Origin of the sequence: Pseudomonas sp. NPDC087697 (genome assembly GCF_044743155.1) — a bacterium.
GTDB lineage: Bacteria > Pseudomonadota > Gammaproteobacteria > Pseudomonadales > Pseudomonadaceae > Aquipseudomonas.
On sequence record NZ_JBIUVW010000003.1, the window covers coordinates 1,045 to 57,976 of the forward strand.

At 58.7% G+C, this 56,932-nt stretch carries 54 protein-coding genes (1 of these 54 cut by a window edge); 16 read left to right on the plus strand and 38 right to left on the minus strand.

Annotation, left to right across the window (positions count from 1 at the left end):
- Nucleotides 1–127: 127 nt before the first annotated feature.
- The 3 genes from sdhA to sdhC are packed head-to-tail and all read right to left on the minus strand — an operon-like array spanning nucleotide 128 to nucleotide 2,643.
- On the minus strand, nucleotides 128–1,903 hold the full coding sequence (sdhA, locus tag ACIPIN_RS03385; RefSeq protein WP_401115281.1) for a succinate dehydrogenase flavoprotein subunit: 1,776 nt from the start codon (nucleotides 1,901–1,903) through the stop codon (nucleotides 128–130).
- 3 nt (nucleotides 1,904–1,906) lie between these two features.
- Entirely contained in the window at nucleotides 1,907–2,275 is a 369-nt protein-coding gene (gene sdhD, locus ACIPIN_RS03390) for a succinate dehydrogenase, hydrophobic membrane anchor protein (RefSeq protein WP_401115284.1), read from the minus strand.
- A complete protein-coding gene (sdhC, locus tag ACIPIN_RS03395; RefSeq protein ID WP_054615726.1) occupies nucleotides 2,269–2,643 on the minus strand; it encodes a succinate dehydrogenase, cytochrome b556 subunit in 375 nt (124 codons plus the stop codon). Before sdhC ends, sdhD begins: the two co-directional genes overlap by 7 nt.
- A 363-nt stretch (nucleotides 2,644–3,006) precedes the next feature.
- Here sdhC and gltA point away from each other — a divergent pair, with 363 nt between their 5' ends.
- A complete protein-coding gene (gltA, locus tag ACIPIN_RS03400; protein ID WP_401115287.1) occupies nucleotides 3,007–4,296 on the plus strand; it encodes a citrate synthase in 1,290 nt (429 codons plus the stop codon).
- Between the two features lie 267 nt (nucleotides 4,297–4,563).
- Here gltA and ACIPIN_RS03405 read toward each other — a convergent pair whose 3' ends face one another.
- The 3 genes from ACIPIN_RS03405 to ACIPIN_RS03415 form a co-directional block, all read right to left on the minus strand.
- Nucleotides 4,564–6,222 (minus strand): cation acetate symporter, encoded by a 1,659-nt coding sequence (locus tag ACIPIN_RS03405; protein WP_401115290.1) that lies wholly within the window; start codon nucleotides 6,220–6,222, stop codon nucleotides 4,564–4,566.
- Nucleotides 6,219–6,530 (minus strand): DUF485 domain-containing protein, encoded by a 312-nt coding sequence (locus ACIPIN_RS03410; protein ID WP_401115293.1) that lies wholly within the window; start codon nucleotides 6,528–6,530, stop codon nucleotides 6,219–6,221. The genes ACIPIN_RS03405 and ACIPIN_RS03410 overlap by 4 nt, the downstream gene beginning before the upstream one ends.
- A gap of 282 nt (nucleotides 6,531–6,812) precedes the next feature.
- Nucleotides 6,813–7,664: a glycine betaine ABC transporter substrate-binding protein gene (locus tag ACIPIN_RS03415; protein ID WP_401115296.1), complete on the minus strand. Its 852-nt coding sequence runs from the start codon at nucleotides 7,662–7,664 to the stop codon at nucleotides 6,813–6,815.
- A 288-nt stretch (nucleotides 7,665–7,952) separates the two neighbouring features.
- Here ACIPIN_RS03415 and ACIPIN_RS03420 point away from each other — a divergent pair, with 288 nt between their 5' ends.
- Nucleotides 7,953–9,548 carry a glycosyl hydrolase family 17 protein gene (locus ACIPIN_RS03420; RefSeq protein WP_401115298.1) on the plus strand — a complete coding sequence of 532 codons (1,596 nt, stop codon included), beginning with the start codon at nucleotides 7,953–7,955 and terminating at the stop codon, nucleotides 9,546–9,548.
- 84 nt (nucleotides 9,549–9,632) lie between these two features.
- Here ACIPIN_RS03420 and ACIPIN_RS03425 read toward each other — a convergent pair whose 3' ends face one another.
- Nucleotides 9,633–10,004, minus strand: coding sequence for a hypothetical protein (locus ACIPIN_RS03425; protein ID WP_401115301.1), 372 nt, complete (start codon nucleotides 10,002–10,004; stop codon nucleotides 9,633–9,635).
- Between the two features lie 366 nt (nucleotides 10,005–10,370).
- On the opposite strand from ACIPIN_RS03425, the gene ACIPIN_RS03430 reads away from it, so the two are divergent.
- Nucleotides 10,371–11,669, plus strand: a complete 1,299-nt coding sequence (locus ACIPIN_RS03430) for a serine/threonine protein kinase (RefSeq protein WP_401115303.1) — start codon at nucleotides 10,371–10,373, stop codon at nucleotides 11,667–11,669.
- Complete coding sequence (locus ACIPIN_RS03435; protein ID WP_401115306.1) at nucleotides 11,662–12,453, plus strand: VacJ family lipoprotein; 792 nt, start codon at nucleotides 11,662–11,664, stop codon at nucleotides 12,451–12,453. Before ACIPIN_RS03430 ends, ACIPIN_RS03435 begins: the two co-directional genes overlap by 8 nt.
- Before the next feature lie 140 nt (nucleotides 12,454–12,593).
- On the opposite strand, the gene ACIPIN_RS03440 is transcribed toward ACIPIN_RS03435, so the two are convergent.
- The 5 genes from ACIPIN_RS03440 to ACIPIN_RS03460 all read right to left on the minus strand — a co-directional run bounded on the left by ACIPIN_RS03440 (nucleotide 12,594) and on the right by ACIPIN_RS03460 (nucleotide 22,482).
- The gene (locus ACIPIN_RS03440; RefSeq protein WP_401115308.1) at nucleotides 12,594–13,508 is read right to left on the minus strand and encodes a DUF808 domain-containing protein; all 915 of its coding nucleotides are present in this window, start codon (nucleotides 13,506–13,508) and stop codon (nucleotides 12,594–12,596) included.
- A 70-nt stretch (nucleotides 13,509–13,578) separates the two neighbouring features.
- The gene (locus ACIPIN_RS03445) at nucleotides 13,579–15,144 is read right to left on the minus strand and encodes an efflux transporter outer membrane subunit (RefSeq protein ID WP_401115311.1); all 1,566 of its coding nucleotides are present in this window, start codon (nucleotides 15,142–15,144) and stop codon (nucleotides 13,579–13,581) included.
- Nucleotides 15,145–18,270, minus strand: a complete 3,126-nt coding sequence (locus ACIPIN_RS03450; RefSeq protein WP_401115314.1) for an efflux RND transporter permease subunit — start codon at nucleotides 18,268–18,270, stop codon at nucleotides 15,145–15,147.
- A gap of 5 nt (nucleotides 18,271–18,275) precedes the next feature.
- Nucleotides 18,276–21,341, minus strand: a complete 3,066-nt coding sequence (locus ACIPIN_RS03455; protein WP_401115836.1) for an efflux RND transporter permease subunit — start codon at nucleotides 21,339–21,341, stop codon at nucleotides 18,276–18,278.
- Nucleotides 21,342–21,354: 13 nt separating this feature from the next.
- Nucleotides 21,355–22,482: an efflux RND transporter periplasmic adaptor subunit gene (locus tag ACIPIN_RS03460; protein WP_401115317.1), complete on the minus strand. Its 1,128-nt coding sequence runs from the start codon at nucleotides 22,480–22,482 to the stop codon at nucleotides 21,355–21,357.
- Nucleotides 22,483–22,743: 261 nt separating this feature from the next.
- Here ACIPIN_RS03460 and ACIPIN_RS03465 point away from each other — a divergent pair, with 261 nt between their 5' ends.
- On the plus strand, nucleotides 22,744–23,349 hold the full coding sequence (locus ACIPIN_RS03465; RefSeq protein WP_401115320.1) for a TetR/AcrR family transcriptional regulator: 606 nt from the start codon (nucleotides 22,744–22,746) through the stop codon (nucleotides 23,347–23,349).
- Between the two features lie 130 nt (nucleotides 23,350–23,479).
- On the opposite strand, the gene ACIPIN_RS03470 is transcribed toward ACIPIN_RS03465, so the two are convergent.
- Entirely contained in the window at nucleotides 23,480–23,938 is a 459-nt protein-coding gene (locus ACIPIN_RS03470) for an REP-associated tyrosine transposase (protein ID WP_401115323.1), read from the minus strand.
- A 213-nt stretch (nucleotides 23,939–24,151) separates the two neighbouring features.
- On the minus strand, nucleotides 24,152–24,592 hold the full coding sequence (locus tag ACIPIN_RS03475; protein WP_401115326.1) for a heme-binding protein: 441 nt from the start codon (nucleotides 24,590–24,592) through the stop codon (nucleotides 24,152–24,154).
- Between the two features lie 268 nt (nucleotides 24,593–24,860).
- Between ACIPIN_RS03475 and gcl the strand changes: the two genes are divergently transcribed.
- From gcl to ACIPIN_RS03515, 8 genes are all read left to right on the plus strand, one after another.
- A complete protein-coding gene (gcl, locus tag ACIPIN_RS03480; RefSeq protein ID WP_401115329.1) occupies nucleotides 24,861–26,636 on the plus strand; it encodes a glyoxylate carboligase in 1,776 nt (591 codons plus the stop codon).
- A gap of 145 nt (nucleotides 26,637–26,781) precedes the next feature.
- The gene (hyi, locus tag ACIPIN_RS03485; RefSeq protein WP_401115332.1) at nucleotides 26,782–27,564 is read left to right on the plus strand and encodes a hydroxypyruvate isomerase; all 783 of its coding nucleotides are present in this window, start codon (nucleotides 26,782–26,784) and stop codon (nucleotides 27,562–27,564) included.
- A 149-nt stretch (nucleotides 27,565–27,713) separates the two neighbouring features.
- Nucleotides 27,714–28,604 (plus strand): 2-hydroxy-3-oxopropionate reductase, encoded by an 891-nt coding sequence (locus ACIPIN_RS03490; RefSeq protein WP_123423287.1) that lies wholly within the window; start codon nucleotides 27,714–27,716, stop codon nucleotides 28,602–28,604.
- Nucleotides 28,605–28,775: 171 nt separating this feature from the next.
- Nucleotides 28,776–30,056: a glycerate kinase gene (locus tag ACIPIN_RS03495; RefSeq protein WP_401115336.1), complete on the plus strand. Its 1,281-nt coding sequence runs from the start codon at nucleotides 28,776–28,778 to the stop codon at nucleotides 30,054–30,056.
- The gene (pyk, locus tag ACIPIN_RS03500) at nucleotides 30,046–31,461 is read left to right on the plus strand and encodes a pyruvate kinase (RefSeq protein WP_401115339.1); all 1,416 of its coding nucleotides are present in this window, start codon (nucleotides 30,046–30,048) and stop codon (nucleotides 31,459–31,461) included. Before ACIPIN_RS03495 ends, pyk begins: the two co-directional genes overlap by 11 nt.
- A gap of 144 nt (nucleotides 31,462–31,605) precedes the next feature.
- A complete protein-coding gene (locus tag ACIPIN_RS03505; protein ID WP_401115342.1) occupies nucleotides 31,606–32,526 on the plus strand; it encodes an urea transporter in 921 nt (306 codons plus the stop codon).
- Between the two features lie 21 nt (nucleotides 32,527–32,547).
- Entirely contained in the window at nucleotides 32,548–33,372 is an 825-nt protein-coding gene (locus tag ACIPIN_RS03510) for an ion transporter (protein ID WP_401115345.1), read from the plus strand.
- Nucleotides 33,373–33,461: 89 nt separating this feature from the next.
- Nucleotides 33,462–34,460, plus strand: coding sequence for a sulfate ABC transporter substrate-binding protein (locus ACIPIN_RS03515; protein WP_401115348.1), 999 nt, complete (start codon nucleotides 33,462–33,464; stop codon nucleotides 34,458–34,460).
- A gap of 238 nt (nucleotides 34,461–34,698) precedes the next feature.
- Here ACIPIN_RS03515 and ACIPIN_RS03520 read toward each other — a convergent pair whose 3' ends face one another.
- The 13 genes from ACIPIN_RS03520 to ccmA form a co-directional block, all read right to left on the minus strand.
- Nucleotides 34,699–35,328 carry a DUF5666 domain-containing protein gene (locus tag ACIPIN_RS03520; protein ID WP_401115351.1) on the minus strand — a complete coding sequence of 210 codons (630 nt, stop codon included), beginning with the start codon at nucleotides 35,326–35,328 and terminating at the stop codon, nucleotides 34,699–34,701.
- A 134-nt stretch (nucleotides 35,329–35,462) separates the two neighbouring features.
- Nucleotides 35,463–35,867: a type II toxin-antitoxin system HicB family antitoxin gene (locus tag ACIPIN_RS03525; RefSeq protein ID WP_401115354.1), complete on the minus strand. Its 405-nt coding sequence runs from the start codon at nucleotides 35,865–35,867 to the stop codon at nucleotides 35,463–35,465.
- Complete coding sequence (locus ACIPIN_RS03530; RefSeq protein ID WP_401115839.1) at nucleotides 35,867–36,079, minus strand: type II toxin-antitoxin system HicA family toxin; 213 nt, start codon at nucleotides 36,077–36,079, stop codon at nucleotides 35,867–35,869. Before ACIPIN_RS03530 ends, ACIPIN_RS03525 begins: the two co-directional genes overlap by 1 nt.
- A gap of 191 nt (nucleotides 36,080–36,270) precedes the next feature.
- Nucleotides 36,271–36,678, minus strand: a complete 408-nt coding sequence (locus ACIPIN_RS03535) for a hypothetical protein (RefSeq protein ID WP_401115356.1) — start codon at nucleotides 36,676–36,678, stop codon at nucleotides 36,271–36,273.
- 14 nt (nucleotides 36,679–36,692) lie between these two features.
- Nucleotides 36,693–37,901, minus strand: a complete 1,209-nt coding sequence (ccmI, locus tag ACIPIN_RS03540; protein ID WP_401115359.1) for a c-type cytochrome biogenesis protein CcmI — start codon at nucleotides 37,899–37,901, stop codon at nucleotides 36,693–36,695.
- Nucleotides 37,898–38,368 (minus strand): cytochrome c-type biogenesis protein, encoded by a 471-nt coding sequence (locus tag ACIPIN_RS03545; protein WP_401115362.1) that lies wholly within the window; start codon nucleotides 38,366–38,368, stop codon nucleotides 37,898–37,900. The genes ccmI and ACIPIN_RS03545 overlap by 4 nt, the downstream gene beginning before the upstream one ends.
- On the minus strand, nucleotides 38,365–38,901 hold the full coding sequence (locus tag ACIPIN_RS03550; RefSeq protein ID WP_401115364.1) for a DsbE family thiol:disulfide interchange protein: 537 nt from the start codon (nucleotides 38,899–38,901) through the stop codon (nucleotides 38,365–38,367). Before ACIPIN_RS03550 ends, ACIPIN_RS03545 begins: the two co-directional genes overlap by 4 nt.
- The gene (locus tag ACIPIN_RS03555; protein ID WP_401115367.1) at nucleotides 38,898–40,901 is read right to left on the minus strand and encodes a heme lyase CcmF/NrfE family subunit; all 2,004 of its coding nucleotides are present in this window, start codon (nucleotides 40,899–40,901) and stop codon (nucleotides 38,898–38,900) included. Before ACIPIN_RS03555 ends, ACIPIN_RS03550 begins: the two co-directional genes overlap by 4 nt.
- 3 nt (nucleotides 40,902–40,904) lie before the next feature.
- Complete coding sequence (ccmE, locus tag ACIPIN_RS03560) at nucleotides 40,905–41,360, minus strand: cytochrome c maturation protein CcmE (RefSeq protein ID WP_401115370.1); 456 nt, start codon at nucleotides 41,358–41,360, stop codon at nucleotides 40,905–40,907.
- Nucleotides 41,357–41,533, minus strand: coding sequence for a heme exporter protein CcmD (gene ccmD / locus ACIPIN_RS03565; RefSeq protein ID WP_401115373.1), 177 nt, complete (start codon nucleotides 41,531–41,533; stop codon nucleotides 41,357–41,359). Before ccmD ends, ccmE begins: the two co-directional genes overlap by 4 nt.
- On the minus strand, nucleotides 41,533–42,285 hold the full coding sequence (locus ACIPIN_RS03570) for a heme ABC transporter permease (protein WP_401115375.1): 753 nt from the start codon (nucleotides 42,283–42,285) through the stop codon (nucleotides 41,533–41,535). Before ACIPIN_RS03570 ends, ccmD begins: the two co-directional genes overlap by 1 nt.
- Nucleotides 42,286–42,380: 95 nt before the next feature.
- A complete protein-coding gene (ccmB, locus tag ACIPIN_RS03575; protein WP_262116711.1) occupies nucleotides 42,381–43,049 on the minus strand; it encodes a heme exporter protein CcmB in 669 nt (222 codons plus the stop codon).
- Nucleotides 43,046–43,627: a cytochrome c biogenesis heme-transporting ATPase CcmA gene (gene ccmA / locus ACIPIN_RS03580; RefSeq protein ID WP_401115378.1), complete on the minus strand. Its 582-nt coding sequence runs from the start codon at nucleotides 43,625–43,627 to the stop codon at nucleotides 43,046–43,048. The genes ccmB and ccmA overlap by 4 nt, the downstream gene beginning before the upstream one ends.
- A gap of 249 nt (nucleotides 43,628–43,876) precedes the next feature.
- Between ccmA and ACIPIN_RS03585 the strand changes: the two genes are divergently transcribed.
- Complete coding sequence (locus ACIPIN_RS03585) at nucleotides 43,877–45,448, plus strand: flagellar hook-length control protein FliK (protein ID WP_401115381.1); 1,572 nt, start codon at nucleotides 43,877–43,879, stop codon at nucleotides 45,446–45,448.
- Nucleotides 45,445–45,771, plus strand: a complete 327-nt coding sequence (locus tag ACIPIN_RS03590; protein ID WP_401115384.1) for an EscU/YscU/HrcU family type III secretion system export apparatus switch protein — start codon at nucleotides 45,445–45,447, stop codon at nucleotides 45,769–45,771. The genes ACIPIN_RS03585 and ACIPIN_RS03590 overlap by 4 nt, the downstream gene beginning before the upstream one ends.
- A gap of 118 nt (nucleotides 45,772–45,889) precedes the next feature.
- On the opposite strand, the gene gntB is transcribed toward ACIPIN_RS03590, so the two are convergent.
- The 6 genes from gntB to ACIPIN_RS03620 form a co-directional block, all read right to left on the minus strand.
- Nucleotides 45,890–46,876 carry a guanitoxin biosynthesis L-arginine gamma (S) hydroxylase gene (gene gntB, locus ACIPIN_RS03595; RefSeq protein WP_401115387.1) on the minus strand — a complete coding sequence of 329 codons (987 nt, stop codon included), beginning with the start codon at nucleotides 46,874–46,876 and terminating at the stop codon, nucleotides 45,890–45,892.
- A 144-nt stretch (nucleotides 46,877–47,020) separates the two neighbouring features.
- Nucleotides 47,021–48,136, minus strand: a complete 1,116-nt coding sequence (locus ACIPIN_RS03600; RefSeq protein WP_401115390.1) for an aminotransferase class V-fold PLP-dependent enzyme — start codon at nucleotides 48,134–48,136, stop codon at nucleotides 47,021–47,023.
- A complete protein-coding gene (locus tag ACIPIN_RS03605; RefSeq protein ID WP_401115842.1) occupies nucleotides 48,136–49,323 on the minus strand; it encodes an MFS transporter in 1,188 nt (395 codons plus the stop codon). The genes ACIPIN_RS03600 and ACIPIN_RS03605 overlap by 1 nt, the downstream gene beginning before the upstream one ends.
- 23 nt (nucleotides 49,324–49,346) lie before the next feature.
- Entirely contained in the window at nucleotides 49,347–50,651 is a 1,305-nt protein-coding gene (locus ACIPIN_RS03610) for a hypothetical protein (protein WP_401115392.1), read from the minus strand.
- Nucleotides 50,648–51,709 carry a threonine aldolase family protein gene (locus ACIPIN_RS03615; RefSeq protein WP_401115394.1) on the minus strand — a complete coding sequence of 354 codons (1,062 nt, stop codon included), beginning with the start codon at nucleotides 51,707–51,709 and terminating at the stop codon, nucleotides 50,648–50,650. The genes ACIPIN_RS03610 and ACIPIN_RS03615 overlap by 4 nt, the downstream gene beginning before the upstream one ends.
- Before the next feature lie 10 nt (nucleotides 51,710–51,719).
- The gene (locus ACIPIN_RS03620) at nucleotides 51,720–52,682 is read right to left on the minus strand and encodes a proline dehydrogenase family protein (RefSeq protein WP_401115397.1); all 963 of its coding nucleotides are present in this window, start codon (nucleotides 52,680–52,682) and stop codon (nucleotides 51,720–51,722) included.
- A gap of 584 nt (nucleotides 52,683–53,266) precedes the next feature.
- On the opposite strand from ACIPIN_RS03620, the gene ACIPIN_RS03625 reads away from it, so the two are divergent.
- Nucleotides 53,267–53,596, plus strand: a complete 330-nt coding sequence (locus ACIPIN_RS03625; protein ID WP_401115400.1) for an EscU/YscU/HrcU family type III secretion system export apparatus switch protein — start codon at nucleotides 53,267–53,269, stop codon at nucleotides 53,594–53,596.
- A gap of 110 nt (nucleotides 53,597–53,706) precedes the next feature.
- Here the strand turns inward: ACIPIN_RS03625 and ACIPIN_RS03630 are convergent, their stop codons facing one another.
- The 5 genes from ACIPIN_RS03630 to motD all read right to left on the minus strand — a co-directional run.
- Entirely contained in the window at nucleotides 53,707–54,099 is a 393-nt protein-coding gene (locus ACIPIN_RS03630) for a DUF2802 domain-containing protein (RefSeq protein ID WP_401115403.1), read from the minus strand.
- Nucleotides 54,100–54,585: a chemotaxis protein CheW gene (locus ACIPIN_RS03635; RefSeq protein WP_008024622.1), complete on the minus strand. Its 486-nt coding sequence runs from the start codon at nucleotides 54,583–54,585 to the stop codon at nucleotides 54,100–54,102.
- 76 nt (nucleotides 54,586–54,661) lie between these two features.
- Entirely contained in the window at nucleotides 54,662–55,558 is an 897-nt protein-coding gene (locus ACIPIN_RS03640) for a CheW domain-containing protein (RefSeq protein ID WP_401115406.1), read from the minus strand.
- 120 nt (nucleotides 55,559–55,678) lie between these two features.
- Nucleotides 55,679–56,467 carry a ParA family protein gene (locus ACIPIN_RS03645; RefSeq protein WP_054596306.1) on the minus strand — a complete coding sequence of 263 codons (789 nt, stop codon included), beginning with the start codon at nucleotides 56,465–56,467 and terminating at the stop codon, nucleotides 55,679–55,681.
- A gap of 50 nt (nucleotides 56,468–56,517) precedes the next feature.
- Nucleotides 56,518–56,932: the final stretch of a flagellar motor protein MotD gene (motD, locus tag ACIPIN_RS03650; protein ID WP_401115409.1), read on the minus strand. The gene runs 473 nt beyond the window's last position; only the last 415 of its 888 coding nucleotides appear in the window; the start codon falls outside the window, past its right edge; it ends in the stop codon at nucleotides 56,518–56,520.

Consider the following 56,932-nt stretch of genomic DNA (forward strand, 5'->3'; position numbering starts at 1 on the left):
ATGAAAAGCACAACCACCACAAAAACGAATTTAAAAACACTCTATACCTACAATACCATCATCAAATCAGAAGCGTCCTGATCAGGGTTGTAGCGATAAACACTGACTTGCAACATGGCGGCCACCCTTAATAAGTCCGAATCTTAGGTTCAAAAGTCGGAACAGTCTTCGGCGAGAAGTTCACGGCACGCTTGGTAACGCGCTTGTCACCCGGGAAGTACAGGGTGTGGCACAGCCAGTTTTCGTCGTCGCGGTCTTCGTAGTCTTCACGGGCGTGAGCACCGCGGGACTCTTTGCGGATTTCTGCAGCAATGGCAGTAGCTTCGGCCACTTCCAGCAGGTTTTGCAGTTCCAGCGCTTCGATACGAGCGGTGTTGAACGCCTGGCTCTTATCGTTGATCTTGACGTTGGCGATACGACCACGCAGATCAGCCAACTGAGCAATACCCTTCTGCATGTATTCACCGGTACGGAATACACCGAAGTAGTTCTGCATGCAGCTTTGCAGCTCTTTACGCAGGGTAGCGACGTCTTCGCCTTCGGTACGCGAGTTCAGGCCATCGAGACGAGCCAGGGCTGCGTCGATGTCGGACTGGCGAGCACGGGTGTAGTCAACACCTTCTTTCAGGGTCTGCTCCAGGAAGATACCGGCGGCACGGCCGAATACCACCAGGTCGAGCAGCGAGTTGCCGCCCAGACGGTTGGCACCGTGAACCGATACGCACGCCACTTCACCTACCGCGAACAGACCAGGAATGATCTGGTCAACGCCGTCGGCGTCCTGAGTGATTGCCTGACCATGAATGTTGGTGGGAACGCCGCCCATCATATAGTGGCAGGTCGGAACAACCGGGATCGGCGCTACGGCCGGATCGACGTGAGCGAAGGTCTTGGACAATTCCATGATGCCTGGCAGACGACTGTGCAGAACTTCTTCACCGAGGTGATCGAGTTTCAGCATCACGTGGTCGCCATCCGGGCCGCAACCGTTGCCGGCGATGATTTCCTTAACCATCGAACGGGCAACAACGTCACGACCGGCAAGGTCTTTGGCGTTCGGAGCATAACGCTCCATGAAACGCTCGCCATGCTTGTTGATCAGGTAACCGCCTTCACCGCGGCAGCCTTCAGTAACCAGTACACCGGCGCCGGCGATGCCGGTCGGGTGGAACTGCCACATTTCAATGTCTTGTACCGGCACGCCAGCACGCAGAGCCATGCCGACACCGTCACCGGTGTTGATCAGGGCGTTGGTGGTGGACGAGTAGATACGACCTGCACCGCCAGTCGCCAATACGGTGGCGTTAGCGCGGACGTAGGAAGTTTCGCCGGTTTCGATGCAGATCACGATCATGCCGACAAAGGCACCATCTTCGTTCTTCACCAGATCGACGCCGTAGTATTCGTTGAGGAATACGGTGCCGGCCTTCAGGTTGGCCTGGTACAGGGTGTGCAGCAGCGCGTGACCGGTACGGTCGGCAGCGGCGCACGTACGGGCAGCCTGGCCACCTTTACCGAAGTCTTTCGACTGACCGCCGAACGGACGCTGGTAGATGCGACCCTGTTCGGTACGGGAGAACGGCAAGCCCATGTGCTCGAGCTCGAAGACCGCTTCCGGACCTACGGAACACATGTATTCGATAGCGTCCTGGTCACCGATGTAGTCGGAACCCTTGACGGTATCGTACATGTGCCAGCGCCAGTCATCGTTCGGATCCGCGGACGCGATGGCGCAGGTGATGCCACCCTGTGCGGATACGGTGTGCGAGCGAGTCGGGAAAACCTTGGTGACAACGGCAGTCTTGTGACCGCCCTGTGCCAGTTGCAGCGCAGCGCGCATGCCAGCACCGCCGCCGCCAATGATGATGGCGTCGAACGAAAGCGTATTTACTGAGTTAGACATGAATCAGATACCCCAAAGAATCTGCACACCCCAGACGAAGTACGCGAACATCGCGACGCCGCATACCGCCTGGAAGAGGAAACGTACTGCAGTCGCGGACTTGCCCAGCGCCATTGGCGTCAGGTAGTCGGTCGCGATGGTCCACATGCCGACCCAGGCGTGAGCGCCCAGGGCAACGAGAGCCAGGAGACTGAAAATACGCATCCAGTTGTGTGCGAACAGTTCATGCCATTGGGCGTAGCCAAGGCCAGGGTGCGCAACGACGTATCCGATCAGGAAGATGAAATATGCCGCGAGAACGACCGCAGACACACGTTGTGCCATCCAGTCATAGAGGCCCGAACGCGAAAGGTTCGTAACGTTGGTTACCATATCCAAACTCCTGCCAGAACGATTACCACCACGGAAACGGCGATAACGATTTTCGAGCCCAGTTTGCCGCCTTCCAGCGTCTCACCGATGCCCATGTCCATGATCAAGTGGCGCACACCGGCGACCAAGTGATACAGCAAGGCGGACAGGATGCCCCAAATCACTAGCTTGGCTAGCGGACTGGTCAGACACGCTTTCACCTGACCGAAGCCTTCTTCTGAGCTCAGCGATTTGTCCAATGCGTAAAGCATGATGGCCAGGCTGACAAAGAGGATGACACCGGAGATACGGTGAAGAATGGACGTGTAAGCAGTGACTGGGAGTTTGATGGTCCTTAGGTCTAGGTTTACAGGTCGTTGGCTATTCACGGCTTTTTTTCACACTGAAGAGCCCCTAACAATCAGGGCAAAGTTGTTGGGGAGTGCACTGGTCAGGTAACCACCACCCAGGGAGTGCGACCCCCATTAAAGCAGGCCCAAAAGCCCCTGGCGGTCGGAGGCCGAGTATAGACAGTTAGGCTACTAATGACAACGCAAACACCTTCCCCTAATAGCTCATTGCGCAACCGGGATAAAAGGCGTAAATGGCAGGTAATTTCGAGGAAAAAGTCCGGTTAAAGCCTTCTGGAGCAAGACTTTAGTCAAATTGACATTCGAATTTATCTCACTATAGTGGTGCGGGCCCTGCGTGGGGGGTCTGTCTGATGATTTCAAGCATAAATAGGAGGCCACATGGCTGACAAAAAAGCGCAGTTGATCATCGAGGGCGCAGCCCCCGTCGAGCTGCCCATTTTAACCGGCACCGTTGGTCCCGATGTAATCGACGTTCGGGGCCTGACGGCCACGGGCCGTTTCACTTTTGACCCGGGTTTCATGTCGACCGCCTCTTGCGAGTCGAAGATTACCTATATTGACGGCGACAACGGCATTTTGTTGCACCGCGGCTACCCGATCGAGCAACTCGCCGAAAAGTCGGACTATCTGGAAACCTGCTACCTGCTGCTCAACGGCGAACTGCCGACCGCAGAGCAGAAGGCCCAGTTCGTCAGCACCGTCAAGAACCACACCATGGTTCACGAGCAACTGAAGACCTTCTTCAACGGCTTCCGTCGCGACGCCCACCCAATGGCCGTCATGTGCGGTGTAGTCGGCGCCCTTTCGGCCTTCTACCACGACTCCCTGGATATCAATAACCCGCAGCATCGCGAAATTTCCGCGATCCGTCTGGTTGCCAAGATGCCGACCCTGGCAGCGATGGTTTACAAGTACTCCATGGGTCAACCCATGATGTACCCGCGCAACGACCTGTCGTACGCGGAAAACTTCCTGCACATGATGTTCAACACCCCGTGCGAGATCAAACCGATCAGCCCGGTACTCGCCAAGGCCATGGACCGGATCTTCATCCTCCACGCCGACCACGAGCAGAACGCATCGACCTCCACCGTACGCCTGGCAGGCTCGTCGGGTGCCAACCCGTTCGCCTGTATCGCTGCCGGTATCGCTGCACTCTGGGGCCCGGCTCACGGCGGTGCCAACGAAGCAGTGCTGACCATGCTCGACGAAATTGGCGATGTCTCGAACATCGACAAGTTCATCGCCAAGGCCAAGGACAAGAACGATCCGTTCAAACTGATGGGCTTCGGTCACCGGGTTTACAAAAACCGTGACCCACGCGCTACCGTCATGAAAAAGACCTGCGACGAAGTACTCAAGGAACTGGGCATCCAGAACGATCCGCAACTCGAACTGGCCATGCGCCTGGAAGAGATCGCCCTGACCGACCCGTACTTCATCGAGCGCTCGCTGTACCCGAACGTCGACTTCTACTCGGGGAACATCCACAAGGCGATCGGCATTCCAACCAGTATGTTCACCGTGATCTTCGCCCTGGCGCGGACCGTTGGCTGGATCTCCCACTGGAAAGAAATGCTCTCCAGCCCGTACAAGATTGGCCGTCCGCGCCAGCTGTACACCGGCTACGAGTCGCGTGACATCACCCGACTTGAAGACCGCAAGTAAGACCTGTCTTGCGATAACGTCTTAGCTACACCGGAAACGGCCTCTGCTTCTTACAAGAGCAGAGGCCGTTTTTGTTTGTGCCACCCCCTGTAGGAGCAAGGCTTGCCCGCGATGGCATCACCACGGCACATCTGACAGACCACGGTGATGCCATCGCGGGCAAGCCTTGCTCCTACGGGTAGAGCTCAACAAAAATGCCCCGATCTCTCGACCGGGGCATTTCTATTTAACGCAGCTTATATATAGACGCTTATACAACTCTATACGTTAGTGCGACACCGCCCCACTCGCCCCCAACCCGGTCTGCGAGCGAACGAATTGCGGGAAGAACAGCGCCCGCTCATTGTCGGCCGCAGCGGACTTGTCAGTAATGGAGAAGAACCAGATCCCGACAAAGGCAATGGTCATCGAGAACAGCGCAGGGTACTCATACGGGAAGATCGCCTTCTCGTGCCCCATGATCTGCACCCAAATGGTTGGACCGAGAACCATCAAACCTACCGCACTGACCAGCCCCATCCACCCGCCGACCATCGCACCGCGAGTGGTCAGCTTCTTCCAGTACATGGAAAGCAGCAGCACCGGAAAGTTGCAGCTGGCAGCGATCGAGAACGCCAGACCCACCATGAACGCAATGTTCTGACTTTCGAACAGAATACCCAGAACAATCGCCAACACGCCCAAGGCGATGGTGGTGATCTTCGAAACACGGATCTCATCTTTCTCGTTGGCCTTGCCCTTCTTGATCACGCTGGCGTACAGGTCGTGAGACACCGCCGTGGCTCCGGCCAGGGTCAGACCGGCAACTACCGCCAGAATGGTGGCGAATGCCACAGCCGAGATGAAACCGAGGAAGATACTGCCGCCCACCGCATTGGCCAGGTGCACCGCCGCCATGTTGTTACCGCCCAACAGCGCCCCCGTAGCGTCCTTGAAAGCCGGGTTGGTGCTGACCAACAGGATCGCGCCGAAGCCAATGATGAACGTCAGGATGTAGAAGTAGCCGATGAAGCCAGTTGCATACAGCACGCTTTTGCGAGCTTCTTTAGCATCACTCACGGTGAAGAAGCGCATCAGGATATGCGGCAGGCCAGCGGTACCGAACATCAACGCCAGGCCAAGGGAGAATGCTGAGATCGGGTCTTTCACCAGGCCGCCCGGGCTCATGATTGCTTCACCTTTAGGGTGAACCTTGATCGCCTCGGAGAACAGCGTGTTGAAGTCGAAGTTGACGTGTTTCATCACCATCAGCGCCATGAACGAGGCACCGGACAACAACAGCACAGCCTTGATGATCTGCACCCAGGTGGTCGCCAGCATGCCGCCGAACAACACATAGAGACACATCAGGATCCCCACCAGAATCACTGCAACATAGTAATCAAGACCGAACAGCAGCTGGATCAGCTTGCCGGCACCGACCATTTGCGCGATCAGGTAGAACGCTACCACCACCAGTGAACCGCAGGCCGACAGTGTGCGGATCTGGGTTTGCCCAAGGCGATAAGACGCCACGTCGGCAAACGTATACTTGCCCAGGTTACGCAGACGCTCGGCGATCAAAAACAGAATGATCGGCCAGCCCACCAGGAAGCCGATCGAGTAGATCAAGCCATCGTAGCCGGACGCGAATACCAGTGCAGAAATCCCCAGGAAAGACGCCGCCGACATGTAGTCACCGGCAATCGCCAGACCGTTCTGCAAACCAGTAATCCTGCCACCCGCCGCGTAGTAGTCGGCCGCCGACTTGTTGCGCTTGGAGGCCCAGTAGGTGATGCACAGCGTTGCGCCAACGAACACCACAAACATCAGGATCGCCGAAACGTTGAGCGGTTGCTTGTGCACTTCACCGGTGAGCGCCTCGGCAGCCCAAACTGCCGGTGCGAAGGCTGCAATGCCTAAAGCTGCCAATAGACGCCGGATCATTGCTGAGCCTCCTTGAGAATCGCATTATTCAGGTCGTCGAATTCGCCATTGGCGCGTCGTACGTAGATGGCCGTCAGGACGAAGGCCGACACAATCAGCCCTACCCCAATCGGTATTCCCCAGGTAATCGATGACCCAGGGCTGATCTTCGCCCCCAGCAAATGCGGCCCGTAAGCAATCAGAAGAATGAATCCGGAGTACAGCCCAAGCATGATCGCCGAAAGAATCCAGGCGAACCTTTCCCTCTTACGAACCAGCTCCTTGAAGCGCGGGCTGTTTTGAATCGAGAGGTAAATGCTGTCGTTCATTGTTTTTATCCTCGCAGCACAGATTATTGTTGGAACGTATCCACTCTATGCGGCTGCAGAACAGGTTCCAGACGACCTTAGTATTAGAACGACATGACCATTTCGCCAATTTTGAGTCGATAAAAAACGAGACTCCAACAAAAATACAAAAGCCACCCAACATCAATGTAGGAGCACGGCTTGCCGGCGATGGCGTCCTTAAGACCGCATCGCGAGCAAGCTTTGCTCCTACAGAGATATCAGGTGGCCCTGGAAAGTACTGACTAGACGCGTTAGATCAAATTACTTGGTCCACTCGGCGACGCGTTCCGGGTGTTTGGCCACCCAGTCCTTGGCCGCCACTTCAGGCTTGGCACCATCCTGAATGGCCAACATGACTTCGCCAATTTCGTCTTTCGACGACCACTGGAAGTTCTTCAGGAATTTCGCGACTTCCGGCGCTTTGGTCGCCAGTTCTTTGCTACCGATACTGTTCACGGTTTCAGCCGCGCCATAAACGCCTTTCGGGTCTTCCAGGAAGCGCAGTTTCCACTTGGCGAACATCCAGTGCGGCACCCAACCGGTGACAGCGATGGATTCGTTTTTCTTCTCGGCACGGGTCAGCTCGGCAATCATGCCGGCACCGGAACTGGCCTTGAGGGTGTAGTTGCTCAGACCGTAGTCCTTGATCGCCTGATCGGTCTTGAGCATCACGCCTGAACCGGCGTCGATGCCAACGATACGACCTTTGAAGCTCTCGTCGGCTTTAAGATCGTCGATGGTCTTGGCCTTGACGTACTCAGGCACGATCAGACCGATTTTCGCATCCTTGAAGTTCGGGCCGTAATCGACGACCAGATCCTTGTTTTTCGCCCAGTATTCGCCGTGGGTCACTGGCAGCCAGGCTGACAGCATCGCATCGAGTTTGCCGGTGGCCACACCCTGCCACATGATCCCGGTGGCCACGGCTTGCAGTTTCACGTCGTAGCCGAGCTTTTGCTTGATCACTTCAGCAGCCACGTTGGTTGTGGCAACGCTGTCCGACCAGCCGTCAACATAACCGATAGTCACTGCCTTGCCTTCGGCGCTGGCCACAGTAGAACTGATCGCCAGAACCAAAGCCGCACCTGCGCCCAAGAGTCGTCGCATCTTCATCGTTACTTCCCCGAAAGTGCTGCGCCCGACGGATGCCGAGCAGCGTCAACGTATTGTTATGGTGCACAGCGCCCCCATCACGCCTCACCGCAAACTCGTTCGAACATCAGCGGAGTACTGATGCCTCGATAATCAACCTCGCGCCCAAGGCAACCTGCTCTGACTGCGACCTCAAGGCGTCGAGAAACGACATCAGAACGCCAGCAACCGCACCCTGCAAAAATACCTCTGGGATTCCCGCCCGAACTTTGCATGTCAAAATCATGCAGGTCACCAAGCACGGGACAAATGCAGGTAAGATGCGCGGCTTTGTTCCCAGACGGCCTGACCATGCCCGCCACCTCGCGTTTCCCTTTCTTCGCCTATCTATTTGCCTGCCTGCTTGGCCTGTTTGCCCTTGGTGGTTACTGGTACGGGCTCGGCCAACCGGTGGTGCTGCCGGACGTGGCCAGTGCCACGCACAAATTGCAGTGCGCCTCGTACACGCCGTTCGATAAAGACCAATCGCCGTTCGATCAACCGTTCAATCTGCGCCCCGAGCGCATGGACGCCGACCTCGCGCTGCTGGCAACCCGCTTCGAGTGCATTCGCACCTATTCGATGACCGGCCTGGAAGCGCTGCCGGATCTGGCGCGCAAGCATGGCCTGAAGCTGATGATCGGCGCTTGGGTGAACAGCAATCCGGTGGACACCGCCAAGGAAGTCGATCTGCTGATCGCCGAGGCCAACGCCAACCCGGACGTGGTCAGCGCCGTGATCGTCGGCAACGAAGCGCTGCTGCGCAAGGAAGTCACCGGCGCGCAGTTGGTGAAGCTTATTGACAAGGTCAAAAGCCAGGTCAAACAGCCCGTCACTTATGCCGATGTCTGGGAGTTCTGGCAAAAGCACCCGGAAATCGCTCCGGCGGTGGACTTCGTGACCATCCACTTGCTGCCGTACTGGGACGATTACCCTTCGAACATCGACGTCGCCCTGCAGCAAGTGGCCGCAATACGTCAGACGTTCGGCAAAATGTTCTCGCCCAAGGAAGTGATGATTGGTGAAACAGGCTGGCCGAGCGAAGGCCGCCAGCGCAAAACGGCCCTGCCGAGCAGGGTCAACGAAGCCAAGTTCATTCGTAGTTTTGTGGCTATGGCCGAGCAACAAGGCTGGCACTACAACCTGATCGAGGCCTTTGACCAGCCATGGAAACGCGCCAGTGAAGGTGCGGTCGGCGGTTACTGGGGGCTGTTCGATGCAAACCGTCAGGACAAGGGCGTACTGGCAGGTCCAGTCACCAACTTGCCGTTCTGGCCACAATGGCTCGCCGTCGGCGGCCTGATCTTCCTCGGTACGCTGATACTTGGCGGCCGTGTGCGCAGTACTCGCGCGGCGTTGATGTTGCCACTGCTCGGTGCGGTCGCTGCGTGCTCCATTGGCACCTGGGGTGAGCTGGCTCGCGTCACCAGCCGCTTTGCCGATGAGTGGATCTCGGCCGCGCTACTGACCGGCCTGAACTTTTTGGTACTGGCCCACGCGGCGTTGTTCCTCAGTGCCAGAACCGGTTGGCGTGAACGCGCCTTCAATGCGCTGGAACGTCGTGCCGGCTGGCTGCTCGCTGCTGCGGGGTTCGCTTGTGCAGTGATGATGCTGGCGCTGGTGTTCGAACCGCGCTATCGCAGCTTCCCAAGCGCCGCCCTGCTGCTGCCGGCGCTGGTCTATCTGATTCGCCCGGTCAGCGCACCGCGTCGGGAGATTGCACTGCTGGCCTTCATCATCGGCGCCAGCATTGCCCCGCAACTGTACAGCGAAGGCCTGTTAAATCAGCAAGCCTGGGGCTGGGCGCTGGTTTGTCTGCTGATGGTTGCCGCGCTGTGGCGCAGCTTGCGGGTTCGCAACACCTGATAAACAGCAAAAGATCGCAGCCTCCGGCAGCTCCTACGATGAACACCATCTACCGTAGGAGCTGCCGCAGGCTGCGATCTTTTATTACTGAACGCCGCGTGGCGCGCGGACCAACCGCAACCCCGCGATCACCACGGCAAATACCGCAATGCCGGTGTTGTACAACGCCAATGCCGGAAACCCGAACACCAGCGCCAACACCGCCAGCCACCAGCCCGCCCGGCCCGGCACTACAAAGCCGAGCACCGCCGCCGCCAATGCAGCCCAGCCCATCACCTTGAAGTGAATCATCAGGCCGAGGGTCGAACGCGCCTGGCATTCCCAACGGCTCGCCTCATCGACGCAGAGACCGACCCATTGGGCATCCTCCATCAGGATATAACGCAGGCCATAACTGGCGGCCAGCCACAGCGGCAAGGCGATAAGCAAAATAATGACGGGCAGACGGCGAGACATGAAGCACTCCGATAAACGAAAACGGCGCCCAGCTTAATCGCCCGCCAGCGGTAAGCAAGCAAGACCATCAGAAAACTGTTCAGCCAATAGCTGCAAAGTGTATCGTCACGCCACTATTGATCCGAATTCAGCCTCTTTGGTGCCGCTGCATGGCACTTTGGCGCAATGCCTGTGGTCATAGCCTGCGAACCTCATTAGGCTCTGTACGGAAACTGTCTGCGCGTCGACCAGGCTGCGTTAAAAACAGGCTCGGAATGCTCATTTAGGGGCCTAAACTCCGCTTCCTCGCCTGTTTTTGCCTTGCCTGATCGCCGCTCGACGAGTTTTCGTACAGACCCTAGGCACCTTCCTTTAAGGGATTTAGTCATGCTCCGTTCCCTGCGCTTCGCTGCCTTGTTTTGCGGCCTTGTTTTGAGTGCATCCGCACTGGCGGCAGACATCGACGCCGTCAGCTATGGCTACCCCTTGACCAACCCGTTCGAGGCGACCATCGCCACGACCCCGCCGGAGTTGCGTCCCGAGTTGCCGTCCAACGACGAGATCCACCAGTCGGATTACACCCTGACGTTGCGCCCGGAACGCGAGTTCGACCTGCCGGACAATTTCTGGGCAGTGAAAAAACTCACCTACCGCATGGCCACACAGGATCACCCCGCACCGCTGATATTCCTGATCTCAGGCACCGGCGCGCGCTACGACAGCAGCATTAACGAATACCTGAAAAAGCTCTACTACAAGGCCGGTTATCACGTTGTTCAACTGTCCTCGCCGACCAGTTTCGACTTCATGAGCGCCGCGTCGCGCTTCGCCACCCCAGGCGTGTCCAAGGAAGACGCCGAGGACATGTACCGCGTGATGCAAGCGGTTCGTGCGCAAAACCCGAAGCTGCCGATCACCGATTACTACCTCACCGGCTATAGCCTGGGTGGACTGGATGCGGCGTTTGTCAGCAAGCTGGATGAAACCCGACGCAGCTTCAACTTCAAGAAAGTCTTGCTGCTCAACCCTCCGGTCAACCTCTACACCTCCATCACCAACCTCGACAAACTGGTACAAACCGAGGTCAAGGGCATCAACAACAGCACCACCTTCTATGAGCTGGTGCTCAACAAGCTGACCCGTTACTTCCAGCAGAAAGGCTACATCGACCTCAACGACGCGCTGGTCTACGACTTCCAGCAATCGAAACATCACCTGACCAACGAACAGATGGCCATGCTGATCGGCACCTCGTTCCGCTTCTCGGCGGCCGACATTGCCTTCACCTCGGACCTGATCAACCGTCGCGGCCTGATCACCCCGCCCAAGTTCCCGATCACCGAAGGCACCAGCCTCACGCCATTCCTCAAGCGTGCGCTGCAATGTGATTTCGACTGTTACCTCACCGAGCAGGTGATCCCGATGTGGCGCGCCCGCACCGACGGCGGCAGCATCTTGCAGTTGATCGACCAGGTCAGCCTCTACGCACTCAAGGACTACCTGCACGACAGCCCGAAAATCGCCGTGATGCACAATGCCGACGATGTGATCCTCGGCCCGGGCGACCTCGGTTTCCTGCGTAAAACCTTCGGCGATCGCCTGACGGTTTACCCTCACGGCGGCCATTGCGGCAACCTCAACTACCGCGTCAACGCCGACGCCATGCTGGAGTTCTTCCGTGGCTAAACATTTCCTTTTTTTCGCTGCGTTACTCTGCGCAAGCGGCTATGCCAATGCCGATAACAGCAAGGCCAACTCCACGACTGTGGTTGATCAGGACGGTTTCACCGAGCCCATGACCAAACTCAAGTTCAACCCAGGGCTGGACCAGCGCGAGTTCGAACGCTCGACCCTGAGTGCACTGAGCGTTTATGACCCATTGGAATCGTGGAACCGTCGGGTCTACCACTTCAACTATCGCTTCGATCAGTGGGTGTTCCTGCCGGTGGTCGACGGTTATCGCTACATCACCCCAAGTTTCCTGCGCACCGGCGTCAGCAACTTCTTCAACAACCTGGGTGACGTGCCCAACCTGGTGAACAGCCTGCTGCAGTTCAAGGGCCAGCGCTCGATGAACACCACCGGGAGACTGTTGCTCAACACCACCCTCGGCATCGGCGGCCTGTGGGACCCGGCCACCGCCATGGGCCTGCCGCGCCAGGTCGAAGACTTCGGCCAGACGCTGGGCTTCTACGGGGTTCCAGGCGGCGCCTACCTCATGCTGCCGATCCTCGGCCCATCAAACCTGCGCGATACCGCCGGTCTTGCGGTCGACTATACGGCGGAGTCGGCGATCAACTTCCTCAACGTGTCGAAAGTCAGCGAAAACCATCCGGAAATCTGGGTCCTGCGCGGCATCGACAAGCGCTACCAGACCAACTTCCGCTACGGCCAGATGAACTCGCCGTTCGAGTACGAGAAAGTGCGCTACGTGTACACCGAAGCGCGCAAGTTGCAGATCGCCGAGTAAACCGATCGGCAACAAAAAAGGCCATTCGATGCAGATCGAATGGCCTTTTTTATTTAGAAGCAGATCAAAAGATCGCAGCCTGCGGCAGCTCCTACGCCGAGCGCATTTCTCTGTAGGAGCTGCCGCAGGCTGCGATCTTTTCAGCCTTTGACAGCCCGCCAAACCTTACTCACCACCATCACCCCCGCCAGCACCACCGCACCCGCAACGATCCCCGCTGCCGCGTTGAGCAAGCTCGGCACGATCCACGAGATGCCGGCCGCGCCTTGGCTCACGCCTTCGATCCAGTGATGCACCACCGGTACGCCATGGGTCAGGATCCCGCCGCCGACCAGGAACATCGCCGCCGTACCGATCACCGAGAGGCTTTTCATCATGTACGGCGCGGCGCGCAGGATGGCGCCGCCGACGCTTTTGGCCATTTGCCCGGGTTTCTGGGTCAGCCACAGGCCAAGGTCGTCGAGCTTGACGATGCCTGCTACCAGGCCATAAACGCCGACGGTCATGACGATAGCGATGCCTGAAACCACAATCACTTGCTGCATTAGCGTTGCACCGGCCACGGTGCCCAGGGTGATGGCAATGATTTCAGCCGAAAGGATGAAGTCGGTGCGCACCGCGCCTTTGATCTTGTCCTGCTCGTACGCCACCAGATCAGTCGCAGGGTCAGCTACGGCTTCGATCAATTGCGCGTGTTCCGCCTGATCTTCAGCCTTGCTGTGAAGGAATGTGTGCGCGAGCTTTTCGAAGCCTTCGAAACACAAATACGCGCCACCGACCATCAGCAGCGGCGTCACCAACCAGGGAATGAATGCACTGATGGCCAGCGCCGACGGCACCAGAATCAGTTTATTGCGAAACGAACCCTTGGCTACGGCCCAGACCACCGGGATTTCCCGCTCGGCGCGCACACCGGATACCTGCTGGGCATTGAGCGCCAAGTCGTCGCCGAGCACGCCGGCGGTCTTCTTCGCGGCCATCTTGGTCATCAGCGCGACATCGTCGAGTACGGCGGCGATATCGTCGATCAACACCAGCAAACTGCTTCCTGCCATGGATCAGGCTTCCCTACACAAAAAAAGTGCGCGGAGCATAACGCGCTCGGTGCGAGGGAAGCGAGACACCTCAGCGTGCGGCTTGAGGGCCGGATGGCTCTTGCCAGCCTCCGCCCAGGCTCTGGAACAACGCGACGCTGCCCTGACTGAGCAAGCCTTGGGTATCGCGCAGACTCTGCTCGGCTTGCAGCAAGACCAGTTGCTGAGTCAGCACAGTTTGCTGACTGACGGTGCCCGCGCGCTTTTGCGCCTCCTGACTGCCGAACAACTGCTGGTTGCGCTGGTAGATCTGCTCGAAGGCCTGGGCCTGGGTGTGCAGATGATTGATCGCCGAGAGGTTGTCTTCAACGTTTTGCAATGCGCCGAGCACCGTACCGCGATAGTTCGCGACATCCTGATCGTAACTGGCCCGGGCCTGCTGCACTGCAGCTTCCCGGGCACCGCCCTCGAAAATCGTTTCGGCCAGCGCCGGGCCGAGGGTCCAGACCCGGTTCGGCACGCTGAACAGACCGCCCAGCGCCGTACCGCGATAGCCGACCTGACCGGTCAGATTCAGCGTCGGGAAAAACGCCGCCTCGGCCACGCCGATCTTCGCATTCGCCGCCGCTGCCGCACGCTCGGCGGACACTACATCGGGACGGCGCTGCAACAGACTCGACGGCAGGCTCAGCGGCGGCATGGGCAGCACGAAGCGGTAGTTCGCCGTGGGCGGCAGATTGAATTGCGCAGGCGCCACACCCACCAGCACCGCCAGCGCATGCTCGAACTGCTCACGCGAGCGCTGTGCGGTTTGCAAGCCAGCGACCACGCTGGTCAACTGATCCTGGGCGACCAGCAATTGATCGTTGGACGCGGTGCCTTGCACGGTCTGAACCTGAATCATCGTCAGTAACTGCTGATTGATCGCCTGCTGCTGTTGCAACAGGCCGACGTCAATGTCCAGCTGACGCAAGCCCAAATAGTTACTGGCGACACTGGCGCTGATGGACAGGCGCACGCCCGCCAGCAACGCATCGGACGCCTGGGCCGATGCCTGACTCGACTCGATCCCACGCCGCACCAGGCCCCACAGATCCGGCTCCCAACTGGCGCTCAAGGTGGCGCTGACCGTTTGCACGACACCGCCAGAACTGCTGCCAGATGAGGTACTCGTGCCAGTGCTGCTACTGCTGCTACTGCCGCCTCCGCCAACACCCCGCGATCCGGACAACCCGACGCCCACCGTCGGCCACAACCCGGCCCGGCTCGACGCCACCTGAGCCTGCGCCAGACGATAGGCCGCTTCTGCGGCAATGATCGATTGGTTGGCCCTGGCTGAGCGCGCAATCAGATCATTGAGGATCGGGTCCTGGTATGAAAGCCACCACTGGCTGTCCAGCGCCCCCTGCGGATTGGCCTGCGCACGTTGCCATTGCGCACCTTCCTTGAAGCTCGTTGGCAATTCGATGGCCGGTTTGTGATAGTCCGGGCCGACCATGCAGCCGCCAAGCGTCAGACCAAAGACAATCACTGCCCACCGTAGCAGCTGCCGAAGGCTGCGTTCGATCGCGCAGCGGTCGCCAAAAGGCTGACGGCGACTTCGTCCCCGAACGCAGGCTTCGCCAGCTGCTACGAAGGATTTGTGTTCGCTGCTCATTCACGTCTCCTCGCGCCGGCGCCCCAGGCGCCTGGACGCCCGATCGAGCCAGAGATAGATCACCGGGGTGGTGTAAAGCGTCAGCATCTGACTGAACACCAGCCCGCCAATAATCGAAATGCCCAGCGGCCGACGCAGCTCCGAGCCATAGCCACTACCGAGCACCAGCGGCAACGCGCCGAGGATCGCGGCCAGCGTCGTCATCATGATCGGCCGGAAGCGGATCAGGCACGCCCGGCGAATCGCCTCCTTGGCATTGAGCCCCTGCTCCCGGCGCTCGCTGATCGCAAAGTCGATCATCATGATCGCGTTCTTCTTGACGAGGCCGATCAACAAAATCACCCCCACCAGCGCAATGATCGACAGCTCGGTGCCGGTCAACAACAAGGCAATCAGCGCTCCCACGCCGGCCGACGGCAAGGTCGACAGGATGGTCAACGGGTGCGTCAGGTTTTCGTAGAGGATGCCCAGCACGATATACACCGACAACAACGCTGCGCAGATCAGCAACGGCTCGCTGGCCACCGACGACTGAAACACCTGAGCCGTACCGGCGAATTGCCCGACCACGCTGGCTGGCATTCGCAGCTGTGCCACGGCGTTGTCCACCAATGCCGTGGCCTGGCCGATGGACACACCGGACGACAGGTTGAACGACGCCGTCACCGCCGGAAAAGTGCCTTGGTGACTAATGGAAATGGCTGTGCGATCCACCGAGTAATCGGCCAGCGCCGACAACGGCACCAACTGCGGGTTGGCGCTGGCACTCAGATTCGGCACGACGCTGCTGCCCCTGCTCACCGCGACCGTGCCGACCGGCACATAGATCGAGGTGAGCGTTGCCGGGTCGGTCCAGTACCGCGGCGCCACTTCCATCACTATGTGGTATTGATTGGCGGCGCGGTAAATGGTCGAGACCTGGCGCTGACCAAAGGCGTCGTACAGGGTCTGGTCGATGGCCGAAACGCTGACCCCGAGCCGTGCCGCCGCATCGCGGTTGATCTTCACGTTGGCCAGCAGGCTGTTGTCCTGCTGATCGGTGTTGAGGTCGGTCAGTTGCGGCAACGCATGCAACCCCGCCAGCACCTTGGGCACCCATTCATCCAGCGCGCTCTGGTCATCGGCGGTCATCGTGTACTGGTACTGCGCGCCACTCTGGCGACCACCGACGGTGATGTCCTGGGACGACTGCAAATACAGGCGCGTGCCCGGCATCTCGCCGAGGGTATGACGGATTTGCGCGATCACCTGATCGGCGCTGTCTCGGCGCTCGGCCAGCGGCTTGAGGGCAATGAACAACTGTGCAGTGTTGATCGCCCCGCCACCGCCCCCACCACCGCCGACAAAACCGCCAACTGTCAGCACGTTCGGGTTGCCCAGTACCTTCTGGTTGATCTCCTTGAAACTGCGTTGCATCGCCGCGTAGGAAACGCTTTGTGGCGCCACGATGCTGCCGGACAAACGCCCGGTGTCTTCCTGTGGAAAGAAGCCCTTGGGCACCAGCACATACAACACACCGGCAAACACGATCACCAACAGCGTAAGCAAGCCCATTAGCATCGAGTGATCGATGACCCAGCCGAGGGTACGGTCGTAAAACCGGTGAAATCGCGAATCGGGTTGATCGCTGTCCTTCGCCGCTTGCTCCTGAGTACGCAGCAATACGCTGGACAGCATCGGCGTAACCGTCAGCGAGATCAGCATGGAAATCATGATCGCCACCGACAACGTGATTGAAAACTCACGAAACAGCCGCCCGACAATCCCGCCCATCAGCAGTAATGGAATGAACACCGCCACCAGCGACACGCTGATGGTCAGTACGGTGAAACCAACCTCCTGCGCGCCCACCAGGGCTGCGTGCAGACGACTCTCGCCTTTTTCCAGGTGACGCATGATGTTCTCGACCACCACGATCGCATCGTCCACCACGAACCCGGTGGAAATAGTCAGCGCCATCAGCGACAGGTTGTTCAGGCTGTACCTAAGGAAATACATCGCCCCAAAGGTGCCCAGCAACGACAACGGCACGGCAATGGCCGGCACCAGGGTGCTGCGCCAATCGCGAAAGAATCCGAACGTCACCAGCGTCACCAGCACAATTGAGACGATCAGCGACAACTCGACATCGTGCAGCGACGCACGAATGGTGGTGGTGCGGTCCATCAGAATATTGAGTTTGATGCTCGCCGGAATCGAACTTTGCAGGAACGGCAGTTCGGCTGTCACCGCATCCACGGCACTGATGACGTTCGCCCCTGGCTGCTTGAACACCACCAGCAGCACCGCCGACTTGCCGTTGGACAGACCGAAATTGCGCAAGTCCTCGACGTCTTCGCGTACGTAACCAAGGTCGGAAATGCGCACCACATCGCCGTTGTGCTGCTTGACCACCAGCGGCGCGTAATCGTCCATCCTGTAGAGCATGTCGTTAGCCGCAATGCCCTGGGATTGTGTCCCTACGGCCACAGAGCCCTTGGGCAAGTTGGCATTCGAAGATGCGATCACCGCCCGCACCTGCTCCAGGCTGACGCCGTAGTGGCTGAGCCGATCCGGGTTCAGCTCGATACGCACCGCCGGCAAGGCGCCGCCACCGACCGTCACATCACCGACGCCGCTGGTTTGCAGCAAACGCTGTGCAAGCAGGGTTGAGGCGACGTCGTACATTTGCCCCGGCGTGGCGCTGTCCGAGGTCAGGCTGATGACCAGGATCGGCGAATCGGCGGGGTTCACCTTGCGGTAGGTCGGGTTGCCCGACAGGTCACTCGGCAGGTTGGTTCGCGCCGCGTTGATCGCCGCCTGCACGTCCCGCGCAGCGCCGTTGATGTCGCGGTTCAAATCGAATTGCAGGTTAATCCGGGTCGCGCCCAAGGTACTGGACGAGGTCATCTGGGTGACGCCGGCGATCTGTCCGAACTGGCGCTCCAGTGGCGTTGCCACCGAACTGGCGACGGTGCTCGGGTCAGCGCCGGGCAGCGATGCACGGACGCTGATGGTCGGAAAATCCACCTCTGGCAATGGCGCCACCGGCAGCAGCAAAAACGCCAGGATGCCGGCCAGCGCCAGCCCTGCCGCCAGCAGAGTGGTGGCAATCGGGCGCTGGATGAACGGCGCACTGAGGTTCATCGCCGTCAGCCTTCAACGGCCGGACGCCGCCCACTGAAGCGACGTTCCACCCGATGCATGGCGAGGAAAATCACCGGCGTGGAGAACAGCGTCAGCAATTGACTGAGCAGCAGCCCGCCGATGATCGTAATCCCCAGCGGATGCCGCAGCTCGGAGCCGATCCCGGTGCCCAGCGCCAACGGCACTGCACCGAACAGCGAGGCCATGCTGGTCATCAGAATCGGCCGAAAACGCAGTTCGGCCGCCTGCCGGATCGCCGCCAGCGGGCTCAAGCCGCCCTTGCGCTCCAGTTCCAGGGCGAAGTCGACCATCATGATGCCGTTCTTCATGACGATGCCGATCAGCAGCACGATGCCGATCAGGCCAATGATGTCGAACTGCGTGCCGGTGATCAGCAGCGCCAGTAACGCCCCCAGTGCCGCCGACAGCAGGGTCGAGAGAATCGTCACCGGGTGCACGAAGCTTTCGTAAAGAATCCCCAGCATCAGGTACACCACGACAATCGCCGCGAGCACCAGAAACACCTGATTGGATAATGACGCCTCAAAGGTCGCCGCCGCGCCTTCCAGCGATGCTTGCACGGTCTGCGGCAAGCCGAGTTGCGCCTCGATGTTCTTGAGTTGGTTCACCGCTGCGCCCAGGGTCTGGCCGGGCGCCAGGTTGAATGACACGTCGGCGTAGGGAAACTGCCCGAGTCGATTGATGGTGATCGGCGTACGCACCACCTGCATGCTGGCCATACTCGACAGCGGCGCCACCCCGCCACCCGGAATGTTCACGTAAAGACCGGTGAGCAGGTCGGCCAGATTGTGCGGCGGATGATCGGTGGCCAGAACCACGTGATATTGATTGAGCTGGGTGTAGAGGGTCGACACCTGACGCTGGCCAAAAGCGTCGTACAGCACCTCGTCGATGGCTTGCGGAGTAATGCCCAGGCGCGAGGCGGTGGCGCGGTCGAAGGTCAGCTGAATCTGATTGCCGAACTGCAACGCCTGGCTTTGCACGTCGGTGAACATCGGGTCGTGCTTGAGCGCGGTCAGCAGCTTGCCGGTCCACAGCGCCAGCACCTCCGGATCGATGGCTTGCAGGCCGAGTCGATAGCTGGTGGTCGACACCGTGGCATCCAGTGTCAGGTCCTGCACTGCGTGCAAGTACAGCCGAATGCCGGCGTCATCGCTGTTCGCATCAGCAAGCCTGCGGATCACCGCCGCACTGCTGTCGCGCACGCCGCGAGGCTTGAGGTTGATCAGCAGGTTGCCCTGGTTGATCGTCGGGTTGGTCTGGTCGATGCCGACAAAGGACGACAGGCTCTCGACCGCCGGATCACGCAGAATCCTCGCTGCCAGTCGCTGCTGCTCGACCTGCATCTGCTGGAACGAAATGGTCGGCGAAGCCTGGGAGATGCCCTGAATCAGCCCGGTGTCCTGTTCGGGAAAAAAGCCCTTGGGCATGACCACGATCATCAACAGGGTCAGCATCGCGGTGCATACCACCGAGATCAATGTCAGCAACTGGTGCTCCAGCACCCAATCCAGACCGTGCAGGTAGTGACCATTGATCCGGTCGAAAAAGTCGACCCGCCGCTCCTGCTGCCGGGGCTTGAGCATCCGCGCGCACATCATCGGTGTCAGGGTCAGCGAGATCAGCGTAGAAATAATGATCGTCACCGCCACGGTCATGGCGAACTCGCGAAACAACCGCCCCACCACATCCCCCATGAACAGCAGCGGGATCATCACTGCAATCAGCGCCACCGACAGCGAAATGATGGTGAAGCCGATTTGCGCCGAGCCCTTGAGTGCGGCCTGAAATGGCGGCTCTCCGGCCTCGATGAAGCGCGTGATGTTTTCGATCATCACGATGGCGTCATCGACCACAAAACCGATGGCGATCGTCAGCGCCATCAGCGTCAGGTTGTTCAGAGAGAATCCCAACGCGTAGGCCACCGCCAGCGTACCAACCAGGGTCAGCGGCACCGTCACCGCCGGAATCACCGTCGCCGGAATCTCACGCAGGAACAGAAATATCACCAGCACCACCAGCACCACCGCGACCGACAGTTCGTACTGCACGTCGGTGACCGAGGCGCGGATAGTCTGGGTACGGTCGGTGAGCACCGCGACCTTCAAGGTGCCGGGCAGGCTGGCGCGCAACTTGGGCAGCAGTTGCTGAACCCGGTCGACCACATCAATCACGTTGGCCCCGGGCTGGCGCTGGATGTTCAGCAGAATCGAAGGTGTGCTGTTGGTCCAGGCCGCCTGACGCGGATTCTCCGGTCCCTGAATGGAACTGGCGATTTGCGCCAGACGAATCGGCGCGCCGTTTTTATAGGCAATCACCAGATCGTGATATTCATCCGCCGATTGCAGCTGATCGTTGCCGCCAATCGAGTACGCCTGGAACTTGCCATCGATATTGCCTTTGGCCTGATTGACGTTGGCATTTCCCAGTGCCGTGCGCAGCTCTTCCAATGACAGACCCAGGTTGTTCAGCGCCGAGGTGTTGGCCTGAACCCGCACCGCCGGGCGTTGACCGCCGCTGATGGTCACCAGACCGACACCGGTAATTTGCGAGATTTTCTGCGCCAGTCGAGTATCGGCAAGGTCTTCGATTTTGGTCAGGGGCAACACGTCGGAGGTCAGCGACAGGGTCAGCACCGGGGCGTCCGCCGGGTTGACCTTGCTGTACACCGGCGGGTACGGCAGGTTGGTCGGCAGAAACGTCCCGGCCGCGTTGATCGCCGCTTGCACCTCTTGTTCAGCGATATCCAGCGACAGGGCCAGATCAAATTGCAGGGTAATCACCGAGGCGCCGTCGGAGCTGGTGGAGTTCATCGATTTGAGCCCCGGCATCTCGCCGAGCTGACGCTCCAGTGGCGCGGTGATCGACGAACTGACCACCTGCGGACTGGCGCCGGTGTATTGGGTAAATACCTGAATGGTCGGGTAATCGACCTCGGGCAGCGCCGACACCGACAGCAAGTGATAACCCAGCATCCCCAGCAGCAACACTGCCACCATTAACAGCGTGGTGGCGACCGGCCGCTCGATAAAGGGCCGCGAGACGTTCATGGCTGGCGGCTGTTCATTGGGCAACGACCTTCACCGGCGAGCCATCATCGAGTTTGTCGGCGCCCTCGGTGATCACCTGCTCGCCGGGCTTGAGGCCGTTATCGAGAATGGCCGTGACATCGCCCATCGAAGGACCGGCCTTGATGTTGCGCAGGCTGGCCTTGTCGCCATTGACCACGAACACGAAGTCGCCTTTGCTGCCATGCTGAATGGCCGTGGTCGGCGTCACCGGCACCTGGCTGAGGGTGTCGGCCTTGAGCCGGGCGTTGACGAACTGGTTGGGAAACAACGCATTGCCGGAATCGTCGAACTGCGCCTTGACCTTGATCGTGCCAGTGCTGGTATCAACCTGGTTATCCAGCGCCAGCAGGTTGCCGGTACCCAGCAAGCTGTGCTTGTTGCGGTCGTAGGCCAGCACCGTCACCGGCCCTTTGGCCATCGCCTGATGAATCGCCCCCAAATCATCCTCGGGCACCGCGAACACCACCGTCGCCGGGTGCATCTGGGTAATCACCGCAATGCCCGTGGCATTGGCAGTGGTCACGTAGTTGCCCGGATCGACCTGGCGCAAGCCCACCACGCCATCGACCGGTGAGGTGACGGTGCAGTAACTCAACTGGACTTCGAGGTTCTGCACACTGCCTTGATCGGCAGCAACCGTGCCTTGCTGTTGCTGCACCAGGGACGCCTGGGTGTCGAGGGTTTGCTGGCTGGTGGAACCGACCTTGATCAGTTCGCGAAAACGCGCCAGATCACGCTGGGAGTTGCTCAACAGCGCTTGATCATGGGCCAGCGTGCCTCTGGCCTCTGCCAGTTGCGCTTTCAGCTCTCGGTCGTCGATCCGCGCAATGACCTGGCCCTTGCGCACCTGTTGGCCCTCCGTGAACTCGACCGAGGCGAGAATGCCGTTGACCTGCGTCACTATGGTCACACTGCGGGTGGGTGTGACCGTCCCCAGGGCGTCGATGTACACCGGCATATCCTGCAAGGTCACCGCCGCAACCGCCACCGGCTCGGCAAGCAGCGCAGGCTTGCCTTTGTGTTGTCCACTCTCGCGGTAAAACCACAGGGCGGCGGCCAACAACACCAGCAGCACAGCCCCGATCACCAGAGCGAATTTGCCTCGCCTGCTCTTCACCACGATTTCTCACTCAAACGGGCTGAACACCAAACGCAGCGATGCGAAGTGAATGCCGGGCCGTTTACACAAGAAATGGCCAAAAGGCCTGATCGCTCACTTGAACTTTAGCAGTGCGTCTGCCATTCACTTGCCAATCCATGCGTTTGTTCAGCCCGGCGACAGGCTCAAACGATGAGGGGCAGCCGGCGGCATTCTTGAGCGCCGCGCGAGGCCGGTGCTACCATGCGCAACCGCCAGCACAGGCAAGGAATCACCTGGTTTATGAGCACTATCCGCGAACGCAATAAAGAACTGATCCTGCGTGCCGCCAGTGAAGAGTTTGCCGACAAAGGCTTCGCCGCGACCAAAACCAGTGACATCGCGGCCAAGGCGGGGTTGCCCAAGCCCAACGTCTACTACTACTTCAAATCCAAGGAAAACCTCTACCGCGAGGTCCTTGAAAGCATCATCGAGCCTATTCTCCAGGCCTCGACACCGTTCAACGCTGATGGCGTGCCCAGCGAAGTACTCAGCGGCTACATTCGCTCGAAGATTCGCATCTCCCGCGACCTGCCGTTTGCGTCCAAGGTGTTTGCCAGCGAGATCATGCACGGCGCTCCGCACCTGAGCGCCGACCTGGTCGAACAGCTCAACAGTCAGGCCAAGCACAACATCGACTGCATCCAGACCTGGATCGATCGCGGCCAGATTGCCCCGATCGACCCCAACCACCTGATGTTCAGCATTTGGGCCGCGACCCAGACCTACGCCGACTTTGACTGGCAGATCTCCGCCGTCACCGGCAAGGCCAAGCTGGATGAAAGCGATTATGAAGCGGCAGCGCAGACCATCATTCGCCTGGTGCTCAAGGGCTGTGAGCCGGACTGATAGACCGAGTCGCCCCCTTCGCGAGCAAGCCCGCTCCCACAAGGTTCTTCTGTGTGCACACATTCTGTGAGCGACCGAGATCCAATGTGGGAGCGAGCTTGCTCGCGATGAGGGCAACTCGGTTTTTCGGTCAAACCCAAATAGCATCCCACAGCGGATAATCACCAAGGCGCTCCACCAATCCTGCCCGCAACGGGTTTGCCACGACGTACCGTGCAAGTTCTACCAAATCCACCTCCCGCCGCAGCGCCCGATCGTGATAGCCCTGCTGCCAAAGACTGCCCTTGCGACCAGTCGCCCTATTCACCGCTCGCGTACTCAATGACTTGGTTTTTTGCATCAGTTCACTCAACGATCCGAACTGCAACTCGATCAACCAGTGAAAGTGATCGGGCATGACGACCCAGGCCAATGAGTTCGCCCAGCGCTGATCCTGTGCGCTTCGAAATTGATCAACGATCAATCTGCCCAAGGCGAAATCTTCAAAAACCGGCTCTCGGTCGAGTGTGTTGGTGGTCAGCAGGTAAATTCGGTTCTGTTCGGCATAGCGGCCGATGCGCAAGCGATGTGAAGCGGGTAAATCCGGCATTCCCTGCGCCCTTTCATGATCAAGTCATGAAGAAGGCTAGACCTGTGAATGCTTGAGGATGGGGCAGACTTTTAGCTGGATGTGTCTGGTAGATGGCTATCGCGAGCAAGCTCGCTCCCACGGTGGATCTACAGTGAACACAAAATATGTGAACACCCGTGATTACTGTGGGAGCGGGCTTGCTCGCGAAAGCGGTGGATCAGTCAATGCAAATCAGGCTGTCACACCCGCATCCGCCCGCAATCCCTGCTCCTCAATGGCGCTGATTGCGCATTGTTCATCAATGTCCGAGGTGTCGCCGCTGATGCCAATCGCCCCCAGCACAACCCCATCCTGATCACGAATCAGCACGCCGCCCGGAGCGGGCACCACGCTGCCCTGCCCCAGGCTGTTCAACGCGGCGATAAACGCCGGGCGCTGTTGCGCGTCCAGAGCCAATAGCCGCGAGCCCTTGCCCATTGCGATCGCGCCCCAGGCTTTGCCGATGGCGATCTGTGGACGAAGCAGGCTGGCGCCGTCTTCGCGCTGCAAGCTCAACAAATGCCCGCCCGCATCGAGTACTGCAATGGTCAGCGGTGCCGCGGCGATCTTGCGCCCGAAGGCGATGGCCTGACCGGTCAGGCTGACTGCGACTTTCAAGGTTAAAGCGCTCATGGGTGCCGTCCTTATCTTGTTATGGGAAAGCCTTGGGGTTTCTGTTTGTTGAGAAGCCCGATGCAACAAATAGAACACAATGAGTTGTTTTTTTGTATACAATAATTATCGAAAAGCAGCTCATGCGACGAAACGCCACAGTGTTTATGGCCCTCCGACGAATGAAACAGCCGCTTGAGAAAATGGATTGACCTGCGCCGTCCGCCGTGAATACACTCTGCGCAAAGCCACTTGTATACAATTACAAAACGTAAAGAGGCACAAAACCATGAGCAAAATGAGAGCAATCGAAGCCGCCGTTCTGGTGATGCGCCGTGAAGGGGTTGATACCGCTTTTGGCATCCCGGGTGCAGCAATCAACCCGCTGTACTCCGCCCTGCAAAAGGTCGGCGGCATCGATCACGTCCTCGCTCGCCACGTTGAAGGCGCCTCGCACATGGCCGAGGGTTACACCCGCACCAAGGCTGGCAACATCGGCGTGTGCATCGGCACCTCCGGCCCTGCCGGCACCGACATGGTCACCGGGCTCTACAGCGCCTCGGCCGACTCGATCCCGATTCTTTGCATCACCGGGCAAGCACCCCGCGCCCGTATGCACAAGGAAGACTTCCAGGCTGTCGACATCACCAGCATCGTCAAGCCAGTGACCAAGTGGGCAACCACCGTTATGGAGCCGGGCCAGGTGCCTTACGCGTTCCAGAAAGCCTTCTATGAAATGCGCTCCGGCCGCCCAGGCCCGGTGCTGATCGACCTGCCGTTCGACGTGCAGATGGCTGAAATCGAATTCGACATCGACGCTTACGAGCCACTGCCACTGGCCAAACCCGCGGCAACCCGCAAGCAAGTCGAGAAAGCCCTGGCCATGCTCGATCAGGCTGAGCGTCCATTGCTGGTGGCCGGCGGCGGCATCATCAACGCCGATGCCAGCGACCTGCTGGTGGAATTCGCCGAGCTGACCGGCATTCCGGTTATTCCGACCCTGATGGGCTGGGGCACGATCCCGGACGATCACCCGCTGATGGTCGGCATGGTCGGTTTGCAGACTTCGCACCGCTACGGCAACGCGACGATGCTCAAATCCGACGTGGTGTTGGGCGTCGGTAACCGTTGGGCCAACCGTCACACCGGTTCTATTGACGTTTACACCGAAGGCCGCAAATTCATTCACGTCGACATCGAACCGACCCAGATCGGCCGTGTGTTCACGCCGGATCAGGGCATCGTTTCCGACGCTGGCCTGGCACTGAAAATGTTCATCGAAGTCGCCCGCGAGTGGAAAGCCGCCGGCAAACTGAAAGACCGCAGCGCCTGGCTCAAAGACTGCCAGCAGCGTAAGGCCAGCCTGCACCGCAAGACTCACTTCGACAACGTGCCGGTCAAGCCGCAACGCGTGTATGAAGAGATGAACCAGGTGTTCGGCAAAGACACCTGCTACGTCAGCACCATCGGTCTGTCGCAGATTGCCGGCGCGCAGTTCCTGCACGTCTACAAACCGCGTCACTGGATCAACTGCGGTCAGGCAGGCCCCTTGGGCTGGACCATTCCGGCAGCGCTGGGCGTGGTCAAGGCCGACCCGAGCCGCAAGGTCGTGGCACTCTCGGGCGACTACGACTTCCAGTTCATGATCGAAGAACTGGCGGTGGGCGCGCAGTTCAAACTGCCGTACATCCACGTTGTGGTGAACAACTCGTACCTGGGTCTGATCCGTCAGGCGCAGCGCGGTTTCGACATGGACTACTGCGTGCAGCTGTCCTTCGACAACCTCAACGCACCGGAGCTCAACGGTTACGGGGTTGACCACGTCGCGGTTGCCGAAGGTCTGGGTTGCAAGGCGTTGCGCGTGTTCGAACCGGCTGATATCGCCCCTGCCCTGCGCAAGGCGCAAGAGCTGATCGAGGAGTTCAAGGTTCCGGTGATCGTCGAGATTATCCTGGAGCGCGTGACCAACATTTCCATGGGCACCGAGATCAACGCCGTCAACGAATTCGAAGACCTGGCGCTGGTCGGCGCCGACGCACCCACGGCGATTTCGTTGCTGGATTAAGAATGACTTGTCACCTGTAGCAGCTGCCGAGGCACGAGGCTGCGTTGCGTGTCCGCAGGACCGCCGTCGGGGGCCGCTTCGCAGCCCAACGCAGCCTCGTACCTCGACAGCTGCTACAGGCACATATTTTTTACGGGAGACCACCATGCCGCGTTTCGCAGCCAACCTGTCCATGCTGTTTACCGAGCAGGATTTTCTTGCCCGCTTCGAAGCTGCCGCCAAAGCCGGCTTCAGTGGTGTCGAATACCTGTTCCCGTACGACTTCAGCTCCGCCGAAATCAAGGCACAACTGGATGCGCACGGCCTGACCCAAGTGCTGTTCAACCTGCCGGCCGGTGACTGGGCCAAGGGTGAACGCGGGATCGCCTGCCATCCGGATCGCGTGGAAGAGTTCCGCGCCGGCGTCGATCTGGCGATCGCTTATGCGCAAGTTCTGGGCAACACCCAAATCAACTGCCTGGCCGGTATCCGTCCACAAGGCGTCGACGATGCCACCGTGGAAAAGACCTTTGTCACCAACCTCAAATATGCCGCCGACAAGCTGCAAGCGGTGGGCATCAAACTGGTGATGGAAGCCATCAACACCCTCGACATCCCGGGCTTCTACCTGAACAACACCGCTCAGGCGCTGTCGATTCGCGAACAAGTAGGCAGCGCCAACCTGTTCCTGCAATACGACATCTACCACATGCAAATCATGGAGGGCGACCTGGCCCGCACCATGGCCACGCACCTGGGCGAGATCAACCACATACAACTGGCCGACAACCCGGGCCGTAACGAACCGGGCACCGGGGAAATCAACTACCGCTTCCTGTTCCAACACCTGGACCGCATCGGTTACCAGGGTTGGGTCGGCTGTGAATACAAGCCGCTGACCACCACTGAAGCAGGTCTCGGCTGGTTGAAGACCCATAACGCAATCTGATTGAAGACCGCGTCATCGTTCATCGCGGGCAAGCCTTGCTCCTACAAGCGGCCAGGCTTACCTGTAGGAGCAAGGCTTGCCCGCGAGGCGGCCTCGTTGGCACCCCACGAATTTTGCGAACAGAGCAATAAAAACAAGAGGATTTTCTCATGGCTAAAATCGGATTTATCGGCACCGGCATCATGGGCCACCCAATGGCGTTGAACCTGCAGAAAGCCGGTCACAGCCTGTTCCTGTCGGCTCACCACGACCCTGCCCCGGCTGACCTGGTCGCCGCTGGCGCGGTCGCTCTGGCGAGCCCGAAAGAAGTCGCCCAGGAAGCCGAATTCATCATCGTCATGGTGCCGGATACCCCGCAGGTCGACGACGTGCTGTTCCGCGCCGACGGCGTCGCCGCCGGTGTTGGCAAAGGCAAAGTGGTCATCGACATGAGCTCGATCTCGCCGACCGCGACCAAAGCCTTCGCAGCGAAGATCAACGAGAAAGGCGCGCAATACCTCGATGCACCGGTGTCCGGTGGTGAAGTCGGCGCTAAAGCCGCGACCCTGAGCATCATGGTCGGTGGCGACAGCGATGCTTTCGAACGCGCACTGCCACTGTTCCAGAGCATGGGCAAGAACATCACCCTGGTCGGCGGCAATGGCGACGGTCAAACCGCCAAAGTAGCGAACCAGATCATCGTTGCGCTGAACATCCAGGCTGTTGCCGAAGCCCTGCTGTTCGCCTCGAAAAACGGTGCCGATCCAGCCAAGGTGCGTGAAGCGCTGATGGGGGGTTTCGCCTCGTCGAAGATCCTCGAAGTACACGGCGAGCGCATGATCAAAGGCACCTTCGATCCAGGCTTCCGCATCAGCCTGCACCAGAAGGACCTCAACCTGGCGCTGGCCGGCGCTCGCGAGCTGGGCATCAACCTGCCCAACACCGCAGGCACCCAGCAAGTGTTCAGCACCTGCGCGGCCATCGGCGGCAGCAACTGGGACCACTCGGCGCTGATCAAGGGTCTGGAACACATGGCGAACTTCTCGATTCGCGATAAATAAACCCTGCTACAGAGGGTCGGCCTAACCCTCTGTAGGAGCAAGGCTTGCCCGCGATCGAATCGCCCCGGTGCAGCTGAAACACCGTGGTGTCTGGATCGCGGGCAAGCCTTGCTCCTACAGGGGTGATGCAAGTCTCAATATTCCCAATAACAAGAATTCCGGGAGCCCGCCATGTCGGTCGATCCGCAACAATTCCTGCGCGAGCTGTTTGCCACAGCCATCGACGCGGCCCATCCTCAGCACGTCCTCGAAGCCTACTTACCGAAAGATCGCAGCGGTCGAGTGATCGTCATCGGTGCCGGCAAAGCCGCCGCGGCCATGGCCCAGGTGGTCGAGCGCTGCTGGCAGGGTGAAGTGTCTGGCCTGGTGGTCACCCGCTATGGTCACGGCGCCCCATGCGAAAAAATCGAAGTGGTCGAAGCGGCCCACCCGGTGCCTGATGCAGCCGGTCTGGCCGTGGCGAAACGGGTGCTGGAACTGGTCAGCAATCTGACCGAAAACGATCGCGTGATCTTCCTGCTATCGGGCGGCGGCTCAGCCTTGCTTGCCTTGCCAGCAGCCGGCATCACCCTGGCCGACAAACAGGCGATCAACAAAGCCTTGCTCAAATCCGGCGCGACCATTGGCGAGATGAACTGCGTGCGCAAGCACCTCTCGGCGATCAAGGGCGGCCGTCTGGGCAAGGCCTGCTGGCCTGCGACGGTTTACACCTATGCCATTTCCGATGTCCCGGGCGACCTCGCCACCGTGATCGCTTCCGGCCCGACCGTGGCCGATCCGAGCACCTCGGCTGAAGCCCTGGCCATCCTCAAACGCTACGCCATCGAGGTTCCGGCTTCGGTGCGCAGTTGGTTGCAAAGCCCTGAATCGGAAACCGTAAAACCCGGTGATCCGAGTCTGGCTCGCAGCCATTTCCAGCTGATTGCCCGCCCGCAGCAATCCCTTGAAGCGGCGGCGGTGAAAGCCCGTCAGGCCGGTTTCAGTCCGCTGATCCTGGGCGATCTGGAAGGCGAATCCCGCGAAGTGGCGAAAGTCCACGCCGGCATCGCGCGTCAGGTAGTGCTGCACGGTCAGCCACTGGCGGCGCCGTGCGTGATTCTCTCCGGTGGCGAAACCACCGTCACCGTGCGCGGCAATGGTCGTGGCGGACGCAACGCCGAGTTTCTGCTGAGCCTGACCGACAGCCTCAAAGGCCTGCCCGGTGTCTACGCGCTGGCCGGTGATACCGATGGCATCGACGGCTCCGAAGACAACGCCGGCGCGATCATGACCCCGGACAGCTACACCCGCGCCGCCGCCCTCGGTTTGAGCGCCAGCGATGAACTGGACAACAACAATGGCTATGGCTATTTCGCGGCGCTCGACGGGCTGATCGTCACCGAGCCGACGCGCACCAACGTCAACGACTTCCGCGCCATCCTGATCCTCGAGAACCCAAAAAATGACGCCTGATAAAAAGGTCAAAATCCTCGCCACCCTCGGCCCCGCCACCGACGGCATTGATGACATCCGCGAGCTGGTCGAAGCCGGGGTGAACATCTTTCGCCTGAACTTCAGCCACGGCGATCACGCCGACCACGCCCAGCGCTATCAGTGGATCCGCGAAGTCGAGCGCCAACTGAATTACCCGCTCGGCATTCTGATGGACCTGCAAGGCCCGAAGCTGCGGGTCGGCAAGTTTGCCGAGGGCAAGGTGCAACTGGTGCGCGGCCAGGCTCTGCGTCTGGACCTCGACGCCACGCCCGGTGACGAGCGTCGGGTCAACCTGCCGCATCCGGAAATCATCGCCGCACTGGAACCCGGCATGGACCTGCTGCTGGACGACGGCAAACTGCGTCTGCGGGTGGTGACCAAATACGCCGATGCCATCGACACCACAGTGCTCAACGGCGGCGAGTTGTCAGACCGTAAAGGCGTCAACGTGCCGCAAGCGGTGCTCGACCTCAGCCCCTTGACCGCCAAGGATCGTCGTGACCTGAGCTTCGGTCTGGAGCTGGGTGTGGACTGGGTCGCGCTGTCGTTTGTGCAGCGTCCGGAAGACATTCGTGAAGCCCGCGCACTGATCGGCGACAAAGCCTTTTTGATGGCGAAAATCGAGAAACCGTCGGCCGTTGAACAACTGCGCGAAATCGCCGAACTGAGCGACGCGATCATGGTTGCCCGTGGCGATCTGGGCGTGGAAGTACCGGCCGAGAGCGTGCCGCAGATCCAGAAAAACATCATCAGTACTTGCCGCCAGCTCGGCAAACCGGTGGTGGTGGCGACCCAGATGCTGGAGTCGATGCGTTTCTCTCCGGCACCAACCCGTGCCGAGGTAACCGACGTCGCCAACGCTGTAGCAGAAGGTGCCGATGCGGTGATGCTGTCGGCAGAAACCGCCTCTGGCGACTACCCGCTCGAAGCCGTGCAGATGATGAGCAAGATCATCCGTCAGGTCGAAAGCGGCCCGGATTACCAGGCGCAACTGGATGTCAGCCGACCAAAAGCTGAAGCCACGACCTCGGACGCCATCAGCTGTGCGATCCGCCGGATCAGTAACATCCTGCCGGTGGCGGTGTTGGTGAACTACAGCGAATCCGGCAGTTCGAGTTTGCGTGCTGCGCGGGAGCGGCCAGCGGTGCCGATCCTCAACCTGACGCCGAACCTGCAAACTGCGCGGCGCTTGAGCGTGGCGTGGGGCGTGCATTCGGTAGTCAACGACCGTTTGCGGCAGGTCGACGAGGTGTGCTCCACCGCACTGGAAATCGCCCAGGCGCAAGGCATGGCCAAGCGCGGCGACACGTTGTTGATCACCGCGGGCGTGCCTTTCGGTCAACCAGGATCAACTAACTCGTTGCGCATCGAGACGTTGATCTAGCGCCTGTACTGGCCTCTTCGCGAGCAAGCTCGCTCCCACACTGGATCGGTGTTTAGCTGCCAGATTTGTGGTCGACACAAATCAAATGTGGGAGCGAGCTTGCTCGCGATGGGGGCGCCTCGGTTTACCAGATATAGACTCAAAATGCCCTCAAACCACTTCAACACCCACTGCCCCGACTGGGCCACTGCCCTGCTCAACGGCTTCAGCCAGATCTTCCTCCAGCGCAATCCGCTGTGCGGTCTGCTGTGCCTGTTGGCCATACTGTTTACTGCTCCGACGTTGCTCGGCGGCGCCCTGTTGGGCGGCGTGGCCGGTTTGCTCACAGCGCAACGTCGCGGCTACGCCAAAGCTGATCGCCAAGCCGGGCTCTTCAGCTACAACGGTGTATTGCTCGGCCTGTTATTGAGTCTGCAATTTCGCTGGTCGGTCATGCTGCCGCCGCTGATCATCGCCTGCGGCGGACTGAGCGCAATCATCACCGAGCAATGGCTCAAGCGCGCTCGCGATCAGCATTTCCTGCCCGCCTATACCGCCCCTTTCGTGGGATTGGGCTGGATACTGCTGAGCTTTGCCGCACCGGCCCCCTCGTCCCCTGCGCCCCTGCCAGCACTCGATACCCTGAACCTGCTCGGCGCCGAGTTCAAAGGCCTGGGTCAAGTCATCTTCCTCGACCATCCCCTCGCGGGTGTGTTGATCGCCGCCGGGCTGTTGCTTGCCAACCGCCGCGCGGCCCTCTGGGCGCTGGTGGGCTCCGGCGCGGGTCTGCTTTGCGCCTTGTGCCTGAACGACACTTCCGGTGCCTTGCTCGGCCTGTATGGCTACAACCCGGCCCTCGCCGCCCTCGCCTTCAGCGAGCAACGCCGCCAACCCTGGTTGCCATTGCTGGGTATCGCGCTGGCGATCCTCCTCACACCGGCTTTCGCTGCCGTGGGGTTGGCGACCTTGACCGCGCCGTTCATCCTCGCCTGCTGGTTGCTGCGTTCGGGTATTCGCCTGCTGCGCCAAGCGGCCGCAGACAGTGCGCCTTGCCAAACCCCGGAGAATCAACCTAGGCTGCGCTGATTTATGGCCAAGGCGATTTGAATGGACAGCAACGACACGTGGCGTAATCGCCTGTACGTGATGATTTTCCAGACCGACACGGTGGCCGGGCGGCGCTTCGACAGCACACTGCTGCTGATCATTCTCGCCAGCCTGGTGGTGGTGATCCTCGACAGTATCGATGACGTTCATCAGAACTTCGCCAACACGCTGGCGTACATCGAGTGGGGCTTTACCCTGATCTTCCTGGTCGAGTACGTATTGCGCCTGTACTGCTCGCCCAGGCCGCTGCGTTACGCCTTCAGCTTCTATGGGCTTGTGGATTTGCTGGCGATTGTTCCAGGTATCCTTGCTCTGTATTACAGCGACGCGCAGTACCTGCTGATCATCCGAATCATCCGTATGCTGCGGATCTTTCGCGTGCTCAAACTGCTCCCCTACCTGAAGCAGGCCCATTACCTGCTCGACGCCCTGCGCGGCAGCAAACAGAAAATCATCGTATTCCTGCTCAGTGTCTGCACCCTGGTCACCGTGTTCGGCACGCTGATGTACGTGGTCGAAGGCCCGGAGCATGGGTTCACCAGCATTCCCAAAGGGATCTATTGGGCTATCGTCACCCTGACCACCGTCGGTTATGGCGACATCGTGCCCAGGACTGCGCTTGGGCAGGTCATCTCGGCGATGGTGATGATCACCGGTTACTCGATCATCGCCGTCCCCACCGGGATTTTTACCGCCGAACTGGCCAACGCCATGCGCGGCGAACAGCAGCAACATGACTGCCCGGTGTGCAGCAAGAACCACCACGAACACAGCGCGGCATTCTGCTCACGCTGCGGCAATGCACTGTTCAAGAAAATAGAATAAGCAAAGTACTTTTTAATCTTTAAAGGGATATGTAGCCCCGGCTATAGTCGACGGCAAATTGCCTTCATCTCGAACAAAAGGAATGTGCAGTGAAAAAGATCTTTGGCGCCTCACTTCTGGCCGCTGGCCTGGCCCTCGCGAGCGTGGCCCAGGCCGCACCGACCCTGCTCAACGTGTCCTACGACGTGATGCGCGATTTCTACAAGGACTACAACACTGCCTTCCAGAAACACTGGCAAGCCGAGCACAACGAAAACATCACCTTGCAGATGTCCTTCGGCGGCTCCAGCAAACAGGCCCGCTCAGTGATCGATGGCCTGCCGGCCGACGTCATCACCATGAACATGGCGACCGACATCAACGCCTTGGTCGACAACGGCAAACTGGTGCCGGACAACTGGGTCACTCGCCTGCCGGACCACAGTGCGCCGTTCACTTCCGCCACCGTGTTTATCGTTCGCAAAGGCAACCCGAAAGCCCTCAAAGACTGGCCGGACCTGCTCAAGGACGGCGTGCAGGTGATCGTGCCTAACCCGAAAACCTCGGGCAACGGCCGCTACACGTATTTGTCGGCCTGGGGTTACGTGCTGAAAAACGGCGGTGACGAAAACAAGGCCAAGGAGTTCGTCGGCAAGCTGTTCAAACAAGCCCCGGTACTCGACACCGGCGGCCGTGCCGCCACCACCACCTTCATGACCAACCAGATCGGCGATGTGCTGGTGACCTTCGAAAACGAAGCGGAAATGATCGCCCGCGAGTTCGGCCGCGACCAGTTCGAAGTGATCTACCCAAGCGTCTCAGCCGAAGCCGAGCCGCCGGTGAGCGTGGTCGACAAAGTCGTCGACAAGAAAGGCACCCGCGCTGCCGCCGAGGAATACCTGAAGTACCTGTGGTCCCCGGAAGGCCAGGAAATCGCCGCCGCCAACTACCTGCGCCCACGTGACCCTGCGGTACTTGCCAAGCACACCGACCGCTTCCCGAAAGTCGACTTCCTGCCAGTGGAGAAAACCTTCGGCGACTGGCGCACCGTGCAAAAGACTCACTTCAATGATGGCGGGATTTTCGATCAGATTTACAGCGGGCAGTGAGCGCTGGGCCATTCAGTTAAGAGAAATGCACAGCACTACGATCTAAACCAGAGACTTTCGGCGCGTGCAAGATCGCCAAGATCGCCAAGATCGCAGCCTGCGGCAGCTCCTACACCGAGCAGTCGAAGCCGTACGCAAATCCGTAGGAGCTGCCGCAGGCTGCGATCTTTTGGGGCAGCCAACGCTTGACTGACTGGCATTAACCTTCGCAGTCGCCTTTTTTATACTCGCCGATGACTCACATCGGCGGTGCCACGCCATCCTTGCCGGCCGAAATCGATTGCGCCGTCAGGGTGCCGTCGGCGCTTTGGGTGGCGAACAGCACGACCTTGACCCCAACCTTGAGCAGGCTGCGGTCAGCCGGTGTCAGGTTGACGATCGGCACGTCCTCCGGCACCAGGATGGTCTGCTGCCCTCCCTTGTAATTGACGGTCAGGATTCGGCCATTGCTGACCACCAGATCAGCGACGATGCCATTGGTCATGCTGCTGCCCTTGACCAGATCGAACGGGCGGTGGCCGTCGCCGGTGCCGGCCATTTCGGGTGGGAACACATGCACTTCCAGTGCCTTGAGCGTGCCGTCGGCTTGCGGTATTGCCGCTGAGCCAATGTAGCTGCCGGGCTTGATGTCTTCGATGTTGGCCGGGGTTACGGCGCGAACCTGGGTGTCCTTGGTCAACTGGATGACCACGTTCTCGCCGCTGTTGACGTGCACTTTCAAGACCTCTTCGGATACGCCGGTGATTTCACCGCGTACGCCGATACGCATGCCCGGTGCGTCCTCGGCCAGAGCAGAAGTCGCGATCAGCACGCTGCTCAGGGAAATCGCGCCAATGTTGCGTATCAGGCTGCCAAACATCGTTTTCATGGGACCGGCTTCCGCTGATGGAACGTTGAAAAATGACTGATACAAGAGGGCTCAACCGTCCATACAGATCATATGCGCGCTATGGAACAAGATGAAAGCATCGCGGACATCGAAGCGCCGCCCGCGAACAACCTTCAATGCCGCACCAACTTCTCCATCGCCGCATCCGCCAAAAACGAAGAGCGGCTTTTGACGTTGTGCTCACGCACATAACGGTCAATACGCTGGATAACGTAGCCAGGCAACGTCACGTTGACCTTCTCGGTTTTGCCGAGGTAAGGCGCGATGTCGAGTTCCAGCATGCCCCAGCCCATGTCGGCAAAGTCCGGGTTACTCCGGTGCACCGCTGCAGAAGTCGGCATCGGAATGTCCTCCCCGCCGGCTGCGATCTCCTGCAGCATGATGTGGGCAACTTCAACCGCTGCGTTGTAAGCGTCTTCAAACGTGTCGCCTGCGGTGACGGCGCCCGGAATATCGGGGATCTGAATACCGATGGCGGTGTTCTCGTCGCCCCACTCGATACAGATTGGGTATTGCATTACGGATCTCCTGCGAAACTGGCAACCGGGTAATGAAGCCCGGCGCGCCTCCTGATGCTTTTAACCGTCCCGATCGGCAAGTCTTTCTTGGGATGAGGTACGGGTATCGTGTACGGACTGTAAGGGTGGGTGAAGATGTGATGACTGCCGGTGACTCGATCGAGCCTCCAACCCGCCGCCTCAAGTTCCCTGATCAATAACCTGCTCTGCACCACGCGCCTCCTTGCACCGGCCTGAATAAAAATAACTCTAGAGTTATATTTACTCAAGCACAAAAAGCCGATGCATGACGTACGGTTGTTTTACAGGGTGTTGAATCGAGCGGTGATTTGCGTAGAAGAGTGAAACGGTTGGTTCATTGAACCCACCTGCAAAAACGGCGACCCTGAGGTCGCCGTTCACGTTACTGACTGTATTGCTTGCCCAATCCCGGCGGTACGCCATGGATGTCGGTCTCTTCCCACGGCCCATTCGGGCTGATGCTGCGGCTCCAGCCGTTGTTCCAACGGTAGTAGGTGCGCTGGCGGTAGAACGTGTCGGTCTGGTTATCGAGGACGTAGACGCCCAGCTTCGCATCCCAGTGGCTGTTGCCACCCGGTGGTGGGGCGAAGCTTGCGGAGGTGCGTGGCTGTGGTTTTGCGGGTTTGTTTGGGGTCACCGGCTGGCCAGGAGCGGTCGTCGGCCTCGATTTGCTGCCTGGATACGATGGCTGGATTGGCGGCAAGGGGCCTTCATGTGAAGGCGGCTGGACCGCGCATGCGCTTAACCCCAAAACAAGACTGAGCAGGGTGATACGAGCGATGGCGGTCATAGCGGTTTTCCTGATTATTTGTCTGGGCTGTCGATAGTCAATTGTTGCGGCGCGGTGGTGCTGCTGGCCAAAGGCTGGCTGCGACCGACCCACTCGCCGGCAGTCGGTTGGCCGGCACGGGAAACGCGCGCGACCAGTTGGACTTCAGGAAAGTTAGACAGTTTCAATTGCGGCATCATTGCGTCGGCATCACCCAGTTCAACGGTCACTGGCAGGTCGGCAACGGTCAGTCGTTTGGCCGCCAACGGCGCTGGAGGACCCGAGGTAGCGCGAGCAAAGATGAACACGCTGTCACCCGGCTGAACCTTGGCTTTCAAATCTGCCGCCAGATCGACCGTCACTCTCAGCAATGCAGAAGGTTTAGCCGCTGCGACAGGCGCCTTGGCAACGGTACCGCCGCTCGCTTGCAGTTTTTCGGTCGCCCGTGCAATGCCGCCTTGCAGCGCGCTGCGCGAGTTATCTTCTGGCGGCAGTTGTGCCAGCAAACGATTCCAGTAGTCGATGGCCTCCTGATAACGCTGGCCTTCGAAAGCTGCGATGCCCAACAGCCCAAGGCTGGTGACTTCTTTAGGATCGGCTTTAAGCGCTTCGTCGGTCAGCGCCTGGACCTTGTCCGACCATTTTTTGTTGTCGGCAAAGTACTGCGCCTGGGCCCACTGGCCGAGCAGTTCAGGCTGACGACCCGCCAGAGCCACGGTGCGCTCGAAGATCTTCGCCGCGTCCGCCGGACGGTCCTGAGCCATGTAAGTACGACCGAGGAAATACAGGCCTTCGGCGGAGTCCGGTTGAGCCGCAACAGCGCGTTCGAGACGACGGGTCATCTCTTCCATCGATTGCGGTGCCTGGGCGAATTCGCGGGTCAGTTCGACCTTGTCACTGGCGCCGAAATGCAAGTACAGCCCCAAGCCCAACACCGGGACCAGGATCGCTGCCAGCAGCGGCAGCGGCTTGCCCAGACGGGAAACCCGGCCCGTATCGGCACCTTCAGTGTCGGCCAGCAGCTCACGGGCTGCTTCGTCACGCCCGGCGTCCATTTGCGTCGAATCGAGTACGCCTTCGGCCTGCTGAGCCTGCAACTCAGCCACGCGCTCCTGGTAAAGCGCCACGTTCAGCGCGGTACGATCCTCTTCACGCTGGGCACGACGGCCGCGTAGAACCGGGATCAACAGAAAACTCAGGGCAACCAGTAGAAGCAGACCTGCAGCGAGCCAGAAATCAATCATTCTTGGTTTTTATCCAACAGTTGATCGAGGCGCTTGCGCTCCTCGGCAGAAAGCGTGTCCGGACCCGCCATACGCTCGGCGCGACGACGACGGACGATCAAGGCGATCACCAGCACGCCACCGAGTAACAACCCGGCAGGGCCGAACCACAGCAGCGCGGTCTTGCCGGTCAGAGCAGGCTTGTAGCGCACGAAGTCGCCATAGCGGTCGACCATGAAGTCGATGATCTGCTGGTTGTCCTTGCCCTCGCCGAGCATGCGGAAAATCTCTTTGCGCAGGTCAGCGGCAATCGGTGCGTTGGAATCGGCAATGTCCTGATTCTGGCACTTGGGGCAACGCAGCTCTTTGGTCAGTTCGTGAAAACGCTCACGCTCGGCGTCACTGGCGAACACGTAAGTGTCGATGGCCGCGTGAGCGACGCCGGCGATACTCAGGCCGAGTACGGCGGCAGCAATCCAGCGCTTCATGGCTTAGCCTCGTCGACCAATGCCTGATACTTGGCCGCCAGTTTTTCGCGCCAGACCACTTCGTCGATCACCCCGACGTATTTGTCGCGGATGATGCCTTTGCCGTCGATGAAAAAGGTTTCCGGAGCGCCATAAACGCCGAGGTTCAGGCCCAGGGAGCCCTCCTCGTCACGGATGTTCAGCAGGTACGGGTTGTGGAACTCCACCAGCCACTTCAAGGCATCGACGTTGACGTCCTTGTAGTTGACGCCATAGATCGCCACGCCCTGCTGGGCCAGTTTGTTCAGCACCGGGTGCTCGACCCGGCAGGAAATGCACCAGGTGCCCCAGACGTTGACCAGTGCCGGTTTGCCCAGCAAATCAGCGCGGGTCAATGTCTTGTCGCCCTGCACGGCCGCCAGGGAAAACTCCGGGAACGGTTTGCCGATCATCGCCGAGGGCAACTCGGCCGGATCCAGGTAGAGGCCCCGGTAAAGAAACACTGCCACCACCAAAAACAGCGCCAGTGGCAACACCATTAACCAACGTCTCATGCAGTGGCTCCCGTCATGCCCAGCGCTTCACGCACACGGCTTTTCACCTTGACCCGATAACGACGATCCAGCGCCGCCAGCAACCCACCGAAACCTGTCAGCAAACCGCCGAACCAGATCCAGCGCACGAACGGCTTGACGTGCACGCGCACGGCCCAGGCGCCATTCTCCAGCGGCTCGCCGAGGGCAACGTACAGGTCACGGGTGAAACCGGCGTCGATGCCGGCTTCGGTCATCATCGAGTTCTGTACGGTGTACAGACGTTTTTCCGGGTGCAGCACCGCGACTTCCTTGCCCGCTCGGATCACCCGGATGGTGCCCTTGTCAGAGGTGAAGTTCGGCCCTTCGAAGTGCTTGGCGCCTTCGAAGATGAAGTGATAACCGGCAAGGTCCATCGACTCGCCTGGTGCCAGACGCAGATCGCGCTCGGCGCTGTTCTGGCTCGAAAGCACCACGCCCAGGGCGCACACGGCGATCCCCAGGTGCGCAACCTGCATGCCCCAATAGCTGCGGGTCAGCGTTGGCAGGCCTTTGATCAGGCCTTTGTTGCGGGTCTTGTCGAGGATATCGCGCACACCGGCCAGCAATACCCACGCGGCAAGCATGAAGGTCGCCAGCACGGCCCAGTTGAAGTCGCCGTACGCGATCCCGGCCACGACCGCCAATGCGGCACTGCCGAGCAACACCGGGGTCAGCATGCTTACCAGCCATTTCACCGGGGTGTCTTTCCAGCGCACCAGCACACCAACTGCCATCACTGCCATCAGCAACGCCATCAACGGAATGAACAAGGCGTTGAAGTACGGCGGGCCGACCGAGAGCTTGGCGCCAGTCAGGGCGTCGAGCACCAGCGGATACAAGGTGCCGAGCAGAATCATCGACGCCGCGACCACCAGCACCAGGTTGTTGCCCAGCAGCAGGGTTTCACGCGACCACAGGTTGAAGCCGACGTGGCTCTTGACCACCGGCGCACGCAGGGCGAACAGCGTCAGCGAACCGCCGACCACGAACAACAGGAAGATCAGGATGAACACGCCGCGCTCGGGGTCCGAGGCAAACGCGTGCACCGAAGTCAGCACGCCGGAACGCACCAGGAACGTCCCCAGCAGGCTCAGCGAGAACGCGGCAATCGCCAGCAACACGGTCCAGCTTTTGAACACACCACGTTTTTCAGTAACGGCCAGCGAGTGAATCAGTGCCGTCCCCACCAGCCAAGGCATGAAGGAAGCGTTTTCCACCGGGTCCCAGAACCACCAGCCGCCCCAGCCGAGTTCGTAGTAGGCCCACCAGGAACCCAAGGTGATGCCGATACCGAGGAATGCCCAGGCGACGATGGTCCAAGGTCGCGACCAACGCGCCCACGCCGCATCCAGACGACCGCCGAGCAAGGCTGCGATAGCGAAGGCAAAGGCCACCGAGAAACCGACGTACCCCATGTAGAGCATTGGCGGGTGAACGATCAGGCCGATGTCTTGCAGCAACGGGTTGAGGTCATGACCATCCGTGGGAATCTGCGGCAGAATCCGTGCGAACGGGTTCGAGGTGAGAATCAGGAACAGCAGGAAGCCGGTGCTGATCATGCCCATCACCGCCAGCACGCGAGCCAGCATGACCTGCGGCAACTGCCGGGAGAAGATCGACACCGCGAAGGTCCAGCCACCGAGAATCAGCGCCCAGAGCAGCAACGAGCCTTCGTGGGCACCCCACACTGCACTGAACTTGTAGTACCACGGCAAGGCGCTGTTGGAGTTGTTGGCGACATAACCAACCGAAAAGTCATCGGTCATAAAGGCGTAGGTCAGGCAACCAAAGGCGAACACCAGAAACGTAAACTGGCCCCAGGCCGCGGGCTGCGCCAGGCCCATCCACATGCGGTCACCGCGCCAGGCACCGAGCAACGGCACGGTGGCCTGAACGATGGCAAAACACAGGGCGAGAATCATCGCCAGATGGCCCAACTCGGGGATAAACAGCCCTGAACCAAAGAGTGCGGAAGTCATCGGTCAACCCTCCTTCGCGGGTGTTGGAGCGGTTTGACCACTGTCTTTCAGCGCCTTGGTCACTTCGGGCGGCATGTACTTCTCGTCATGCTTGGCCAGCACTTCATCAGCCACCACCACGCCGTCCGCATTCAGTTTGCCCAGGGCAACGATGCCCTGCCCTTCGCGGAACAGGTCCGGAAGGATGCCGCGGTAGGTGATGGTCACGGACTTGTTGAAGTCGGTGACGATGAACTTCACGTCCAGCGAGTCGCCGGAACGTTGCAACGAGCCCTTCTCGACCATGCCACCAGCACGAATGCGCGTGTCTTGCGGGGCTTCGCCATTGGCGATCTGGGTCGGTGTGTAAAACAGATTGATGTTCTGCTGCAGGGCACTCAGGGCCAGGCCGACGGCAGCGCCGACACCGACCAGGATCGCGAAAATGATGACAAGACGTTTTTTACGCAGCGGATTCACTTGCTGTTCTCCCGGCGCAGACGACGCGCCTCTTGTTGCAGGTAACGCTTGCGGGCCAGGATCGGCGAAGCCACGTTGAGAGCCAGTACCGCCAGGCAGATGCCATAAGCCGACCAGACATAAAGACCGTGATGGCCCATGGCGAGGAAGTCGCCGAATGAAGCAAAACTCATTACGCGGCCTCCAGGCTGTTTTGCACTTCGGCTTTTACCCAGCTTGCACGGGCTTCGCGCTTGAGCACTTCAAGGCGCATGCGCAGCAACAGCACCGCGCCGAAGAAACAATAGAAACCCAACACTGTCAGCAGCAACGGCAGCCACATCTCGGCCGGCATTGCCGGTTTTTCGGTGAGGGTGAAGGTCGAACCCTGGTGCAGGGTGTTCCACCACTCCACCGAGTATTTGATGATCGGGATGTTGATCACGCCGACAATCGCCAGCACCGCGCAGGCTTTGGCCGCGCTGTCGCGATTGCTGATGGCGTTGCCCAGTGCAATAAGACCGAAATACAGAAACAGCAGAATCAGCATCGAGGTCAGGCGCGCATCCCAGACCCACCACGAGCCCCAGGTCGGTTTGCCCCAGATCGCCCCGGTGACCAGCGCCACGGCGGTCATCCAGGCACCGATCGGCGCCGCGCATTGCAGGGCGACGTCAGCCAGTTTCATCTTCCACACCAGCCCGACGATGCCGCAGACCGCCAGCATCACATAGCAGGACTGCGCCAGCATGGCGGCCGGCACATGGATGTAGATGATCCGAAAGCTGTTGCCTTGCTGGTAGTCCGGCGGTGCGAAGGCCAGGCCCCAGACCACGCCGATGCCGATCAGCAGCAACGCCGCGACGCTCAGCCAGGGCAGCAGCTTGCCGCTGATGCCGTAAAACCATTTGGGCGAGCCGAGCTTATGAAACCAGGTCCAGTTCATTACTGTTTCCATCACGGTTGCTCTTCGCCATCACGAAGAGTCAGGGTCTGCCTTTCTAAAAAAGAAAGCGGTTAAAATTTAACCAGACCTCATTATTATTCGCCGACGCTGATCTTCAGGCCAGCAGCTATTGCAAAGGGTGTCAGGGTTATCGCCAGGGCGGTCAGGCTACCAAGCCACAGCAGATAACCGGTTGCCGGCATGCCCTGCAAGGCTGCCTGCAAGGCGCCACTGCCGAGAATCAACACCGGGATGTACAGCGGCAGAATCAACAATGCCAGCAGCAAGCCGCCGCGCTTCAAACCGACCGTCAGCGCCGCGCCCACCGCACCGAGCAAGCTCAGTACCGGTGTACCGAGCAATAGCGACAAGAGCAAAACCGGCAGACAGGCGGCAGGCAAACCGAGCATCAACGCCAATAACGGGGCAAGCAACACCAGTGCCAAGCCGGAAAACGCCCAGTGTGCCAGCACCTTTGCCAAAACCAGAAGAGGCAGGGGGTGCGACGAAAGGACCCACTGTTCAAGGGATCCGTCCTCGAAATCACTGCGAAAAAGCCCGTCCAGCGAGAGCAAAACCGATAAAAGGGCGGCTACCCAGACCAGACCCGGTGACAAGGTTTGCAACAATTGTGTCTCAGGTCCGACCGCCAATGGGAACAATGCGACAACAATGGCGAAGAATACGAGGGGGTTGGCAAGCTCGGCCGGACGACGACACAGCAAACGCGCCTCACGGGCGACCAACAGTGCGAACACACTCATACGGCCCACTGCCCCAAATCGATGTCGCGGTAACCGGCCGGCATCCGGGTCAAGGTGTGGTGAGTGGTCAGAATCACCATGCCGCCTCGCTCGCAGTGTGCGGCCAGGTGTTCTTCCAGTTGCGCAACACCTTGTTTATCCAGCGCGGTAAACGGCTCGTCGAGAATCCACAGCGCCGGGCTGTCCAGATACAAGCGGGCCAGGGCCACGCGGCGTTGCTGGCCGGCAGACAGGGTGTGGCAAGGAACATCTTCAAAACCGCGCAGTCCTACCGCTGTCAGCGCCTGCCAGATCGCCTCATGGGTGGCGGGCTGATGCAACGCACACAGCCAGCTGAGGTTCTCTTCGGGGGTCAGCAGGTCCTTGATTCCGGCAGCATGGCCGATCCACAACAGGTTGTGGGCCAGCTCCGGGCGTTGCGTGCTCAAGGGCTGGCCGTTGAGCAACACCTGGCCACTGGTCGGCTGCATCAGACCGGCGAGCAGGCGCAGCAAGCTGGTCTTGCCGCTGCCGTTGGGGCCGCTGATCTGCAACATATCACCGCTGCCCAGACGCAATTCGAGGTTTTCGAAGAGCATCCGCCAGTCTCGCTCACAGGCGAGCGCTACGGCTTCTAGTAGAGGGATGGTCAAGAGATCGCGGGCCTTTACGGTTCAAGTCGGCAGTGGAGCGGCCGTTAAAGTGATGCAGCATAGATGCATTGACGGCCTGTTCTAGAGAGCTGCGTCAAACATTTGCGATGTTTTCCGCGCCCCGACAACAACGGGGCGGCATTATACATGTCATGTCCTACTCCAAAGAGGGCAATTTCGACAGGGTGTGACTTGATGGCCGGCGACATGAACATCCTTCCACTGCCCCCCACCACACCGGCCGCCTCGCGCCCGCTCGTGGTCAGTGGTGAGTTGCTCAAGCTGCAGACCCCGATGGACGGCTTGATCGCCCCCGGCCAGAGCGCCAGTGCGCAAGTGCTGTCGCTCAAACAGAACGACCAGACTTTCCAGCTGCTGCTCAAGGTCACCCTCGACAGCGGCCGTCAGGCCACTGTCCAAGCCACCAGCAACCAGCCGTTGCCTCAGGGCACCAACCTGACGGTCAGCCAGCCTTCAGCCGGCAGCCTGGCGATCACGGTGCAGCAGGCCATCGCTTCCAACGTCGCCACCCTCACCCGTCTCGACACCTCACAATTACCGGTCGGCACATTGCTGCAAGGTAAAGTCCTGACCACCCAACTGATGCCGCAAACACCGGGGCAACCGGCGGTCTATCGCTCGCTGGTGAGTTTGCTCAATACCGCGCTCAGTGGCAGCACCTTGAGTATCGACAGCCCACAGCCCTTACGCATCGGCAGTCTGCTCAGCGCCTTGGTCCAAGGCGCGCAAAGCCTGAGTTTCGTGCCACTGGCCGGTCGTCAGGAGCAACTGGCGGTGAGCCAGCAACTGCTGGCCCAGCAAAGTCGCCAAGGCTCTTTGAGCGGGTTGATCGATGCCCTGCAAAACCTGCCAGCCTCCGACACCACGTCCGACGACCTGCGCGCCGCCGTCGACAAACTACTCGCCGACCTTCCGGATGCTCAACAATTGAGTACGCCCAAGGGTCTGGCCCAGGCCCTGGCGAACAGTGGGTTGTTTCTGGAAACCAAACTTCTCACTGGCCAGAACCCGGCGCTGACGCCGGACATGAAGGGCAATTTGCTGCGACTGATCGCACAATTGGCCCCCGGCCTGCCGGCCAATACCAGTTTCAACGCAGTCATCGCCGCCAACACCCTGGCCCAGGCACTGCCAAGCTTTGTCCGCAGCGCCCTCGGCACTCTCGGCCAGGTCAGCGCCAAACCGCAACCGAGCAGCTTCCCCCTGCCCTCGCGGTTACTGCAAAGCCTGGAGGGTGAAGGAGACCTGGAGCACTTGCTGCGCCTGGCCGCAGCTGCTGTTTCACGCCTGCAAAGCCATCAACTGTCGAGCCTGGAACAGACCGGCATGACCGAGGATGGCAAGCTGCAAACCACCTGGCAGCTGGAAATTCCCATGCGTAACCTGCAAGACATCGTGCCGTTGCAGATCAAGTTTCAACGCGAGGACACACCGGAAAAGGAACAGCACGAGAAACTCGCCGAGCGCGATCCGAAACAGCGGCTTTGGCGGGTCGAACTGGCATTCGACATGGAACCACTCGGGCCCCTGCAGATCCAGGCACAGCTGGCTCAGGGGAAACTCTCCAGCCAGCTCTGGGCCGAACGGCCCTACACCGCCAGCCTGATCGAAAGCAACCTCGGTGGATTGCGCGCGCAGCTGCTGGCGTCGGGCCTGAACGTCGGCGATCTGGACTGCCACCTCGGCACACCACCCCAAGGCAGTAAAACCCGCCTCGAACAACGCTGGGTCGACGAAACCGCATGAAGAACCCCAATCCACCGCGCCAGGCGATCGCCCTCAAGTACGACGGTCAACATGCCCCGACGCTCACCGCCAAAGGCGATGACGAACTGGCCGAAGCCATTCTGAAAATCGCCCGCGACTATGAAGTGCCGATCTACGAGAACGCCGAGCTGGTGAAACTGCTGGCTAGAATGGAGTTGGGTGACAGCATCCCTGAAGAGCTGTACCGCACGATTGCCGAGATCATTGCGTTCGCCTGGAAACTCAAGGGCAAGTTTCCGGAAGGACATGATCCGAATGCGCCGAGGGTGGAGCGAGATATAACGCCTAGAGGGCAGGAATGAGGCAATGAGAGCATTAATAGGATAGACGTAGAACCTATCAACATGATGGGCATTGGGGCGCATCATGCTGAAGGGGCTTATCAGGCAAGTCATGAGTTCAGCGAAGGAGCGCTGCACTTTACTCGGCGACGACGATGGCGCTGATTTTTCCGCTACGATATGCCTCGAATATCTGATCGATGCTGGATTTGGCATCCACCTTCGCGGTGAAAATGCCGCCGCAGCCGCGGTTGGCAGCCGCGTAGCTCTCGTCGTCCATTAGCACCTCGTGTGTTTGCTTCAAATTCCAGAACGGAACGCCGGCAAACAGGTGGTGTGTCAGGTGGTAGTTATCGCCATGCATACCGATGATCGAGCGCTCGATCAGGGTGGGAAAACGATTACGCGTGAGCTGCACCTCATCATTGGAGAGGCCGAACATACCGAAGTGCTCGGAAATCTCGGAGAACCAGCCAATCACCTGAAAGACCGTGAAGTAAGGAATCAGCCAGAACAGCACATATGCCCATGGGCTGATGAAATAGCCGAAGACCAGCAACATCACCACGTGAACAGCCAGAAGCTTCACGCCCTGTAACGGATTGACCAGAATGTCCCCTGCACGGTTCTTCACCAGATAGAGGAAGTATCGATAGCTGTTGGCCAGCGTCAAGCTCTTGAGTAGATGACCGACCAAGAAATCGAAGCGGTCTTGCGCGTTGTACAAACCAGATTCGATGTAATAGCGATGGTCGGGATCTTTATGCTGGTCACCGAGATTGTGATGGTGCAGCTGCACATGAGATCGACGATAGGCTTCATAGTTCTGAAAGATGGGGTAGCCCAGCAGATACTCGCCGACGAATTTGTTGAGCGTTTTGCTTTGGGCCAGAGTCATGTGCGCCGCTTCGTGCAGAAGAGAGGCTAAGGCCCGTTGTCGAGAACCTATAAACAGGACTGCCAGTGGATACAGGTAGTTGTAGCGATTGGCTAGGAATACGCCTAGCGCAATAACGGCTAGATCCGCAAGCACGCCCAAAAGCCAATGCCAGTTATCTTTCTTGTACAGCGGACGCAGGCGCTGCCTTACTTCAGCAGAAGGATTAAACCTGTTCACATCACTCATCGAAACTCCCTATTCTTTGATTCTAGACGACCAGCACAAGGGGCAAGTAATTATGCAGCCCGAGATTACTCCCCTACGAACAACTACAGCAGCATCACCATCAACACTGACATTACTTACCCAAGATTTTTACATGAATGACTATTACAGACTGTCAAGTATCGACATAAAAACATCAACATCCTTAAAACTGTTCTTGGCATTGATTGATACTCGTACAAAGCGCTCACACCCCTGTCCCAGCATATAATACGGCGTATGCGAAGCATAACCTGACCAGCAGTTCACCCCTTGGGCTCGTAGATAGCTAACGAGCTCCGTTGCCGAACAGCAACTATGGGTAAACGCAATGATCCCCTCCTGGTGCACACCCGGTGCGATCAAACTGACGTGCGGAGCCTGTGCCAAGCTGTAATAGAGGCTTTGGTAGATCTCAAGCTCAACTCTATAAGCACCGGACAGGCGCTCTTTGATCGCCTGATTCAAACCAACCACTGCCGCATTGTTGCGCTCGGCATACTCAAAACGCCGGGCATCTTCAATCCCCAGATTGACCATTCCCAACACATCAACACTGGCCCTGATCAAATCAGTGAAACGCGGGTGAGCAACAGCCAGAAAACGCTCAGACAGGTAGGCAAACCCAGTGCCCCTGGGCCCGCAAAGGAATTTCCTGCCAGCTGCGGTCAACACATCGCAGCCAATAGCCTGCACATCCAGAGGGAGCATGCCCGCCGATTGACAGGCATCGACAAAGTACAAGCAGGGGTGATCGCGCAAAATATTACCCACTGCCTCAACATCATTAACAATGCCGCAGCAAGAGGGTACATGCACTACCGAGACCAGCTTCACTTCTGCGCTCATGTGTCGCGCCAGCCATTGCAGATCCAGATCGCCGTTGGCCAGCAGCGGCATGACCTCGACCACGATCCCATGCAGACGTTGCAACGCCGACAACGCAATGAGGTTGCCGGCGTACTCGTAAGGGGTGACCAAAACGCGTGCGCCATCGAACCAGGTTAACGAGTCCAGCGCGGTCACCCAAGCCTTCGTAGCACCATCGAAAAGCGCAATATTACGCGCCTCAGCTCCCAGCAATCGGGCTATGTTGTCATAAATTTCAACGTCCAGGATTGGCGCGTAACTCAGTTCGGTCTCATAAGCCCCCGATTCAGATTCCTCTTGCAGATAACGCTGCATCAAGCTCAGTGTCTCGGCGGATACAAGTCCCGAACCCGCAGTATTAAAGTGAATCATTAATCAACGTCCGCACCTTGAACCCATAAAGTAAAAAAAAAACTCGCCAATACAATGCACAAAGACAAGACATAGAACATTGTCTGCGGAGCATATAGCGATAGCGCAATACCACATAATACTGGCCCGAGCGCAGCCCCAAGATTGGACAAGTTCTGCGCTCCGTAATAAACACCTCGCATATCCTCCGGCGCGATGCAATCAATAAACAGATATTCCGCTGGAATAATGATTATTTCGCCCACGGTAAAAACAATCATGGCCACTATCCAGACGACGTGCATCTGTGCATAACAAAAGCCCATGAGTCCTACCACAAAAAACAACATCCCCAGCATTAACATGCGGAATAGGTTGTTCTGGTTAATCCGGGAGCCGATCAGGTATTGAAGACTGATGACCACGCAGGCGTTGGTAGTGACCAGGTAGTTGATGATGTGATAAGTATTTTCCGGGTCACTGGTCACGATCAGATATTGCGACAGATAGGCAGTGAACTGCCCGAACACGATCGCACTGAGGATTCCCCCGACCGTAAAGCAGACCAACCGGTAGTTACTCAGCAAATGAACCAGCACACTGGCAAAACCGTTACCCGAACGCTCACCACCCACCGGACGAGGGATCCGCTCACCCAGCACCCCGTACAGCACTACAAAAGCCACCCCGATCAAGGCCGAAACCGCAAACGGTAATCCGGGGCTTATTTTCGCGAACAGCATGCCGAGAAAAGGGCCAATGGCATAACCGACGTTGGTCAGTGTGTACTTAACAGAGAACACGCTTCCCCTCTTGTCCGGCGCCACCAAAAAACCTATTCCAGATTTCACCGCGATATCGATCACCGCATAGGACAGGTTCACCACCACAATGGCGATGATGAACGGCACCATGCTGGTTACCTGAAAGGCCACTGCGAAGGCCAGTGCGAACACCGTGGCTGCGCTGAGCAGGATCCGGTAGTTGGAGAACCTGTCCACCAGGAAGCCGCCATACACCCCAAGAATCGAGCTGACGATCAGCGCCCCGCCAACCGCAAGACCAATATCTACCACTCCCAGACCGAAAGTTTGGGAGAAGTAAACTACCAGGTAGGGCAAGGCCAGCGCCCGGGCAATGGTCAAGATAAAGGTCGCCGACAGTAGCAGAATCACAGGCCTCACATAGACCTTGGCGCCGCCTTGCATGGCCAGCTCTCCCGATACTTCCTTCATCCCAGCATTTCCTTGTAGACGTAGGGCTCGTGCTCACGCAGCAACTGAATACTGTCCTGAATGGCTACGCGGTCGTTGTTCAGGATGAAAACGTGACCGGGGCAGTTTTCCAGGGAGATGGTTTCCTTAAGGACTCCTTCCTCCTGGATTTTTATGCTGTGCACGCCGGGGATCGCCTTCCTGGGCGCGATGTTCGGTGCCCGCCTGATCGGCCCAGCCTGGCGAGCGATCAGGAACACACAACTGGAATGAAAGTAGAGTTTGTTTCTTGGCCGTTGTCGGTATTCGAGAAAGGCTTGCGGGTTGATCAGCGAGTCGATCCAAAGGCTCAACTGGTTATGCCCCAAGGCCCGGGTATAGGCCGAAAGATCAATGCCGCCCGGCATGCGAGCAGCCGTCTCCAGCAGCACAGGCTGATCGTCGACGATCATCAACTCGCTGTGACCGACGCCCTGCTGGATGCCTAGAGCATCGAGCACGGAGAATATGTAATTCGACAGACGACTATAAACGTCGGCATTGTCCACGGGGCACATCAGTTGGTTGTAGTCATGCACCGGCGAGGCGCCAATGCGGGTGCGATACACGCGAATGATTTCGCTGACATAGTGCAGGCCGTCGACACTCACAGTGTTGACGCAGTATTCGATGTCCACATCCTTGGACTTGCTAAGCAACAACTCGGATTTGAAATCCGAGTTGTCCAGGTATTGCTGTACCAGGATCTCTTCGTTGCTTTCCAGGAAGATGTTCTGGCTCGATTTTATGACCTGGAAAGCATATTCGATTTCGCTTTCCCGGGTGCAAATATGAATATTGTCGGAGCCTGCGCTTTTGATCGGCTTTAACACCACAGGCAGAATTTTATGCTCCTTTACCCACTCCAATATCTTCGACAGCGAATCCGATTTGAAGTGTTTTATCGAGCGTACGCCAGCCTGGGACAAGGCCTCGTGCATTTCGAACTTGTTGCGCCAGCGAATGGCGTGGGTCGGATCATTGTGTCGAGAGATCTTGAACTCTGCGGCCAGATGAGCTGCCAGCTCGACGCCAAACTCGCAACCAGCAAGTACAAACTGTACGGAATACTCGGATAACGCCTGGCGTAGCTCCGCGTCCGAGCTGTAGAGAATGTCTATGATGAAGTCCCCGGTACGGAACCAGGTTTCGTAGAACGCGTTAACGTCGGCGGTCGAACGCACGTGCACACATTCAAATCCGCGAGAGATGAAAGCGGGCGCGACCAAGCTGCCAATCGAATAGGCATCAACGATCAGGACGATATTTTTCTTGTAGATCACTTAACGGTCTCCCGCGTCAGACTGAACTCTCGGACTGCTTCCTTGATAATTCCGGCAGCCTTGTGAATATCGGCGCGAGTAATGTTGATATGGGGCATGAAGCGCATTTCCTTGGCGTTATAAGGCAAGCCGCCGACTCCTTGTTGACTCAGGTAAGTACCGAATTGCACGGGGGAAATACCCAACGAGGAGATATCCAAAGTAACCATATTGGTCCCCTTATAGTGGGTGGGCGTCTCATCGATATCGCTGAGCAACTGGTGCAGCAGCGCCGCATGTTCGTGGTCTTCGGCCAGCCGTTCAATGTGGTTGTGCATCGCATACAGTCCAGCGGCGGCCATCATGCCGGCCTGATGGAGATCGCCCCCGAACCATTTACGATATTTTTTGGCTCGTTGTATCAGCTCCTTGGAACCCACCATGATCGAACCAATAGGCGCCCCAAGTCCCTTGGACAGACACATGGACAAGAGGTCGGCGTTTTCAGTGTAGGAAGTCGCGTCAATGCCGGAGGCGGTAGATGCATGGAGGATTCGCGCACCATCCAGGTAACGATAGGCACCGATGCCCTTGGCGTAAGTAAAGACATCGTTCATTTGCTGCAGAGGAAAGATCGCGCCACCTTTGCATCCGAGAGTATTTTCAATCACCACCACCCGCGGCACGGCATAGTTTTGATTCCAGCGGCATTTGGAGACGTAGAGCTTTTCCAGATCACTGACTTCAAACAGCCCACTTTCATGACTGGAAAGCGAAAAATTGACCCCGGAAAAGGCCGAAGTCGACGCCGACTCATAGAAATTGATGTGGCAGGAAGCGTCGAGAAAGATCTCATCGCCGGGGTTGGTGAGGGCCTTGATTGCCAACTGGTTACTCAATGTGCCGCCCGCGGTGAAGAGCGCCGCTTCCTTCTGGAAATAATGGGCGCAGGACTCTTCCAGCGCACGAACGCTAGGGTCTTCACCGAAGCAATCGTCACCGACTTCTGCCTGATAAATCGCCTTGCGCATGCCTTCCGTTGGCTTGGTCACCGTATCGCTTCTCAGATCGATAAACATAAATACTCCGTTAGTAACCTGCGCCAAAAATGATGCGAGAGGGGTCATAGAGGTCGGCTAATGCCTCGAGGATGTTGTCCGGAGATTCCGCCAGACGATGCAGGAAGTGCAGATACCAACTATTGCCGTAAGCCACGGCAATACGACAGGCAAGACCCGTATCCTTGGCGTTGCGCAACACCTCGGGTTGCACCCCATGGAGCATTTCCAGCTCCTGGATATCCAGGTGGTGAGGCTGATCGAAAATACGCTTGATCAAGTTCGAATCCTGAGTCGCACAACTGACCGGAACATTGGCTGCCAGCACATCGTCGAGCAACTTCAGATAGCGCTCATCAAGCTCACTCCCACGGGGAAGAGCGATCTCCCGAGACTCGTTATAAACCCCTTTAACCAATCTGATTTTGCGCCCATAGTCAATGACTCTAGGCAAATCATCGATTGTTCTATGTAAGTGCGTCTGTACTGTAATACCGATATTGAGATGCGCGGGCGCTAGTTCGGCATAAACCTCTAGAATTTTATCGACTGCCGAAGAATGCTCCATGCTAATCATCACAGGAATATTGTGTTCAGCGGCGGCAGACAAGATAGTGGTGGCATTCAGATAGGCAGTTTCTTGGGATACAAGTAACCCTACAGCACTCAAGTCAAAATCTAACTGCGGGGTTAGTCCGGCCTTGGAAAACATCTGAATAGATGCCAGGTACTCATCGACAAAAGCTTGTACAACACATGGGTCATGATTTTCTTCACCGACATATTCAACACCTAGTCGATATCCTTTTACGGACAACACTTTCAACTTACTATTGAGCTCGTGCCTATCCGACGAAACAATGTAACGCTGGGCAGCCTGCTCAAACAACTCGAAAAACAATGAGTCCTTATTGAACGCGTCCCGACACGTTTGATTCAGCGCCAATTTTTTTAGACCGGCGCATGCAAGTGCGTAGGTGTCCTTTGTAGGCATTTACTTCTCCTTGACAACTATCCCCCGTCCAATACTTGTAAAAATAAGCTCTACCAATATTCGTGCATCTCCATCAGAAAGCGTTCACGACTGGACTATTTACGTTTGCTGACATACTTGGCATCGATAAAAGACAGCTAATCCATCGGGGCTCAACCGCTCAGCTCGTTTGAAGTGGACTTCACCAAAATCGGAAGTCTTTTTCAGAGCCACCTGATTCCGGAACCTTGGCAAAATGAGACTTCAATGAATTAAAGAACCACTCCACCCTTACACATTGAATAGTCCGCATGGAACTTCTGCCACAAAATATAAATATCCTGGTTATTATCTAACACAGGTGGCCAAATCCAATCGAGGATCAAGTTATCAATGGCGCACAATAATCACAAGCCGGCGGAATCCGGCAGAATTGTAGGCAGTAAACTAAGGCGGCGTGGTCTTGGTCTGACGACGGTCAACGAGCCGTAAGGACTGATTTCCCTTTCGTAGCGCAGTCAATAAATCTGCACCTTTTTTGATTCCTTTGTCTTGCCACGAGGCCCTCAAACCCGCCTCGAACAACGCTGGGTCGACGAAACCGCATGAAGAACCCCAATCCACCGCGCCAGGCGATCGCCCTCAAGTACGACGGCCAACATGCCCCGACACTCACCGCCAAAGGCGATGACGAACTGGCCGAAGCCATTCTGAAAATCGCCCGCGACTATGAAGTGCCGATCTACGAGAACGCCGAGCTGGTGAAACTGCTGGCCAGAATGGAGTTGGGTGACAGCATCCCTGAAGAGCTGTACCGCACGATTGCCGAGATCATTGCGTTCGCCTGGAAACTCAAGGGCAAGTTTCCGGAAGGACATGATCCGCATGCTGCGATGGTGGAAAGGGATGTGACGGATCGGGGGGAGGATTACTAGTTCGACGCGCAAAAAAGATCGCAGCCTTCGGCAGCTCCTACGACGAACGCATCATCTGTAGGAGCTGCCGAAGGCTGCGATCTTTTCAGACACGCCGCTGGCGGAAAGCCTCAGCTCTTGTGCAACTTGCTCATCAACTCAGCCTCTGCCTGGGTCAGGCCGCAGGATTGGGTCAGTTCGTCGACACTCGCCCCCATCCCCACCAGGCGTGCTGCCTGGGCGAATGACAGGCTCGACGGGTCGCGCTGTTCGAGCTGAGCCAGCTTGTCTGGCAAGGGGCCGACCACGGCACGCAGTTCATGCAGGTCTTCGCCCATGCGCACGTTACCGTTCTGGTAATTGTCGACGCGCTTGGCCAGGTCCTTGATGCGCTGATCACGCAACGCATCACCCTGGACTTGCTGTGCTGCCAGCTCTCGCTGTTTACGGGTGTAAGCCAGGAACATCGCCAGGGTTCCTACCCAAAGGAGCCCCAGTACAATGACAGCAACCTCGAGAATCAATCAGATACTCTCCAGTTCCGACCACTCTTCTTCGCTCATCATCTTGTCCAGCTCGACCAGGATCAGCAGTTCGTTGTTCTTGTTGCACACGCCCTGGATGAACTTGGCCGATTCTTCGTTACCAACGTTAGGCGCGGTTTCGATCTCGGACTGACGCAGGTAAACCACTTCAGCCACGCTGTCGACCATGATCCCGACCACTTGCTTGTCGGCTTCGATGATCACGATACGGGTGTTGTCGCTGATCTCGGCATTCATCAGGCCAAAACGCTGACGGGTGTCGATCACGGTCACCACATTACCGCGCAGGTTGATGATGCCCAGCACGTAGCTTGGCGCACCCGGAACCGGAGCGATTTCGGTGTAACGCAGGACTTCCTGAACGCGCATCACGTTGATGCCGTAGGTTTCATTGTCCAGTTTGAAGGTTACCCATTGCAGGATCGGATCTTCGGAACCCTTTGCAGACGACGCCTTATCATTCATACCCTGACCCCTCGAAAAACCGCCTGTGGCGGTGTGTGTTCTGTCCGGCTGCACCTTGTATGCGGCCAGCTGTTTGTTATGTAGGTTTGTGGGGCGGTTTGCTGCCGCCCATGTGCTTGGCACCACCGCTGGCGATCAACTCCGCCAACTCCGAGACATCCAGCAACGCACACATGTGCTCAATCACCGTACCGGCCAGCCATGGCCGTTGACCCCGGTGACTGCGCCATTTGATTTCGTTCGGGTCCAGGCGCAACGAGCGGCTGACCTGATGCACCGCCAGCCCCCACTCATAGCCCTGAACCGAGATCACGTATTGCAGGCCCTGGCGGAAGTCATCGCGATAGCGATCGGGCATGACCCAGCGTGCGGTATCCAGCACCTTCAGGTTGCCTGCCTGGCTAGGCAAAATCCCGAGGAACCATTCCGGCTGACCGAACAATGGTGTCAGCTCATGACCGGCCAACGGGTAAATCGAACCCAGACACACCAGCGGCACCGCGAGGGTCAAACCGGCAACGTCGAACAGCAGGCACTCGAACGGTTCGGCAGCCCAACTCGGCCGGTCATCGCCTACCACCGGCGGTGGCGTGTTGCTCGGCGGCAGGTGGACTTCGACTACCGGCGGCACCAGAGCTTGCAGTAACGGTGCGATCGATGAAACCGGCGCCACAATCGGTACAGGTGCTTCAAGTACCGGCACCACGATTGGCGCCTTGGCAACCGGCGCTACAACGGGCGCCGCAGCCACTGGCTTCTGTGCATCACGGGCCTGCTCTTCAAGCACCGCGGCCTGGAACTCGTCCATCGCGCCTTGAGCCTCGATTGCTTCGACGGCTTCAACGACTTCAGCAACCTCAGGTAATACGTCGACCTCTGACGGCCATTCCTCGGTCGCGTCTTGCAACAACGCATCCAGATAGGACTGCAATGCCAGTTGCGGACGCGAAGTGATCTTCACCGGCCGATTCATCGAGACGCTACTCCCGTAGGAGCTGCCGAAGGCTGCGATCTTTTAACGGTTTCCAAGGTGTCACAGAGCAAGATCAACAGATCACAGCCTGCGGCAGCTCCTACAGAAAAAAGATTCACCTCAAGCCACCTGCGGAACAAGTTGTTGGGCCAGCAAGTGTTTGAGCAACGCACGATAAGCCAGGACTCCACGGCTCTTGCCGTCGAACTGCGAAGGGGTCAGGCCGGCGCGACTGGCATCACGCAGTCGGGTATCGACCGGGATGTAGCCTTGCCAGATTTCTTCCGGGTACATGTCGCGCAGCACCCGCAAGGTTCCCAGCGAGGCCTGTGTGCGACGGTCGAACAAGGTCGGCACGATGCTGAACGGCAACGCTTGTTTACGCGAACGGTTGATCATCGCCAAGGTATTGACCATGCGCTCCAGGCCTTTAACCGCCAGGTGCTCGGTCTGCACCGGGATCACCAGCTGTTGGCTGGCCGCCAAGGCATTGACCATCAACACGCCGAGCAACGGTGGACTGTCGATCAGCGCGTAATCGAAGTCCTGCCACAACTGCGCCAGGCTCTTGGCAATCACCAGGCCCAGGCCACTCTGCCCCGGCGACTGGCGCTCGAGGGTCGCCAGAGCGGTGCTCGACGGCAACAGGGAAATACGTTCGTCGCTGGTCGGCAGCAACAGCTGCCCGGGCAAGCCTTGCGGCACGCTGCCCTTGTGCAGAAACAAGTCGTAGCTGCTGTGTTCCAGGCTGTCGGGGTCATAACCGAAGTAGCTGGTCATGGAGCCGTGCGGGTCGAGATCGACCACAACCACGCGCTTGCCCGCCTCAGCCAGCAAACCGGCTAAAGCGATGGAGGAAGTGGTTTTACCGACACCACCCTTTTGATTGGCGACTGCCCAGACTCTCATTCAGACTGTTCCTCCCGGTCGAATAGATACAACCGAGAAATAGCTCAACGTTATAAGCCGGATGACGGAGAATTGACGGCACTCCCGCGTCCCGGCGACTTGACAGTCGTGGGTGCAGTTTGTGTGCCAGCACGCTTCAACGCGGCGTCCGGTTTTGCATTAGCGGTTCCGGTGCCGGTCAGGCTGCGGCGTACATCAAGATTGCGCGACACCACCAGCACCACCCGCCGGTTACGTGCACGCCCTTCGGCGGTCGCGTTATTGGCCACCGGCTGGAACTCGCCGTAACCCACCGACGCCAGACGCCCGGGGTTGACATCCTGCATGGCAAGCATGCGCACAATGCTCGCCGAACGAGCCGAGGACAGCTCCCAGTTGGTCGGGTACTGCGCGGTGCGGATCGGTTGATCGTCGGTGAAGCCTTCAACGTGAATCGGGTTGTCAAACGGCTTCAGAATCGCCGCG

What these genes read in the sequence shown, in the direction of transcription:
- gltA (WP_401115287.1), top strand. Translation starts at nt 3,007, where the DNA reads ATGGCTGACAAAAAAGCGCAGTTGATCATCGAGGGCGCAGCCCCCGTC.
- ACIPIN_RS03430 (WP_401115303.1), top strand. Translation starts at nt 10,371, where the DNA reads ATGCTCCGTTCCCTGCGCTTCGCTGCCTTGTTTTGCGGCCTTGTTTTG.
- ACIPIN_RS03495 (WP_401115336.1), top strand. Translation starts at nt 28,776, where the DNA reads ATGTCGGTCGATCCGCAACAATTCCTGCGCGAGCTGTTTGCCACAGCC.
- ACIPIN_RS03490 (WP_123423287.1), top strand. Translation starts at nt 27,714, where the DNA reads ATGGCTAAAATCGGATTTATCGGCACCGGCATCATGGGCCACCCAATG.
- ACIPIN_RS03525 (WP_401115354.1), bottom strand. Translation starts at nt 35,867, where the DNA reads ATGCAATACCCAATCTGTATCGAGTGGGGCGACGAGAACACCGCCATC.
- ACIPIN_RS03510 (WP_401115345.1), top strand. Translation starts at nt 32,548, where the DNA reads ATGGACAGCAACGACACGTGGCGTAATCGCCTGTACGTGATGATTTTC.
- ACIPIN_RS03425 (WP_401115301.1), bottom strand. Translation starts at nt 10,004, where the DNA reads ATGTCTCGCCGTCTGCCCGTCATTATTTTGCTTATCGCCTTGCCGCTG.
- ACIPIN_RS03615 (WP_401115394.1), bottom strand. Translation starts at nt 51,709, where the DNA reads ATGTTTATCGATCTGAGAAGCGATACGGTGACCAAGCCAACGGAAGGC.
- ACIPIN_RS03545 (WP_401115362.1), bottom strand. Translation starts at nt 38,368, where the DNA reads ATGAAGCGCTGGATTGCTGCCGCCGTACTCGGCCTGAGTATCGCCGGC.
- ACIPIN_RS03410 (WP_401115293.1), bottom strand. Translation starts at nt 6,530, where the DNA reads ATGAACGACAGCATTTACCTCTCGATTCAAAACAGCCCGCGCTTCAAG.
- ACIPIN_RS03535 (WP_401115356.1), bottom strand. Translation starts at nt 36,678, where the DNA reads ATGACCGCCATCGCTCGTATCACCCTGCTCAGTCTTGTTTTGGGGTTA.
- ccmA (WP_401115378.1), bottom strand. Translation starts at nt 43,627, where the DNA reads ATGCTCTTCGAAAACCTCGAATTGCGTCTGGGCAGCGGTGATATGTTG.
- ACIPIN_RS03620 (WP_401115397.1), bottom strand. Translation starts at nt 52,682, where the DNA reads ATGCCTACAAAGGACACCTACGCACTTGCATGCGCCGGTCTAAAAAAA.
- ACIPIN_RS03450 (WP_401115314.1), bottom strand. Translation starts at nt 18,270, where the DNA reads ATGAACCTCAGTGCGCCGTTCATCCAGCGCCCGATTGCCACCACTCTG.
- ACIPIN_RS03590 (WP_401115384.1), top strand. Translation starts at nt 45,445, where the DNA reads ATGAAGAACCCCAATCCACCGCGCCAGGCGATCGCCCTCAAGTACGAC.
- ACIPIN_RS03570 (WP_401115375.1), bottom strand. Translation starts at nt 42,285, where the DNA reads ATGAACTGGACCTGGTTTCATAAGCTCGGCTCGCCCAAATGGTTTTAC.
- ACIPIN_RS03415 (WP_401115296.1), bottom strand. Translation starts at nt 7,664, where the DNA reads ATGAAGATGCGACGACTCTTGGGCGCAGGTGCGGCTTTGGTTCTGGCG.
- ACIPIN_RS03505 (WP_401115342.1), top strand. Translation starts at nt 31,606, where the DNA reads ATGCCCTCAAACCACTTCAACACCCACTGCCCCGACTGGGCCACTGCC.
- gcl (WP_401115329.1), top strand. Translation starts at nt 24,861, where the DNA reads ATGAGCAAAATGAGAGCAATCGAAGCCGCCGTTCTGGTGATGCGCCGT.
- ACIPIN_RS03405 (WP_401115290.1), bottom strand. Translation starts at nt 6,222, where the DNA reads ATGATCCGGCGTCTATTGGCAGCTTTAGGCATTGCAGCCTTCGCACCG.
- ACIPIN_RS03465 (WP_401115320.1), top strand. Translation starts at nt 22,744, where the DNA reads ATGAGCACTATCCGCGAACGCAATAAAGAACTGATCCTGCGTGCCGCC.
- ccmI (WP_401115359.1), bottom strand. Translation starts at nt 37,901, where the DNA reads ATGATTGATTTCTGGCTCGCTGCAGGTCTGCTTCTACTGGTTGCCCTG.
- ACIPIN_RS03645 (WP_054596306.1), bottom strand. Translation starts at nt 56,467, where the DNA reads ATGAGAGTCTGGGCAGTCGCCAATCAAAAGGGTGGTGTCGGTAAAACC.
- ccmB (WP_262116711.1), bottom strand. Translation starts at nt 43,049, where the DNA reads ATGAGTGTGTTCGCACTGTTGGTCGCCCGTGAGGCGCGTTTGCTGTGT.
- ACIPIN_RS03635 (WP_008024622.1), bottom strand. Translation starts at nt 54,585, where the DNA reads ATGAATGATAAGGCGTCGTCTGCAAAGGGTTCCGAAGATCCGATCCTG.
- ACIPIN_RS03555 (WP_401115367.1), bottom strand. Translation starts at nt 40,901, where the DNA reads ATGACTTCCGCACTCTTTGGTTCAGGGCTGTTTATCCCCGAGTTGGGC.
- sdhD (WP_401115284.1), bottom strand. Translation starts at nt 2,275, where the DNA reads ATGGTAACCAACGTTACGAACCTTTCGCGTTCGGGCCTCTATGACTGG.
- ACIPIN_RS03600 (WP_401115390.1), bottom strand. Translation starts at nt 48,136, where the DNA reads ATGATTCACTTTAATACTGCGGGTTCGGGACTTGTATCCGCCGAGACA.
- ACIPIN_RS03475 (WP_401115326.1), bottom strand. Translation starts at nt 24,592, where the DNA reads ATGAGCGCTTTAACCTTGAAAGTCGCAGTCAGCCTGACCGGTCAGGCC.
- ACIPIN_RS03470 (WP_401115323.1), bottom strand. Translation starts at nt 23,938, where the DNA reads ATGCCGGATTTACCCGCTTCACATCGCTTGCGCATCGGCCGCTATGCC.
- ACIPIN_RS03640 (WP_401115406.1), bottom strand. Translation starts at nt 55,558, where the DNA reads ATGAATCGGCCGGTGAAGATCACTTCGCGTCCGCAACTGGCATTGCAG.
- ACIPIN_RS03625 (WP_401115400.1), top strand. Translation starts at nt 53,267, where the DNA reads ATGAAGAACCCCAATCCACCGCGCCAGGCGATCGCCCTCAAGTACGAC.
- ACIPIN_RS03550 (WP_401115364.1), bottom strand. Translation starts at nt 38,901, where the DNA reads ATGAGACGTTGGTTAATGGTGTTGCCACTGGCGCTGTTTTTGGTGGTG.
- ACIPIN_RS03605 (WP_401115842.1), bottom strand. Translation starts at nt 49,323, where the DNA reads ATGCAAGGCGGCGCCAAGGTCTATGTGAGGCCTGTGATTCTGCTACTG.
- ACIPIN_RS03585 (WP_401115381.1), top strand. Translation starts at nt 43,877, where the DNA reads ATGGCCGGCGACATGAACATCCTTCCACTGCCCCCCACCACACCGGCC.
- ACIPIN_RS03455 (WP_401115836.1), bottom strand. Translation starts at nt 21,341, where the DNA reads ATGAACGTCTCGCGGCCCTTTATCGAGCGGCCGGTCGCCACCACGCTG.
- ACIPIN_RS03445 (WP_401115311.1), bottom strand. Translation starts at nt 15,144, where the DNA reads ATGAGCAGCGAACACAAATCCTTCGTAGCAGCTGGCGAAGCCTGCGTT.
- ACIPIN_RS03520 (WP_401115351.1), bottom strand. Translation starts at nt 35,328, where the DNA reads ATGAAAACGATGTTTGGCAGCCTGATACGCAACATTGGCGCGATTTCC.
- hyi (WP_401115332.1), top strand. Translation starts at nt 26,782, where the DNA reads ATGCCGCGTTTCGCAGCCAACCTGTCCATGCTGTTTACCGAGCAGGAT.
- pyk (WP_401115339.1), top strand. Translation starts at nt 30,046, where the DNA reads ATGACGCCTGATAAAAAGGTCAAAATCCTCGCCACCCTCGGCCCCGCC.
- gntB (WP_401115387.1), bottom strand. Translation starts at nt 46,876, where the DNA reads ATGAGTGATGTGAACAGGTTTAATCCTTCTGCTGAAGTAAGGCAGCGC.
- ccmD (WP_401115373.1), bottom strand. Translation starts at nt 41,533, where the DNA reads ATGAGTTTTGCTTCATTCGGCGACTTCCTCGCCATGGGCCATCACGGT.
- ACIPIN_RS03420 (WP_401115298.1), top strand. Translation starts at nt 7,953, where the DNA reads ATGCAGGTAAGATGCGCGGCTTTGTTCCCAGACGGCCTGACCATGCCC.
- ACIPIN_RS03440 (WP_401115308.1), bottom strand. Translation starts at nt 13,508, where the DNA reads ATGGCAGGAAGCAGTTTGCTGGTGTTGATCGACGATATCGCCGCCGTA.
- sdhA (WP_401115281.1), bottom strand. Translation starts at nt 1,903, where the DNA reads ATGTCTAACTCAGTAAATACGCTTTCGTTCGACGCCATCATCATTGGC.